Origin of the sequence: Thiocapsa sp. C2-2m, from assembly GCF_041903745.1 — a bacterium.
GTDB classification, from domain to species: Bacteria; Pseudomonadota; Gammaproteobacteria; order Chromatiales; family Chromatiaceae; genus Thiocapsa; species Thiocapsa roseilacustris.
On record NZ_JBBWVD010000001.1, the window covers coordinates 173,015 to 230,685 of the forward strand.

Genomic DNA, 57,671 nt, shown 5'->3' on the forward strand with positions numbered 1-57,671 from the left:
GGGAGATCAGCAGTCAAGATGCTCGGCAACCCGATGAACATCCCCCCCGTCTCGATCGCCGCGGCCAAGGCCGCGCTGGTCGAGCAGTATTCCGATCCGATCCTGCGTCGACGCGCTTCCATGCTCTGGGGCACGCGCGGCGTGGGAAAGTCCTCGATCGTGCGACAGGTGGCCGACCACTTCGGGGTCCCCTTGGTGGATCTGCGACTGACCACGATCGAGCCGGTCGATATCCGCGGCGCCATCTATGCCGACGACACCCTGGCCAAAACGGTCTGGTTCCCGCCCGAGTTCCTGCCCTCGCCCGACCAGCCGGACGGCATCCTCTTTCTCGACGAGCTCACGGCCGCGGATCAGCGACTGCAGATCTCGGCCTACTCGTTGATCCTCGACCGTCGGGTCGGTCACTATCGCCTGCCGGACGGCTGGCAGGTGGTGGCCGCGGGCAACGCCAGCTTCCACGGTGCGGTCTGTCACGACATGGGCACGGCCCTGGCCGATCGCATGTTCCATTTCAACGTCCAGACCGTCATCGACGCCTTTCTGGCGCATGCGATCGCCATGGACTTCGCCCCCGAGGTGATGGCCTACCTCAAGGTCCGCCCGGACAAGCTCGACGACACCCAGTCGCAGCTCGCCAACGACCATCTGATCGGCGCCAGCCCGCGCGGGTGGGAAGACATCTCCAACGTCCTGAAATCAAGGCTCTCCGAGAACGCCAAACGGGTCTTCGTGCAGGGCCGCATCGGGGCCGCCAACGCGGCGGAGTTCTTCGGGGTGCTGCGCGAGATCCAGGCCGGCACCGACGTGGTGCGACTGCTGGCGAGCCGCCCGGGTTCGGAGACCGCCGCCTTGCTGCCCCGAACGCTCGACGGGCTCTACGGCATGATCTACGGCCTGCTCGCCGCCAGCAACGACGCCGACACCCTGGCGCGAGCACTCGAGATCGTCGAGCAGTTTCCGGACATGCGGAGCGACGTTCCTCTGCCCATTCGCGAGTCTCAAACGCTCGCGATGGAGCTTCTGATGCAAAAGGCGTTGGAGGTCGGGTTGGAGGCGACCGTTTTGGACAGTGCGAGCTATCGGCACTATCTGGATGAGCGGCGGAGCGAGGGGTGAGGGATCAGTGGTGAGTTGAATCCTGATGAATGATCTTTATCGGCATCGCGGGACGCGCGCGATTCAGCAGATGGTGGAATTCGCACCCTCCACGGGCGGGCTTGCGCTCTGGGTCAAGCACCGAGATCTGCCGCCCGAGATCGACCCCGGCCCGGTCGCGACCGACGGGGATACCGTCTATTACGGCGCCACCTTCGAGGAGCTCACACTCCACCTGCAGGTCGGTCTCATCGCGCATGAGGTGCTGCATATCGCCTTGCGGCATCCTCAACGCTATCTCGATCTGCAGCAGCTCTTGGGAGATGTGGATCTCGAGCTCTTCAACATCTGTGCGGACGCCATCGTCAACAGCGCCTTGAGTCACCTGAGCTGGCTCGAGCTGCCGGTCTCGTCGGTGTTTCTCGACAAGCTCCTGCTCGCCACGCTCGGCATCGAAGTCGGTGTCGACAAGGCCCTGCTCGAATGGGACGTCGAGCGCCTCTATCGCGCCATCGACGACCGCCGTGCTTCGGACAAGGGCCGAGCCCAGAAGACCCGCAGACGTCGCCGCGGCGGCATCGGCGACAGCCAACCGGGTGCGGAGGGTCGCGCGTCGCGGGAGGAGATCGACGAGTCATCCCAATCCGAGGTCCGCGAGGACGGCCCGATGTCCGCGCGGGTCAGGTCACTTGGCGCCGAGACCCATGCCGACCTCTTCCCCCAACCGGATGCGCAGAAGCAACCCGAATTGGAGGCCGAGCAGGCACGCGAGTGGAGCGAGCGCATCCTGCGTGCGCATGCCGGAGATGGTGCGCACTCCATGCTCCGCGCCCTGATCGCGGATCTTCCGAAGATCCGCACGCCGTGGGAGCAGATTCTGCGGACCCAGCTGGCACGCGGTCTCTCGATTCAGCCCAATCTCTCCTGGTCCAGGCCGGCCCGATCCTATATCGCGAATCAGGGCCGGATAGGCCCGGGGCGACGCCTGCCCTGGGAGCCCGGCATCAGCTCGGCGAAGTCGGTGCCACGCCTGGTGGTGATCGTCGACGTCTCGGGCTCGATCGAGGAGAACCTGATGGAGCGCTTCGCCGGCGAGATCGAGGCGATCACGCGACGCTTGGAGGCCGGCCTCGTGCTGGTAATCGGCGACCGCATCGTACAACGGGTCGCGCACTTCAAGCCGGGGCAATCGGACCTGCGCGAGATCGCATTCAACGGCGGCGGCGGGACGGATTTCACCCCGCTGCTCGAAGAGGCCGATAAGCACGGCCCGGATATCGGCGTCGTCCTGACCGATCTGGACGGTCCCGCGAGGTTCCGCCCGGACTGGCCGGTCATCTGGGCCGTACCCGAATCCTACGCGACGCCTGATCAGCCGTTCGGCCGCAAGCTGCTCTTGAGCTGAGCCGCATCGAGTGCGAGGATCCGAGGTCAAGCCGATAATCTTGGCCCGAAGGAGAGCTTCACGATGGTTGCGAGAAAGATCGAAGGCATCAGCCCGGAAGAGGCAGACGCACTGATCGCCCCGGCCTACGCACGACGCGGCATGCAGGCGGAGGTCCCGAAATACCGCCTTCCAGACCATGAGATGCTCCCGCAGCTCGCCTACGACATCATCCACGACGAGTTGATGCTCGACGGCCACGCACGGCTGAACATGGCAACCTTCGTCACCACCTGGATGGAGCCGCAGGCCGAGCGGTTGATGACGGAGGCCTTCGACAAGAATCTGATCGACAAGGACGAGTACCCGAGAACGGCCGCCATCGAAGAGCGCTGCATCAACATCGTCTCCAATTTGTTCAATGCGCCAGACCAAGGGGTCGGCGCATCGGCGATCGGCTCGAGCGAGGCGGTGATGCTCGCCGGCATGGCCCTGAAATGGCGCTGGCGTGATCGGCGTCGGGCACAGGGCCAGCCGACCGACCGACCCAACCTGGTCCTCGGTGCCAACGTGCAGGTCGTCTGGGAGAAGTTCTGCCGTTACTGGGAGGTCGAGCCGCGCTACATCCCGATGGAAAAGGGTCGCTACGTGATCCGCCCGGACGAGGTGCTCGCGCGCACCGACGAGAACACCATCGGCGTCGTCGCCATCCTCGGGACCACATTCACCGGCGAGTACGAGCCCATCGAGGAGATCCACGCGGCGCTCGCGGCGCAGAACGCGAGCAGCGGCCTGGAGATCCCGATGCATGTCGATGCCGCCAGCGGCGGCTTCGTCGCACCCTTTCTGCAGCCCGATCTGAAGTGGGACTTCCGCCTGCCGATGGTGAAGTCCATCAATGTCTCCGGACACAAGTATGGGTTGGTCTATCCCGGCATCGGCTGGGTCCTGTGGCGCAGCCACGCGGATCTGCCCGATGATCTCGTCTTTCGCGTCAACTATCTCGGCGGCGACATGCCGACCTTCACGCTGAACTTCTCGCGCCCCGGCAATCAGGTCATCGGGCAGTACTACAACTTCCTGCGCCTCGGTCGAGCCGGTTATACCCAGATCATGGAAGCCCTGCGCGAGACGGCCATAACACTCGCCCGGGGTATCGCCGAGATCGGACCCTTCGAGCTCGTAAGTGACGGCAGTGCCATACCCGTCTTCGCCTTCAAGCTCAAAGACGAGATCAACCGATACAACGTCTTCGATGTCTCGCGCAAGCTGCGCGAGTCCGGCTGGCAGGTACCAGCCTACACCATGCCGGAGCACGCCGAGGCGGTTGCGGTCCTGCGCATCGTGATTCGCGAGGGCTTCAGCGCCGATATGGCGGCGATGCTGCTCGAGGATATCCGCAAGGCGGTTGTGTATTTCGACTCCCTGAGCCACCACGAGCCGATGGCGCCGGCCCCTGGCTTCGCCCATTGAGACGCGCCGGCTCCTGCAGCCCCGGTGTTTGCCGCACCCGGGCATCCGCACAGACGGCGCCTCTTCCGCTCGATCGGAGATCCAAATGATCATCAGCGCCTACATCAAGACGACACCCCCGGCGCACGGACAGGGCATCCGCCTGGTCGTGCTCCAAGACAAAGGGCCGGCTGGGACAGATCAGGCCATCGAGCACAACCTCGCCCGGCTCGCGGCGGCCGTCGACATGGCGCTGGACTACGGTGCGCAGCTGATCAGCTTCCCCGAGCTGTATCTCAGCGGCTATGCGGTGCCCCCGGACCGACTCCACGCCTTGGCGATGGAGAACAACGGCGTGATCCTCGAGCGGGTCGCCGCGATTGCGGCGGCCAAGGCGATCGGCATCGTCTGTCCCTACCCCGAGAAGGCCAGTGTGGCGGGCGAGACGCGGTTTTACGATGCGATCGCCCTGTTCGGACCCGACGGCACACTCCTGAAAAACTACCGCAAGACACACCTCTGGGGACCCGACGAAAAGAAGATCTGGCAGCCGGGATACACCCATCCGGAGGAAGGCGAAGCCTTTGGCGTTCACGAGATCAATGGCCTGCCGATCGGGCTGCTGAACTGCTACGAGGCGGAGTTCCCGGAGCTTACGCGGCGGCTCGCCCTTGATGGCGCCAAGCTCGTCGTCATCCCGACCGCCGCGGACAAATCGACCAAACTCTCGGGCGGCAGATGGACATCGCCGGCGTATCCCGACGTCTCCAAGACACTGATACCCGCACATGCGTGGGAGAACACTCTCTTCATCGCCTACTGCAACCGCTGCCTCGAGGAGACCCTGGAGGGCGAGCTTGTGGGGCACTATCTCGGCAACAGTGTGATCATCGATCCCCACGGCGGGGTCATGGTCGCCGCAAGGAACGAAGCGACACTCTTGATCGCGGACTGCGTGCCCGCCGACTACGGGCCGACCCATCCCGAGAACACCGACTATCTCGAGGATCGGCGCCCCGAACTTTATTAAGGACAAGGATCAGATTCAGTGCTCGGCTTATTTCTGACACGTTGCCAAATCGGGATTCGCGCCGTGCAGATCGCACCCGCAAAACAAAAAAGGCCAGGCTGATGCCTGGCCTTTTACGTGCCGATGCGCCCGAGGCGCACCGGCATTCAAGCAGATCTTACTTGACTTGGGGCTGAGCCGGAGCAACCGGCGCCACCGGGGCGACCGGCGCTGCGTAGGGGTAGGCGTAAGGGTAGCCGCCACCGTAGTAAGGCGCACCATAGCCGTAGTAGGGGTTGTTGTAGCCGTAGCCGTTCCCGTAGCCGCGACCCAGACCGCGACCGTAGCCGCGACCGCTGCCGCCGCCGCTCATACCGAAGTTGAAATCACCGTAGCCATCACCGAACATGTCGCTGAAGGCATCGCCGAGACCGGAGCCGTAGCCGGGGCCGTAACCGCCGTAGCCCGGGCCCCACCAAGCGGACGCGGAAGCGGAAGCACCGAGGAGGGCGGCGATGGCAGCAGCAGTAGCAAGCTTGTTCATTCTATTCTCCGAATCGATTATGTTGTTGGCAGCAAGCGTGAAGTCCGTATCGGCCTCCACTGGCGAGCAGTATATTAGAAATTGCTAAATTAGCAAGCGCTAATTTAACTTCGAGCTGCGGTTTGCCATTGCTCAAAGTGATTCCTTCGAGATGCCCCCCTGCCCCAGCTGCCTGAATGCCGCCGGCTCCTGCGCAAGATCGGGCGATGCCGGACCGGCGCGCCACAGACGCCAACGCAGGCCGGGCTGGGTCGCGATCCCGACGACAGCATCGCGGATTCGCCCCGAGGGATCGACCACGAAGGTGGACGGCACCCCGACCACGCCCCACCGGCCCGCGATCTGCCCGGTCGGGTCGGCGATGACCGGGAAGGCGTGACCCGCCTCCGCCATATAGCGGCGCAGCTCGTGCGGACCGCCCGATTGCATCGCGACGGTCACCACCGCGTGGTCCTCGGCGATCGCAGCGACAGCACCGTCCATCAGACCGCAGACCGGGCACCAACTCGCCCAAAAGTGCACCAGCACCGGCCGCCCTGCAAGGCCGGCAAGCTCGAAGACCTGTCCATCCAGGGTAACGCCGACGAGCGGCGGCGCAGCGCCCGTGGCCAAGGGTCGCGCCTTCCACCATTGGACGGCGCCGAAGATCGCCAGGACCAGAACGATGTTGATGACCCAATCGCGCAGACGTTTGGCTCGCCGAGCGGAGACACTCGGGGAGTGATTATCGGACATGCGGCAGACCCTCGAAGAGGCCCTCGAACCGAGACTCCGGGTCGAGTTCCGCGAGCCCGGCGATGCGCAAGAGGTCGGCCGGGCCCTGCGTTTCGCGGCGAATCCCGCAGATCGGCGGTCTGCCAGCCCAGATCTGAACCGAGCACATGGGGCCGGACAAGGGCCGGAAGATCTCGGCACCCATCGGCGGCAATCCCAGCAGACCGAGGGTCGCAGCATCCAAGGCACCGCCGGTCTTGCGCAGACCGTTGCGCCATTGGAAGGCGTCGAGCGCGGCGAGCGTTGCCGGGTCGACCTTTCCCGCGAACGGCATCGTCGTGTAAGACACACGCTTCTTCTTTTTCTTGTCGCGCCAAACGGACTTTCGGGTCGGCTGTTTCAAGAGCTCGCGCTCGGCCAAGGCCGTTTGCAGCTGAACCAAATGCGGTGCGGCCAATCGCTGCAACCCGCTCGGCAGTGTCTTGATTCGACTCAGATCGGGCGAATCGGCCAAGGACACCTGTTGGCCGGCCTGCAGCGCGGCATAGCGCGCGATGCGGCGATCGTAGATCTCGAGCGCGACCCGCTCGGCCGGCATGAGGCGATGTCGATGCTCCGGATCGTCCGGCTCGGCCTTACCGACCGCTTCTCTGAAGTCGCGCAGCGCCTTCTGCACCGCGGGATCGCGCGTGTCGGTCCCCGACGCGGTCGCGGGCAAGAATCCGAGGTGACGCAGGGCCGCGGCTGCACGCGGCGGCAGCGTCTCCATCGGCATGTCCTCGCCTCGCCTCACCAGTGCGGCGAGGAGTGCCTTGTAGTGGCAGGTTTCGTCTCGATCGAGCGGCCCGGTTACCAGCGCCGCAGGAACCGTCACGCGCCGCTCGGGTCCATGGCTGAAGGTCGCCGGCTCGACCGGCTTCGCCGGGTCGAAGGCCCGCTCCGGCAGATCGCCGCCGGCCAAAGCGAAGCCGACACCGTACTTGGCCCGCACCATCGACGGCTGGCTCTCGGCCCGCACGCGCCTGGCCAGATGATCCAGGAACTCGCCCCAGGTATAGGGCTGCGTCTGCCCCCGGCCGTCGCGGTAGAACATCCCAAGGTTGCCCGTGACCGTCGGCGAGTCGGCGGGCAGGCCCCACTGCGACGACACCGCCGGCGGCGCGTCGAAGGCATAAGGGGCGTCGGGCGCGGACGCATAGGCCGCGGCCATGAGCGCAGGCGCCGGCCCGGACGCGGCCCCGGACACGACGACATCGTCCGAAGGCCGGCGCGCGTAGATCATCACATCCGAGGGCTGCAGAGACCCGGATAATCGATCCGCCCGCCGCAAACCGAGCGGCTCGGAGCGCTCGCGGCGCGTGCCGAGGCTCAGATCCGCGGCGACCCGAGGCGCGGAGTGCGGCGCGATTTCCGGCTGCAGGCTTGCGAAGTCGGTGCGCGATGCCGTGTCCCCCGGCGCATCCTGCAGGGGCACCGTCGGCTCTTCGACAGGCTTCACGCAAAGGGTGTCCTGCGCCTCGCCGAGCGCCAGCGCCAGGACCCGTCGCCCCTCCCCGGCACCGAGAAAGTGAAAGAGATAATCCTCCTCGGGCGTCGTCGCCCCCGAATCCAGACTCAGGTAGTGCTTGGCAAAGGCAAGCACCGCGAAGTTGTGACGCAGCAGCTGCAGCTCCTCGTCCTTGGCATCGCGCACGCCCTCGATCGCGTCTCTGATCAGGCGACGGACCTGTGCGTCGGAGAACGGGCCTTCCCCCAGGTCCATGGGCTCGCGATCCGCCCTGGCCTCGGTCGCACTCAACAGCTCGGTGCCGTACTTCTTGATGATGCCGTGGAAGGTTGAGGGCAGGAACTGCCACACACCGGTCGCCGAGCCCAGCCGCCCCTCGGCGATGGTGGGCCGCACATGGTCGTTCCAGGTGTAGGCGCTTTCCATCTCTCCGGTGGCCAGCGCCTGCCCGAGATTGGTCCCGGTCCGCTCGGCGACCTCGAGCAGAACGAGCATCTGTCGCGGGGAGATATCCTGTGTTCGGTCGTAGTCGCGCCACCGGGTCTCCGACCAGGTGCGATAGGCCGCGAGCATCAGCGCATGCGCACTGCCGTCCGTGGTGTAGACGGCATCGGTCACCGAGACCGCGCTCGTCGTATCCTCGCTCGACTCCGCACCGACCGACCAAGCGGATGCCGACATCAAGGTCAGCGCGCAAACCGCGACCCCGACGAGATCGCGCATAAAGCCGAACTGTCTCATCCTCATTTCCGATCGCCTCCTTTAAACCGCGTCCAGAGCGAAATGCGTCATTTTCATGTTGCGTTTGGCTTCGGAGATGTCCTCGATCTCGGTGAGACGCGGTTTAAAATTTAAAATTTTTCAATCATTTAAACTGCGCCGACTACAACGGTCGTCAAGGCTGCCGGAGCCGATCCCATCCAAGAACATCGCATACCCCACCGGACGCGGTTTAGGTTCAAAACAGCGTCCACCAGGCGACGGCAAGGCCGGCCAAACCCGCGCCGAGCAGCGGCAGGGCGACGCGCAGACCCAGCGCCCGGCCACCGACCGAAGCCGCAATGATACCTTTGACTAGGCTGTTGACCGCTGCGGCAATGACGATGCTCGAGACCGCAATGCCGAGGGGCAGCTCGTCCCGGCTTATGCGCGCGATCGTGAGTGTGATGGCATCCACATCTGCGATGCCCGAGGCGGCGGCCAGCATCATGATGCCGCTCGCGCCGACCCAGCTCTCGAGCCCTTTCGCCGACACCATCACGAGCGCGAGCAGAAGTCCGAAGCCGACCGCGGATTTCAGCTCAAGCGGGTTATCGAGAAGCGCGTCCGCATCGCCGTCGCCGCCGCGCGGCTGGGTCAGCCAGAAGACGGCCGCGAATCCGTAAGCGATCAGGGCCATCGTCGCGGCAGGCCAGAGCAACGACGGCAGCAATGGCGGGTGGATCAGGGTCGACACCAGCAGCATTCGGGGGAACATGGTCGCACAGGCCACCAGGATTGCGGTCGCCAGCACGGGGGCCATCTCTGTGCGAGCACGCGCCAAGCGCGAGAAATGTAGGGTCAGTGCGGTCGAAGACGCAAGACCGCCGAAGAGACCGGTGAACAAGATCCCGCGCCGTGTCCCCACGAGCTTCATCGCGTAATAACCGACAAAGGAGATGCTCGCAATCAGCACCACCATCCACCAGATTTCACGCGGGTTGACAGCATTCCAGGGACCGTACCCCTGATCCGGCAATATCGGCAACAAGACCACCGAGATCAGCAGAAGCGTCAGACTGGCCTTGAGATCCTTCTGCTCGATGGCGTGGATCCAGCGGTGGATGAGCGGCTTGTATCCCAGCACCAAGGCAGTGACCACGGCCGCAGCCGCGGCGGCCGCCAGCTCGCCGAGCACCGCAAGCGCCCCGAGCAAGAAGGTCATCAAGCCGGCGACGAGGCTGGTGATGCCGACATCCTCGTCGCGTCTGTAGTCCAGAACATGCGCAACCGTCAGGGCCCCGGCAAGCCCCACGAAGATCAGTCCCAACGTCAATCCGCCCGAAGGTCCTGCGACAAGCCCGGAAATCCCGCCGAGAAATCCGAGCAAGGCATAAGTGCGAACACCCGCAACGCGTCGCCCTTCCTCGGCACTGCGGTCCTTCCAACCGCGCTCCACGCCGATCAGCAGACCGATGGCCAAAGCGACAGCCAGCTCGGCGAAGACGTGGTGACCCTCCAGCATCACGCGAGCGCGTCGGCTTGGCTCGGGCTGCTCGTCAGGGCGTCTCGCGGCCCCGTGCCGCGAGAGGTCCTGCTGATGCACCCGAGAGCGTGCACTAATCGGCGCCGGGGCGCCCGGATCCCAATCATATCGACCCTCCGATCTCGATGAGCTCGCGCAAAACCGTCGTCGCATAGGCGCCGGCAGGCAACGAGAAAGATAGCGTCAATCCGTCGTCGATCCGTTGCGCGCCAAGATCGACTACCGGTAGGCGCAAGGACCGACGCTCCTGCACGAGTCCGAAGGCGGCAAACCCCTCGCACCAGGTCGGAAAGCGCATGCCAACCTCGTCTTCGAGCTGCCGGACCGCTCCGCGCGAAGGCAGCTCGCCCTTGCCCCACAGGGGACCCGTCGGATGCACGTCCATCCCCTCGCAGCGCGCGCGCGTCGGGGCGTCGAGGGTTTCGGCCAGGAAATAGGAGTTGGATCCGGCGAGCTGAAGACAGTCCCCGTCGAGCGACTTGTCCCAATCGCCACTTCGAACCCGTTCGGCCAAGACCTCGTTGAAGATCTGCGAGCGTGCGGCGGAGAGCCATAGGCCGGACTGATGGCGAGGAATCCGACCGGCCGTCCCGGCGAAGAGGGCATGGGCACGCACCAGATTGGAGTGGTCATGCCCGAAGCGTTGCTCGCCGAAGTAGTTCGGGATTCCGACCGCGCGGATCGACGCGAGCCGTTCGTCGAGCCCTGGCACGGTCTCGGGCTCGAGATCGCGCACCAGGATATCGAAACGGTTTCCGGCCAGGGCACCCCGCTTGAGCTTACGTCGATGCGGATGCGCCTCCATGACCTCGATACCCTCCTCGACGAGGATCGACCAATCCGGTACGCCTTTGCGCGGACGCGGGATCGAGAACCACTGGAGGGTCACGGCATGTCGGTCCTTCAGACCGGCATAGCCCACCGTGGAGACCGACACACCCGCGACACGGGCCAGGCGGCGTGCCGCCCATTCGGTGTTGGCGCCGGTCTTTCGGACCCGCAGCAGGAGATGATCGCCCTCGCCGTCCGGGGCGAACCCGAGCTGCTCATCGACCCGGAAATCCTCCGGTCGAGCACGCAAGCGCCCTCGGGCAAGGGGAGCGCCGTGCGCTCGGGGTAGGGAGTCGACCGGTAACCAGCTCGGCAGCAACACCTTAGGCGTCCGCCAACAGCACCACGGCCGCCGCCGCGATACCCTCGCCGCGGCCCGTGAACCCCATCTGCTCGGTCGTGGTCGCCTTCACGTTCACGCGCGCGGGGTCGCAGCCCATGTCGGCGGCGAGACGGGCACACATCTCCGGGATATAGGCCGCCAGCTTGGGGCGCTGGGCGATGATGGTGAGATCGGCGTTGTGCACGCGCAGCCCGCGCTCGGCGAGGCTCTCGATCACGCGCCGCAGCAGGATGCGGCTATCGATGCCGGCGTAGGCGGCGTCCGTATCCGGAAAATGCCGACCGATGTCGCCGAGCCCCGCCGCGCCGAGCAAGGCATCGCAGAGTGCGTGGATGGCCACGTCGCCGTCGGAATGCGCGAGCAATCCTTGGTCGTGCGGGATCTCCAGACCGCCGAGAACCAACGGGCGGCCGGGGCCGAAACGATGGGCGTCGAAGCCCTGACCGATGAGCATGTTCAACAGCCTCCAGCCTCCAGCCTCCTGCCACCTATACGCTCGCTCGACGGTGGCCGGAGGCTGGAGGCTCTTGAGAGTTTGGTCTAGCCCAGCCGCCCCTGCTGCTGCAGGTAGAAGCGGGCGAGCGGGAGATCTTCGGCGCGCGTGATCTTGATGTTGTCGGCATGGCCTTCGATCAGGCGCGGGGCTTGACCGATACGCTCCATGGCCGAGGCGTCGTCGGTCACCAGATGGTTGGCGGCCAGTGCGTCGGTCAGCGCGGAATGCAACCGGCCGAGACGAAACATCTGGGGTGTAAAGGCGTGCCAGAGCGAGGTCCGATCCACCGTAGCACCGATGCGATCGTCCGGCTCGGCCCGTTTCATGGTGTCGCGCACCGGGATGCCGAGCAGACCGCCGACCTCGTCCTCGATGAGGGCCTCGATCAGCCGATCTAGATCGGCCGGACGCAGACAGGGTCGCGCGGCATCATGCACCAACACCCAATCCTCGGCATGGGCGCGGGCACCCAGTGCATCGAGCGCATTCAGGACCGAATGGCAGCGCTCGGCGCCGCCGTGCGCGCGGGTCACCTTGGGATGCTCGGCATAGGCCGTCGCGGCCCAGTAGCGATCGGTCGGGTCCAGTGCAACCACGACGCCCCGGATCCGCACGTCGGCCACGAAGAGATCCAACGCATGATCGATCACCGCACGACCGGCGAGATCCAGGTATTGCTTAGGCGTCGCACTGCCCATGCGGCGCCCCACCCCGGCTGCCGGAAGCACGGCCCACAAGGCGGAAATCGATCTCATCGCTTGGTCTCCGCCGGTGTGCTCTCCGGGCGTTTGCGCTCGATCACCTGAATGAAGATCTCGCCCGGCTTGATCATCCCAAGATCGCGACGCGCGCGCTCCTCCAATGCCTCGACCCCTTCGCGCAGGTCCATCACTTCGGCTTGGAGCTCCTGATTGCGTGCGCGCAGACGCACCAGCTCCTCGTCCTGAGCCGCGATCTCGTTCTTGAGCCCGTGCACCTCGGCCAAGCTCCCCTCGCCGACCCACAGCCGAAACTGCAGGCCGGCCAGCAAGAGGATCAGCACGAGGATCAGGAGTCGCATGGAGGGTGTCTTGAGTGTCCGCAGCAGGGGACGGAGACGCCCGACCTCCGTCCGCCAACCCTCAAAGCCACTTAAAGGCAGAGCGACCCGCATAGGTGGCCTCGTCGCCCAACTGGTCTTCGATCCGCATCAGCTGGTTGTACTTGGCGACCCGGTCGGAGCGCGACAAGGAGCCGGTCTTGATCTGGCCCGTGCCGGTCGCGACGACCAGATCGGCGATCGTGGTGTCCTCGGTCTCGCCCGAGCGGTGTGAGACGACGGCGGTGTAGCCGGCGGCGTGGGCCATGGCGATCGCCTCCAATGTCTCGGTCAGGGTGCCGATCTGATTGACCTTGATCAGGATAGAGTTGGCAATGCCCTTGTCGATACCTTCCTGCAGGATCTTGGTGTTGGTGACGAAGAGGTCGTCGCCGACGATCTGGACCTTGCCCCCGAGACGTTCGGTCTGGCGCTTCCAGCCGTCCCAGTCGCCCTCGGCCAAGCCGTCCTCGATGGTGATGACGGGGTACTGATTGACCCAGCCGAGCAGAAGATCAGTCATTCCGTCGGAGTCGAGCGTGCGGCCTTCGCCCTTGAGATGATATTTGCCGTCGGCGTAAAACTCGGACGCCGCGACGTCCATCCCGAGATAGATGTCCGAGCCGGCCTTGAATCCCGCCTTGTGGATCGCCTCGAGGATCGCCTCGATCGCCGCCTCGTTGGAGGGCAGGTCGGGGGCAAAACCGCCTTCGTCGCCGACACCTGTGGTCAGACCGCGCCCGTGCAGCACGGACTTGAGCGCATGAAAGACCTCGGCACCGTAACGTACCGCCTCGCGGATGCTGGGTGCGCCGACCGGCAGGATCATGAACTCCTGGAAGTCCACGCTGTTGTCCGCGTGCTCGCCGCCGTTGATGATGTTCATCATGGGCACGGGCAGACGATAGGGGCCGGCCGACAGAGACATGAAGAGCGGCAGCGCCTTTTCTTGGGCGGCGGCATGCGCGGCGGCGATCGAGACGCCGAGCAGTGCGTTGGCGCCGAGACGCGCTTTATTGTCGGTCCCGTCGAGCGCGATCATGGCGCGATCGAGGGCGGCTTGGTCGCCGACATCCATACCGACGACCGTGTCGCGCAGCTCGCCTTGGATGTTGGCGACGGCGGTCAGGACGCCCTTGCCATTGAACCGGGAGCGATCGCCGTCGCGCAGCTCGAGGGCCTCGCGCGAGCCCGTCGAGGCACCGGACGGCACGATGAAGCGGCCGATCGCACCGTCGGCCGTGATGACATCGGCCTCGACTGTGGGGTTACCGCGGGAGTCCAGAACCTCGCGGGCGCGAACATCGACGATAGCGGACATGGCATGTCTCTCCAAAAACAAGAACGGAGCGATTCTTCAAGGGAATCGCGTGGGTATATAGACCGAGCGGGGAGTCTCGCGTCGATCGGTCCGCCGCAGGCACGCGTCCGATCGCGTTGTTCGATTCAAACCGGCTCAGGCAGGGCGAGCCCGGACGCGGACACGATCGATCACGCGGGGACACATAGGCTCGCCGGCCATGCCGACTGCGGCCTCAAGCCGATCTCAAAGCGCTTGCTCCGCGAAACCTGCCAATTTCACCAGTCGGTCGATCTGAACTAGGGTTTCGAGTAGGGCGCGCATCTTGTCCAACGGCCAGGCGTTCGGGCCGTCGCTCAGGGCCACATCGGGATTCGGGTGGGTCTCCATGAAGAGACCGGCGATGCCGACGGCCACCGCGGCGCGGGCCAAGACCGGGACGAATTCACGCTGACCGCCGGAACGATCGCCCTGCCCGCCCGGCAGCTGTACCGAATGGGTGGCATCAAAGACGACCGGGCAGCCCGTCTCGCGCATCACCGAGAGCGCGCGCATATCCGAGACCAGGTTGTTGTAGCCGAAGGAGACGCCGCGCTCGCAGACCATGATCTGCTCGTTGCCGGTCGCGCGTGCCTTCTCGACGACATGGCGCATGTCCCAGGGGGCGAGGAACTGACCCTTCTTGATGTTCACGGGCTTGCCCTGGCTGGCGACCGCTTGGATGAAATTGGTCTGGCGACAGAGAAAGGCCGGGGTCTGGAGGACATCCACCACATCCGCGACCTCGCCCAGCGGCGTGTCTTCGTGCACGTCGGTCAGGATCGGAACGCGGATACGCTCGCGCACGCCCTCCAGGATCGCCAGCCCCTGCGCCAGCCCGAGACCGCGGAAGCTGCCCGAGGAGGATCGGTTGGCCTTGTCGAAGGACGACTTGTAGATGAAGGGGATTCCCAGATCGTCGGTCATCTCCTTGAGCGCGCCGGCCGTCTCCTCGGCCAGTCCAGCGCTCTCGATCACGCAGGGACCGGCGATCAGAAAGAGCGGGCGATCCAGCCCGACATCGAAACCGGGGAAGAGGATCATGCGAGGGTATCCTGCACCAAGTGACGCCGCGTGAGCGCGGCGCGAACGAAGCCGCAGAAGAGCGGATGACCGTCGCGCGGGGTCGAGGTGAACTCGGGATGGAACTGGCAGGCGATGAACCAGGGATGGTCCGGGATCTCGATGATCTCCACCAGCCGGTTGTCGAGCGACCAACCGGAGAAACGCATCCCGGCGTCTTTCATGACGTTCAGATAGCAGATGTTGAACTCGTAGCGATGACGATGGCGCTCGCGGACCTGCGGCTTGCCGTAGACATTGCGCGCAAGGCTGCCGGGCTCCAGACGGCAGTTCTGGCCACCCAAGCGCATCGAGCCGCCCAGATCCACGCCCTCGTCACGGGTCTCGATCCGCCCGCGCTCGTCGCGCCACTCGGTGATGAGCGCGATCACGGGATGGGGCGTCCGGCGATCGAACTCGGTGCTGTGCGCGCCATCCAGGCCGGCGACGTGACGCCCGTACTCGATGACGGCGACCTGCATCCCCAGACAAATCCCGAGATAGGGGATGCGGTGCTCGCGTGCGTATCGGGCCGCCTGGATCTTGCCTTCGATCCCGCGCTCGCCGAACCCGCCCGGGACCAGGATGGCGTCGAGCCCATCGAGACTGTCGGTCCCCTCCTGCTCAATCACCTCCGAATCCGTATAGACGATCTCGACCTTGGTCTTGGTGTGCACGCCGGCATGGGCCAACGCCTCGGAGAGCGATTTGTATGCCTCGGTGAGGTGCATGTACTTGCCGACCATGCCGACACGGACGACCTGCTCGGGGTGATCGAAACCTTCCAGGACGCGATCCCATTCGGACAGATCCGCCTCTGGGGCCTCGATCCGGAACTGGCGCACCACCAGCTCGTCGAGCTTCTGGTCGTGCAGCAAGCGCGGGATGCGGTAGATATTGTCCGCATCCACCGCCGAGATGACCGCGTCCTCGGTCACATTGGTGAAGAGCGCGATCTTGCGCCGCTCCTCGTCCGGCAGGTGCTTCTCCGCCCGACACAAAAGGATGTCCGGCTGGATACCGATGGAGCGCAGCTCTTTGACCGAGTGCTGCGTGGGCTTGGTCTTGATCTCGCCGGCGGTGCGGATATAGGGCACCAAGGTTAAATGCATGAAGAGCGCGTTCTCGCGCCCCTCCTCCACCCGCATCTGGCGGATCGCCTCGAGGAAGGGCAAGGATTCGATGTCGCCCACGGTGCCGCCGATCTCGACCATGGCCACGTCGGCGCCCTCGGCGCCCAGACGGATCGCCTGCTTGATCTCGTCGGTGATGTGCGGGATGACCTGGACCGTCCGCCCGAGATAGTCGCCGCGCCGCTCCTTGCGGATGACGCTCTCGTAGATCTGCCCGGTCGTGAAGTTGTTGTTGCGACCCATCGGGGTGCGCAGGAAGCGCTCGTAGTGGCCGAGATCCAGGTCGGTCTCCGCCCCGTCGTCGGTCACATAGACCTCGCCGTGCTGGAACGGACTCATGGTGCCCGGATCCACGTTGATATAGGGATCGAGCTTGATCATGGTCACCCGCAGGCCGCGAGCCTCCAACAGCGCCCCGAGAGACGCCGACGCGATGCCTTTACCGAGCGACGAGACAACACCGCCGGTGATGAAGATGAACTTGGTCATGGGGGTCGAGGAGGCAGTCGAGGGCGATGGCCCGTATCCGCCGACACGCTACCAAAATCCCCGGATCCGCTCAACGGGGATACAGGCGCGCGCTGACCCGAGCACTCGGGACGACCATCGCACGCCCGAACCCTGCCGCCGGCCCCGGGCCGGCCCCGGCAAACTTCACAAAATCCAGAGATCTGGGTATATTTGACGGCGTTTCGCAAGTCACGAAACACACCCTCTCGGCGCTGCCGGCGCTCGTCAGGATCGGGCGGCGTCGCAGCGGCCTTGATCGATGTTGTTGATGATGAATGTCAAATGTCAATAGAGGAGCGTCAACGATGCATCAAACAGCGAAATTGTTGAGTGCCGCCGTAATCGCAGGCGCCGCCGCCTTCGCCGTGAGCCCGGCCCAGGCGTGGTGGGGACCGGGTTGGGGCGGTCCGGGCTACGGCGGCTACGGGCCCGGTTATGGCTCCGGTCTCGGCGACTTGTTCGGCGACATGCTCGGCGACGGCTGGGGCGACTTCAACATGAACATGAGCGGCGGCGGTCGCGGCTACGGACGTGGTCGCGGCTACGGACGCGGCTACGGTTACGGCTATCCAGGCTACGGTTACGGTTACCCCGGCTACGGCTATGGCTATCCGGGTTACGGCACCCCCTACTACGGCGTGCCGTATGCTGCGCCCTACGCCGCGCCCGCTGCCCCCGCGACCGGCGAAGCGAAGTAAGCCGAACGCCGATTCGTCAGGCTCGCGTCAAGGCCGCGCCCGCGAGGGCGCGGCCTTTTCTTGCGGGTTCAGGTCGACCCGATGACAAGAAGATAATCTTCGCTTGATCCAGATCAAACGACGGTTCAAAATCAGGCGATCGAAGATTGTGGGGCGATGCTGTGAGCCATCATAAAGTCATCTCGTTGGAGACCATTCGCATCGCCTGCAGGAACTGCTCCCTGTCGTCGCTCTGTTTGCCGATGGGCCTTGCACCGGACGATGTGGAGCGACTCGACGAGATCGTAAAGCGAACACGACCGCTTCACCGGGGTGACTTTTTGTTTCGCGACGGGGACCGATTTCGTTCGCTCTATGTTGTGAAGACCGGCTCCGTGAAGACCTTTGCCCCCAGCCCCGAGGGCGGCGAGCAGGTGCTGGGTTTTCATCTTCCGGGCGAGGTGATCGGGTTGGATGCGATCGACAAGGACATCCACGCCTGCTCGGCCAAGGTGCTCGAGACATCCGCCATCTGCGAGATCCCTTTCACCCGGCTCGAAGAGCTCACGGCGACCATTCCAAGTCTTCAGCATCAGATGTATCGGCTGCTCAGCAAAGAGATCGGGCACGACACGGACATGCTCTTGCTCCTCGGTAAAAAGAACGCCGAAGAGCGGCTCGCCGCCTTCCTGCTTAGCCTGTCCAAGCGACTGCACAAACGCGGATTGTCCGCGACCGACTTCTATCTGAGCATGTCCCGACACGAGATTGGTAACTACCTGGGTCTCGCCGTCGAGACCGTCAGCCGACTCTTCACGCGTTTCCAGGACGATGGCCTGATGAACGTCGACCGCAAGCACATTCAGTTGCTCGACGTGGACACGCTGGAGTCGCTGGTGGGCGGCGCCGGGCAGAATCGGCGCCAACAGCAGCAGAGCTAAACTGCGCCCGCTGCGGCTTTGGGATGCTCGTCGGACTGGATCTGCCCCGGAGCGATCGACAACCCTCGGAGTCGGCGCAGTTTAGGAAATTGAAACGATAAAATTCCAAACGGCGTCTCCGCCGAGACTGCGGGGTTCCAAAAGACCACACAGGATCTCGATGACGCATCTTGCGCCGGGCGCGGTTTAGACCGCGAGCGGTGTCATCCCTCGGCGCGAAGCCAAAGACAACCTTCGGCACTTGCCGCCTGGATCGCCGCGAGTCGCTCGGCGTGGGCGGCGAGCGCGGCCGGATCGGCCTGAGTCACCCGCAATCGCGGCCGACTCGGATCCAGTCGGCCGCGCTGCCGAGCGTTCGGCCCGGCATGAGACGGCGTCGCGAGATCCTCCCCGAGACTCAAGGCCACCTGCCCACCGGTCATGGCGAGATAGACATCCGCCAGGATCTCGGCATCGAGCAGAGCCCCGTGTAGGTCGCGATGGCGATGATCCACGCCGTAGCGCTTGCACAAGGCATCGAGGCTGTTGCGCTGCCCCGGATGGATGCGCCGAGCCATGAGTAGCGTATCCATCACCTCGCATCGATCCCCGATCCGCGGTACTTCGGCATTCCAGCCGGTAATCTCGCGATCGAGAAACCCGAGATCGAAGGCCGCGTTGTGAATGATCAGCTCGGCCCCTTCCAAATAGTCCAGGAAGCCCTCGGCGATCTCGGCGAAGCGCGGCTTGTCGGCGAGAAAGGCGTTGGTGATCCCGTGCACGTCGGAGGCGCCCGCATCGATCTGGCGATCCGGCTGAAGATAGCGGTGGAAGTTGTTTCCGGTCAGGCGGCGGTCGATCAGCTCGACACAACCGATTTCGATGATGCGATGGCCAGCCTGGGGGTCGAGACCCGTGGTCTCGGTATCGAGCACAATCTGTCTCATTTAAACCGCGTCCTAAGTGAAACCCGCCGCGTTGCAGGAAAGCAAATCCCCGAGGACTCCAAATGGCTCGTACCTGACGCGGTTTAAAGAGAAAAATTCCGATATCTGAATCGCGTCTGCGCCGAAGTCAGCCGAGTCACGCGACGCCGAGTCGACGCGAAGACCGCGCATGTCATGCCGGACGCGATTCAGCCCCCGATCCCGCGATTTGCCAGTCGGTCCGCACGCTCGTTCTCGGCATGACCGGCATGGCCCTTGACCCACTTCCAGCGCACCTGATGGCCGCCGATCGCGGTATCCAGACGCTCCCAAAGGTCGCGATTCTTCACGGGCTTGCGTTCGGCCGTCTGCCAGCCGTTGCGTTTCCAACGCGGCATCCATTCCTCGACCCCGCGTTTGACGTATTGAGAGTCGGTGACGATCTCCAGACAGGTCGGACGCTTCATGGTCTCCAGCGCCATGATGACCGCCATCAGCTCCATGCGGTTGTTGGTGGTCGCGCGCTCGCCGCCGCACAGCTCCTTCTCGACGTCGCCCCATCGCAACAGGACACCCCAGCCCCCGGGCCCCGGATTGCCCTTGCAGGCACCGTCGGTGTAGGCGCGCACGCAATCAGGCATGACCGGCCCTGCGTGTCGTCGGCTCCGCCGCACCGCCGCGCAACAGCGAGCGCCGCCCCCAAGCCGGGCGCAGCGGCGTCAAGGTAGCCACCCGCTTGACGGCCCGAATCAAATAGACACCGCCCAGAATCGGCCAGAGTCGCCGCCCCAAGGTGTCGAATGCCGCACAGCTCGGTCCCAAGGCGCGCCGGAACGGCGGCCGAAACATGATGTGCTCTCGAATCTCGATATCGAAACCCAACACGGACAACCGATCCTCGATCTGATAAGCGGTGCGGAAACGCCCGCACCAAGGCACCTGCGTCGCCGAACCGCGCAGCAGGGACCAAAGACCCCAGGCACTGAGCGCGTTGAAGCCCAGCACGATCACTCGACCCTCCGGGATCAGGACGCGCTCGACCTCGCGCAGCACCGCATCCGGATCGGGCGAAAAATCCAAGGTATGGGGCAGCAGGATGGCGTCGATCGAATCGCTCGCAAGCGGCAACCGGCTCGGCAATCCGACGATCTCGCGTCCACCGTGACCCGAGGGCTGCTCGCAGGGCATGAGGATCCGATGGCGGATTCGACTTGAGGCCATGGCGTCTCGAAAGCTCTCGGTCACGCCGATCTGGACCAGGTAATAGCCGAAGGTGTCGCTCAGCAGCCGCTCCACACACGCACTCTCAAGCGCCGCCACCTCGGCTCCGAGCGGCGACCGGTACCAGTCTTGTAGTTCTGCCAGGGGTGACCCCGGACCATTGCGCACAGTCATGCCGATGCCTCTTCGAGACGCGCATGTTAACCGTGTTTGAGCGCACTGTCGTGCAGGCGTGCAGGCGAATTTTCTGCGGCCCAATCTGGAATTGGATCTGGAATTGAAGGCCGGCTTTGGGTATGATGCTTTTCTAATTCCTAGAAAACTCAAATATACAATCACTTACTAGGGATTGTTAGGGGGGAAAGATGCTTGATGCCGCTCGTTTGGTGCGCTCGCTCGGCGCGCTCGGCGTCCTGACGCTGATCTTGAACGGTTGTGCGACGGAGACCCGACATGTCGAGAACGACCTCGGAGACCCCGGCTACTCAGGCATGGTTTCCGCGCGCGAATACGGTTACGTCCGACCGGCCACGGATGTTGTGGTCATGGAAAGACGCACCGCCGGGCGTGTGGATTCGCGCGGTGACCTCTGGAACCGTGTCCGCACCGGGATGACCCTCGATCTCTACGCAGACGCCCGCATCGACAGCACGGTGGAGCGCTTCCGCCGAGACCCCCAGTATCTCTCCAGGATGTCCCAGCAGGGGATGCCTTATCTGCATATGATCGTGACCGAGATCGAGCGGCGCGGACTGCCGATGGAGCTCGCCTTCCTGCCCCATGTCGAAAGCCGGTTCAATCCGGTTGCGACATCGCCCAAGGCGGCCGCCGGGATTTGGCAGTTCATGCCCTACACCGGGCTTGAGATGGGCTTACGACAAGATGCCTGGTACGACGGCCGACGTGACCCGCTGGCGTCCACCGGCGCGGCACTCGACTATCTCGAGCAGCTCAACCGACGCTTCGACGGCGACTGGACGCTCGCCATGGCTGCGTACAACTGCGGTCCGGGTCGCGTGGCCGCCGCACAGGCCGCCAATCGCCGCAGCGGCAAGCCGACCGACTACTGGTCACTCAACCTTCCGAACGAAACCAAGCACTACGTTCCACAGATCCTCGCCACCGCACGCTTGGTCGCCGCACCGGCCCGCTACGGCCTCAATCTTCCGCCGGTGCCCGATCGTCCCCAGCTCGAGGTGGTCCGCACGCAGCAGCCGGTCGATTTGAACCGGGTTGCCTCGGCGACCGGCGTTCAGCTCTACGAGCTGCAGCGTCTCAACCCCGCACTCAAGCTCGGACGGACGGCCCCCGACAGCCCCGGCCATATCTTGGTGCCGGTCGGGACCGGTCAGCGGATCGGCAAGAAGATGGGCCAGGTCCAGATCATGCCGGCTATGGCCGCCGTGGCCCAATCCCGACCCAGCGCCGCGACCCGCTCGAAGGTCGCACGCGCCGAGCGCCATAAGATCCATGCGGTGAAGGGTGGCGAAACCATCGCCTCGATCGCCCGCGCGAACGGTATCGAGCCGCGCACACTCGCGGAGCTGAACGGCATCTCCGTTCGCGAGCCGCTGCTCCCGGGTCAAACACTCAAGGTCCAGGCCACCGATGACTCCGCCTTGATCACGCACCTAGTCACCAAAGGCGACTCGATCAAGACACTGGCAAAACGTTACGGCGTGAGTGTCAAGGATCTCCAGCGTTGGAATCGGCTCGCCCAGACGCGGCTGAATCCCGGCGACCTGATCCTCATCTATCCGCCCGGGCGGGCTCCAACCTCCTGACAGTAGATCCATTGGGCTGGTACACTTCAACGGGGCGCGCGAGCGCTTCTATAGGCACTTCCGAAGGGACAGCTCGATGATGAATCACAAAAACGTCTTGGGTGAACCGCTCGAGGTCTGCTCGACCGATCCCTTGACCGGCTTCGCGCGCAACGGTAAGTGCGAGACCGGCCCGCGGGACGCGGGATCCCACACGGTGTGCGCCCGCATGACCCGCGAGTTCCTTGAGTTGAGTCTCGCCCGCGGCAACGACCTCGTGACCCCCCAACCCGAATACGGTTTTCCCGGTCTCAAGCCGGGCGACCGCTGGTGCCTCTGTGCTGCGCGGTGGCAAGAGGCCCTCGAAGCCGGCGTAGCCCCGCGCGTCGTACTGAGGGCGACCCACGAGCGCGCGCTTGAGGTCGTCAGTCTCGCCGACATCAAATCGCATGCCTTCGATCTGTCGTGACGCGAAGGGGAAATCTGGCGGAGCAGCAGGTCGCGCCTTGATCATCGCCGCGGTGCTGTCGATGTTCTCGGCGCACTCAGCGGCGATGTCGTATCTTCCCATCGCAGATCCTGGCGCCCCACGTAACCTCGACCACTCCCATCGCGCACCCTCGGGCAAGGCAGACCGGTTGGTCGTCAAGAAGACCGAGCGTCGCCTCTACCTGATGCGCGGCGAGCGGGCCTTGCGGAGCTATGACATCGCGCTCGGGTTTCAACCGATCGGGCACAAGACACGCGAAGGCGACGGCCGTACCCCCGAGGGACGTTACCTGATCGATCGACGGAACGACCGCAGCCGCTTCCATAAGGCGCTGCATATCTCCTATCCTAGCCTGGGCGACCGGTGGCGGGCTGAGCGCCGGGGTGAGCCGCCGGGAGGAATGATCATGATCCACGGCCAACCAAACGGAAAAAACCGCTCGACGTGGATCGAGGATGATTGGACACTGGGGTGCATCGCGGTCTCCAACCATGAGATCGACGAAATTTTGTCACTGACCGTCGACGGGACGCCGATCGAGATCTTGCCATGAACCCAGAGCCATCGAAATCGCGCATCGTGTCGGTCAGCGGACGTGTACTCTCCGGGATCGAGATGCTCGGTCTGGTGGTGATCGCCATCGCGACGGTTATTGCCGGTATCCAGGAGATCATGGAGATGGTCGAGCGCCGCGAGGTGAGTCTTGGCGATCTTCTCTTATTGTTCATCTATCTCGAGGTGCTGACGATGGTCGGCATCTACCTGCAATCCGGCGCCTTGCCGATCCGCATGCCACTCTACATCGCGATGGTTGCCCTCGCCCGCCACCTGATCATCGACATGAAAGAGATGACCGAGGCCGCGATCATCGCCACCTCGATCGCCATCCTGATACTGGCCGTAGCTGTGCTCCTCATTCGTTTCGGGCATGTCCGCTTCCCCTACAGCGCCTTGAGCCGAGACGAGGATGCACCTTGATCGGGACGCAAGTCGGTGCGAGCTCCCCGAGCGCGACCCGAGCTCGGACTCGGAATGAAGCGCACTCCCCCGACACCAAGCAATATCACCGGGGTGATCCTGACCGGCGGCCGCGGCCTTCGCATGGGGGGCATCGACAAAGGGCTGGTGGAGCTCGCCGGCCGCCCGCTGATCGAATGGGTGCTGGACGCACTCGCGCCACAGGTGGGAGCGCTGCTCATCAACGCAAACCGTCACTGCGAGATCTATGCAAGATACGGCATGCCCGTGATCGCCGACTCTGACCCCGGATTCAACGGACCCTTAGCCGGGATGCTGAGCGCCATGCGGGCATCCCGAACCGATTGGATCCTGACAGTGCCGTGCGACGGACCTCTACTGCCGACCGACCTTGCCAGTCGACTCGTCGCGGCATTGATGTCGGGTGACGCCCCTTTAGCAACGGTCACCGAAGGGGGACGCATTCACCCGGTCTACGTCCTCCTGCCGGTCGCGCTCGAACAGTCGCTATCGGCCGATCTTGCAGCGGGCACTCGGAAGGTCCGAGAGTGGTTGGCTCGACATCGGCATGCGCTGGCGGATTTCAGCGATCAGCCGCAGGCTTTCGCCAATATCAATTCGGCCGAGGACGCCGCGCGGCTCGCATCGCAACTGATATAACCGATGCCACAGGGAGACGAGAGCCCGGTCGGTGAAGAGGATAGGGCTCAACGAAACAAGGCGAGTCAAAATGCTCTCAAGGGCCAAGGCCCATTGAGAGCAATGCGACGGGGAGCGGGGGCCGCAGAGTCGATCCTACGAAGAACCCGGCCCCCGTCGGATCGAGCAATCCAGCTCGGCTCCGGGTGGTGTCGCGACCTCAGTCGGGAGTCACGTTCTCCGCTTGGGGGCCCTTGGGTCCTTGGGTCACCTCCATGGTGACCCTTTGCCCCTCGAGCAGCGTTTTGCGCCCGGAGCCATTGATGGCACTGTGATGGACGAAGACGTCCTTGCCGCCTTCGCGCTCAATGAAGCCATATCCCTTCTCGTCATTGAACCACTTGACCGTCCCGGAAACCAATTCACCTGGCATATCAACCTCATCACTTAACGGACCAACCTGAGTTGGCTTAACCTAAACCCAGCCTAACGAGAAGGCTAGTGTGTCCTCCACTCGATCTGGAGTGGAATCTGAATCAAGTCGATCTGACTCAGTCTTTATCATGCATCGGACCCCGGTGACCTGAAGGTGGTCTATGGTTCGCGTGCAGCATGCCTTAAACGGTTTTTGTTGTTGCTCCATACCCCGGCGCGCCGTCAGCACATCCCGAAGCAGCACACACCCCATCACATTCATGATCCGGAATCGGCTTCGCTCCAAGGACGCCGATAAAGCGCTGCAGAGCGAATGCGTTGAACCGGACACGAAAACGTCTAACGGAAGGCTGGTGCTCATCGTAACGGGGTTGCAGAGGAGGCAGGAATAGGATGCGGATGTCGGAATGGGGTCGATCGTCTGAAATCGGGGTTTGATCTCGCGCCTAACCGGCATCAATCGGTACCGAGCTATTCGAAACACCTGATCCGAATTCCATGCGCGAGCCCCTCACTTGCGCCTAGTGTACCGCGAAAATCGGAAAATGCGCGCCCATTCCAGCCATCGGAGCAAAAAAATTTGCGCGAGGAAGGAACCTCTCAACCTGACCACTCGGGATCCTGCCAAGCCGGCCTCGAGCTGGACTCGACCCGCTGAATGCTGGGGTACATGAGGTTCTGGTAAGGCATGCTGACGAAATGCCCCTGAATCGCGTCCACACCTGCAGCGATCAGCATCGGCAGAAGCTCGGCGTTGTCCACCGCCAACGCGATGACCCGCATGCCCTCCTTCTTCGCACACCGCACCAGCGCGTTCACCGCCTCCTGCGCGACACGACCCTCCACCAATCCCTGTGTCAGGATGCGCTCGAGCTTCACATGCGTGATGAGGTCGCGGTGCTCTTCGAGAAAGGCGCAATCCTCGACGCCGGCATCCTCGATCAAAAGACCATGATTCTTCGCTTGGAGCGACCGAGCAAGTCCCTCCAAGGCTGAGCGCGCAGTGTTGAAGGCGGACTTGCGCACCTCGATGACGATCGAGCCACGCGCAAGACGGGCGGCCGAGATAAAGGCCCCGAGCGCCTTCGCCGTCTCCGCGGAGCTTAGGGTTTCGGTCGCGACGTTGATGAAAAGCACCGCGTCCTGCGCTCCGCCCTCCTGCATCTCCTGAAGCGTCGCCAAGGCGCGGCGCAGAATCCACAGGTCGATCTTAGTCATCCATCCGGCAGACTCCAGGACGGGCAAAAATTCACCGGGCATCAGCAGCTTGCCTGTGTCATCCTTGAGACGCACCAAGGTTTCGAACATGCTGCGATGCTCTTCGTGGGTACTCAGGGAGATGATCGGCTGAAACTCGAGCGTGAGACCGCCTGCATTGATGAGCGCTCGGATACGGGCCTGATCGGCAGCCGGGCTCTCACCGAGGGCAGCGCCGTTGGGCTGCTCACCCTCCTTGTCCGGGCGCACGCTACGACTCAAGTCATGGATCGTCGCCAACACGACCGACCGCGGGGCACCCTGATCGAGGAGGCCCGCCGTGCGGCGCAGAGCGCGTAACTCCTTTCGAATGGCGCAGCTCTGCAGCTCGCGCTCGCACACCACCAGAAGGTGCTCGATCTCGTCGCGCACGACCAAGTCTGCAGCGCCGAGACGATGACCCTGCTGAACAGTCAACGGACTCTCAGCCGCCTTCACAAGGACCAAAGAGGCATCTAGCTCGTCCCGAAAGGGCAGGATGGCGGTCTCCACGCCAAGGCCCTCGACGCTCTCGCCGTCGCACAGGATCAGGTCCCACCAGTTCGGGCGCTCCAAGGCGCCGCGCAGGCTTTCGCGCGAGGAGACCTCGGTCAGATCGACCGCGATGCCCTTCCGGTTGAGGAGCGCTGCAATGCGAAGATCCGACGGTTCGGGGTCGATGCAGAGGATTTGCTTCGCTTTGCTCATTGCGATTGAACTCGCCGCGCACGGATCCTAGTGGAGTGACAAAACCATACGGCGCACCGGCCTTCAACACAAGGGGCGGCGCTGCTTGCCGAATGTTCGCATCAGACCCGCAGACAATGGACGAGACGGGTCTCGCTCAGACGCGTCTCCTCCGGATACGACTGCGCACAGGCCGCGACCGCATCCGGGCAACGCGGGTGGAAGTAGCAGCCCGCAGGTGGGTTGCTCGGCGAGGGCATGTCGCCGTCGAGACGAATCACCGCGCGCCGCTTCTCCCGGTCGATCACGGGCACGGCCGAGAGCAGCGCCCGGGTATAGGGATGACGCGGGTCATCCAGGATCTCGTCGACCCGGCCCCGCTCGACCAGGCGCCCGAGATACATGACCGCCACCTCGTGCGCCAGGTAGGCCACCACGGAGATGTCGTGCGTGATGAAGAGATAGGCGAGACCGAGGCGATCCTGAAGATCCTTCAGCAGGTTGAGGATCTGGGCCTGCACCGAGACATCCAGCGCACTGGTCGGCTCGTCGCAGACGATCAGCCTGGGCTCTACGGCAAGCGCGCGGGCGATACAGATGCGCTGACGCTGACCGCCGGAGAACTCGTGCGGGTAGCGCTCGACGGCATCCGCGTCCATGCCGACCAGATCGAGCAGCTCGGCGACGCGCCGCATTCGCCCGGCCCGACTGCGCTCGATCCCGAGCGCCTGGAGGCCCTCGCCGATCAAATCCCCAACCAGCATGCGCGGATTCATCGCTGCGTAGGGATCCTGGAAGATGATCTGGAGATCCTTGCGGAAGGGACGCATCCGGCGATGCCCCAGCCCCACCAGCTCCTCGCCCCGATAGCGGATCGACCCGCCCGTGGGTGTCGTCAGCTGCAGGATGCCCTTGCCGGCGGTGGTCTTACCGCAGCCGGACTCCCCGACCAACGCCAAGGTGCGTCCCGGTGTCAGGTCGAAGGTCAGACCGTCGACCGCGCGCACCTGTCCGACGACACGCCGGAAGACGCCGTCGTGGATCGGAAAGTGGACCTTGAGATCCCGGACCTGCAGCATGGGGGCAACGGCTGCTTCTGGATCCGGCGCGTCTTGTCGCGCGGTCTCGGGGGCTGCGACGGGATCCCGGACCCCGCGCATCAAGCCCTCGGGTTGCGCGCCGCCCTGGTCCCAGAGATGACAGCGCACGCCCTGCCCGGTCTCCAGGTCGCGCCAGACGGGCACTTGGTCGCGGCATCGGGGCATGACCGCATCACAACGCTCGGCGAACCGGCAGCCGACGAACGCCTGGTCCAGATGCGGGACGCGTCCCGGGATCACGGCCAGACGCGCACTGCGTTTGTCCGCACCGGGCAGGCTTTCCATCAAGCGGCGGCTATAGGGATGCGCCGGCGCGGCGAAGAATGCCTCGGTGGTCGCGGTCTCCAGGATCTGGCCCGCGTACATGACGGCCAAGCGGTCCGCCGTCTCGGCGACCACGCCGAGATCGTGGGTGATGAGGAGCACGGCCATGCCGGTCTTCGCCTGCAGATCCTTCAACAGCCGTAGAACCTGGGCCTGGATGGTGACGTCCAGCGCGGTGGTCGGCTCGTCGGCGATCAGCAGCTGCGGGTCGCCGGCCAAGGCCATGGCGATCATGATGCGCTGCTTCATGCCGCCCGAGAGCTGATGCGGGTATTCATCGACCCGTCGGGCCGGATCCGGGATACCGACCGCACGCATCAGCTCCACGACACGCGCCGGTGTCCGATCGTGCGATCCGCCCTCGTGGACCCGGACCGCCTCGGCGATCTGATCGCCGACGCTCATCACGGGATTGAGCGAGGTTTGCGGCTCCTGGAAGATCATCGCCATCCGCCCGCCGCGGACGTGGCGCATCTCGGCCTCGGTCAGGCGCAGCAGGTCGGTTCCGGCCAAGCGCACCGCACCGGCCGCGATACGTCCGGACGGCGGCAGGAGCCGCATCAGCGAGAGCGCCGTCATGGACTTGCCGCATCCGGATTCTCCGAGCAGCACGAAGGTTTCGCCTCCACGGATCGTCAGGTCGATCCCGTCGACGACCCGAACCGGCCGCGCGGCATCCCCGAGCAGCGTCGTCAGCCCCGAGACCTCAAGCAGCACATCGGACGACATCAGACGATCACCCTTTTCTTTTCAAAACAGGCGATTGAACCGCACGGACGCACGGCACGCGCAGGGGGCTCACAGACGCGATCAGCCTGCACCCTTGAGCCTCGGATCGAAGGCATCGCGCACCACATCGGCAAAGAGGTTCGCCGCGAGCACCAAGGTGAACATGAAGACGAATGCGGCGGTGAGTGACCACCAGACGACCGGATCCCGGGCCAGCTCGAGCCGTGCACTGTTGATCATGTTCCCCCAGGAATTCATGGTCGGGTCCACGCCGATGTTGATGTAGGAGAGCACGGCCTCGGCGAGCACCAGCCCGCTGAAGTCCAACACCAAAGTGATCAGCACGATGTGCATGACGTTGGGAAGGATGTGGCGGCCGATCAGGGTGAAGTGACCGACGCCCAGGGCCGTGGACGCCTGGACATAGTCGACCTCACGCAGCTTCAGGGCCTCACCCCGCAGCAGTCGGCAGAGCCCGGTCCAACTGGTCACGCCCAGGATCAGCACCAGGAACAGCAGACGCAGATCGGCGCGCTCGACCAGGCTCGCGAAGTCGTCGGCATGGTTGCTCATGTAGACCTGCAGCAAGAGGATGGCCGCGGCGATCAGGAGCACGCCCGGGATGGAGTTCAGCGTGGTGTAGAGATACTGAATCACGTCGTCGACCCAGCCCCTGAAATAGCCGGCCATGATGCCGAGCAAGACCGCTGCGGGCAGCATCACGAGGGTGGTGAGCGTGCCGATCAGGAGTCCGGTGCGGATGCTCTTGAGCGTCTGATAGAAGACATCCTCGCCGACCTTGTCCGTTCCAAGGATGTGGTACTTGAGCGCCAGCTCGCCCGCAACGGCGCTCAGCACCAGCATGATGCCGAGCATCACGAGGGCGGTCCGCCAGGGGATCGGCGTGCGTCCCGCCAGAACGGCCGCGCGGGCTGCCGCCGGCGTCTCCCCGCGCGAGCGTGCGATCAGCCACAGGATCCCGGTCGCCAGCACAGCCCAGATGACCAAGCCCTGCAGTGCGCCCCACGCGGCGCGCCAGGCGATGTCGAAGCCGCGCTGACGCGCAGGGTCATCCAGATGCGCGCCACCGTGTTCGAGCCGAGGAAAGTCGCGTAACAGGGTCCCGTCCGGCTGCTCGATCGCCTCCTTCACGAAGAGATGGGTAGCGAAGGGCGCCGAATAGGTCTTCTCCTGACGCTCGCGCAACCCGCTCAGCGCCAGGTCGAGCAGACTCAAGACCTCGGGCGAATAGCGGGTCTCGGCGCTGTCGTCGCCTTGCCGGTCGAGCGCAAGCCGAAAATGCACCGTATCGAGCAACCCGACGACGACATAGAAACCCAGCACGACGATCGTCGCCACGCCCACGCGAGAGCGCATCACCCGCCGCCAAGGCGCACGCATGTGCTCATGCCGCGAGGCGTAGAGCACGAAGGCCCCGATCAACGCCAGGAGCAAAAAGACCAGACCATCCGTCCAAAGCACAACCGGCATCACGCTCATGGCTGGCGTCCCGAACTGCTGGACGGATCCGCGAATCGCCAACGCCCTCCAGCCTCCAGCCTCCAGCCACCCGCGGACCTCGATCGGGCAGGAAGCCGGTGGCAGGAGGCCGGAGGCTGGAGGCAGCAGGCGCTCTCGATCAAGGCTGCAATCTAACCCGCGGATCCACAAGTGTGTACGAAATATCGGTCAGGATCAGACCGACGATATAGAGGACGGCCCCGAGGAACACCATCGAGCGCACGATCGCGAAATCCTGGCTGTTGATGGCGTCGATGGTGTAACTGCCGAGCCCCGGGATCCCGAAGAAGGACTCGGTGATGAGACTGCCCATGAACAGCAGCGGCAGCACCACCACGACACCGGTCAGGATGGGGATCAAGGCATTCTGCAAGACGTGGCGGAAGAGGACGCGCCGCTCGCTCAAGCCCTTCGCCCTGGCGGTGCGGACATAGTCTTTCGAGATCTCCTCCAGAAAGAGTGTGCGATACCAGCGGGTGCCGGCCCCGATCCCGCCGATCACGCCGACGATCACCGGCAGGATCAAGAATTTCCAAGCCTCCACGCCCGTGTCGTATCCCGAGATGGGCACCAGGTGGAAGAGCTTTCCGAGCAGAAACTGTCCGCCGATGATGTAGAAGAGGCCCGAGATCGACATCATGGCCACCAGCAGGACGACGCTGCCGATGTCCACATAGGTCGCACGGAAGAAGACGATGAAGAGCGCGTAGGAGATGTTGAAGGCGAGTCCGACCAGCAGCACGGGGATGGCGATGGCCAGACTCGGCCACATCCGCTGTGAGATGTCGTAGCCGATGTCGCGGCCGTTGTCGGAGGAGCCGAAGTCGAAGACGAACAAGCGGATCGATTTCTCGAAAAAGACGGTCTCGGTGAAGCGCGCGAGGCCGGGGGCCTCCGGGTTGTAGAGCAGCGGCCGGTCGTAGCCGTGCTCCTGTTTCCAGGTCTGGATCGCCCCCTCGGTAACCCGTTTCTCGCCGAGATGCATCCGCGCCATGTCGTCGGGCGCGTTGACCACGAAGAAGAGCACGAAGGTGATGAGGTTCACCCCGATCAGGATCGGGATCGCATAGATCAATCGCCGGATGATGTAGGCCGTCACAGCGCGGTGCTCCGCTCGCGCCGCCACACCAGCCAGAGCGCAGGCAGGATGATCACCACGAGGAGCACACCGATCGCCCACAGCGGCCAGAGGATCGGCGGGTTCCACTCATGGCGAAGCCGCTCGCGCAGCTCGGGGTCGACCCGACGATACTTGAGTGTGTTGTTCGCCATCTGGTTCGGACTGGCGTTGTACATCCAGCGATGATGCAGGCTGAATGCCTTGGGGTTGAAGCCCCAGAGCCATGGCGCGTCGGTGCGGGCGATCTCGACCATGCGGTCGATGGCGGCCTGCCGCTCGGGGCCGTCGTCCATGAAGCGCATCGTATTGAAGAGACGATCGAATTCCGGATTGGCATAGTTCGACGCATTCTCGCCTTGATGCTCGACCTTGCCGTTCGGCCCGTAGAGCAGGAAGAGGAAGTTCTCCGGGTCCGGGTAGTCGGCGTTCCAGCCCCACATGAAGACCTGACCGGTCCCGTTGCGGATCTTCTCCTGAAAGCGGTTGTAGTCGGTCGAGCGGATCACGAGCTCGATACCGAGCTTGGCGAACTGCTTGCGGATCCAGTTCAGACGGGCGCGATCGTCGGGGCCGGTCGCGATCGCCTCGTAGTTGATCGTCAGTGCTCGACCGGTTTCCCGGTCGCGACCGTCCGGATACCCCGCCTGTTCCATGAGGACCCGCGCCTCGTCGAGACTCCGCCGTACCGCCCGCCCCCCGCTCCATTCGTAGACGAATGGATTGATCCCCGCCTCGCCCTCGCGGTAGCCGAAGATCCCGGGCGGGATAGGGCCCTGCGCGACCAGACCGCGGCCATTGGTGAAGATGGAGATGAACTCCTCGAAGTCCACCGCGATTGAGATGGCTCGGCGCAGGAGGCGCGCTCGCTCCGAGTCCCCGCCGATCACAGGGTCCAGCATATTGAATCCCATATACATGATGGACGGCTCAACCGACGTCAGCAGGCTGATCCCACGCTCGCGCATCGCATCGGTGAGCACGGGCTCGCCCCCGGCGTCGATCTGAACAGCTTGGTCGAAGGCGTCGGACGAGATCCCGGAGCTGTCGTAGAAGCCCTGCAGGAACTTATTCCAGCGCGGGATGCTTTCCTTCTCGAGGCTATAGACGGCCTCCTCGATGAAGGGCATCGGTCGGCCGGCATCGGCGAGGATCCCGGATGCCGCATCGTCCGGCATGCCCTCGCTCGGATAGGGCTCGCCGCGGAAATTCGGGTTGCGCTCGAGCACCATCCGAAGGTTGGGATTATTTTCACCGAGCATGAAGGGACCGGTCCCAACCGGGTACCAGTCCAGCGTGATGTTGCGCTCGCGCAACCCCGGCTGGGCGTAAAAGACCTCCGCTTCCCAGGGCATGGGGGCGAAGAAGGGCATGGCGAGCCAGTAGGCGAACTGCGGATACTTGCCATTGACGCTGATGCGGTAGCTGTAGGGATCGATACGCTCGACACCGGCAATCTCGGACGCTTTAAGCCTGGCCAAGCGCTGCAACGGATCGGTTTCGGCGGTCTGCGCAAGGCTCTCCGCGTAGTCCTCGAACCCGAGGATATGCTTCTGCATCACGCCCGCAATGGGCGAATGTGCCCAGGGCGCAGCCAGCCGCTTGATCTGGTGGATATAGTCCTCCGAGGTCAGCTCGCGGGTGCCGGTCTGCTCGAAGTCCCCGAGCTGGTTGATTCCACGCAGATCATGGGCGGTCAGCGCGTGATGGCGATAGGCGCCGGTATCGTCCACGGCGAGCGCCGGATGGGGCTGATAGCGAATCCCGGGCTGGATGCGGATCAGATAATCGCTGCGATGGATCGACTCGACGGGAGCATCCTGCGGGAGCGGGTTGCCGTCGATGTCGAAGTACGCGGGCTCGGGCGCCTCGCGCGCCGTGAGCGGCACCAGTCTATAGGGGCGCAGCAGAAAATGGTACTGAAGCGGCGGCTCGTAGATCTGTGCAAGGAAGGCATACTCGTCGGCGCTGTAGGAGCGCGCCGGGTCCAGATGCTTGGGCCGCTCGGCGAAGGAGCTGTAGACCCGATTGCCGGTCGCATCATTCGCCGGGTAGGGGTCGTTCCAAGGCGGCTCGCCGCAACCCGCCAGCAGGATTGCAACCAGGCCAAGCAGAAAACGTCCTCGGATGTCGAACCGCTCGATTGACCGCACGCCAGACCCTTTCACCGATAACCGAGTTTCTGTAATGTTAGCGTGGCAAATGGGGGTAAGGAGAGTAATTGCATCGGCAGCGAGGAAATCCCGCCGAGGCGGGCGTATCGCCAAACGCACCCGGGAGGGTGCCGAGCTCGACCTACGGACGATCGTGCAGACAACTTTCAGGGTAGATTTAGCCGCGCACGGCCTTCCCGCCCCAACCCACCTGCGCGCCACCCGGCGCCGCCCACTGAACGGAAGAGATATCGAGCCATGGGATTTCTAAGCGGAAAGAAGATCCTCGTCACCGGGGTCGCCAGCAACCGATCCATCGCCTGGGGTTGTGCCGAGGCGATGCACCGCGAGGGTGCCGAGATCGCCTTAACTTATCAGAACGACAAGCTCAAGTCCCGCGTCGAAGACATGGCGGCCAAGTGCGGCTCTGATCTGACCTTTCCGCTCGACGTCGGCAGTGACGGCGAGATCGAGGCACTGTTTGACGCGCTCGCCGAGCGCTGGGACGGCTTGGACGCGGTCGTCCATTCGCTGGCCTTCGCCCCGCGCGATCAGCTCGATGGCGACTATGTCGATGCCGTCACGCGCGAAGGCTTCGCGACTGCCCACGACATCAGCTCCTACAGCTTTGCCGCACTAGCCAAAGCAAGTCGCGGGATGATGCAGGGACGCAACGGCGCGCTCGTCACCATGACCTATCTGGGCGCGGTTCGGGCCGTTCCCAACTACAACGTCATGGGTGTGGCGAAGGCAAGTCTCGAGGCGAACATGCGTTATCTCGCGGCATCGCTCGGACCGCACGGAACGCGCGTGAACGCCGTCTCCGCCGGTCCGATCCGCACGCTTGCCGCAGCGGGAATCTCGGATTTTCGCGACATGCTCAAGAAGGTCGAGGAGCGCACGCCGTTGCGGCGCAACGTCAGTATCGAAGAGGTGGGAAATGCCGCCGCCTTCCTCTGCTCGGATCTGGCGAGCGGCATTACGGGAGACGTGCTGTACGTCGACACCGGGTACCACATCCTGGGTTTGTTCTAGGGTCACGACGAGGCGGCCGGGCAAGTCGCTCCGCCGAGCGACCGCCCGCTGTGGACCTGCGGACCCTGGAGCGATGGTCGGGTCAGAAGTCGGATGCCATCTTGATCGGATTGCGCTCCACCTTGGCCCGCAACTGCATGTCCCCGAGCATCCCGTCGTAGAGGTGACGCCCGAGCAGTTGCGCGAGCATCTCGGACTCGGATGTGGGCGAAGGATCCTCCGACAGTTTCGTTTCGCCATCCTTGACCCCGGTCACTTGGATCACCGCCACGTCTCCGTTCTCCAGCACCGTCGTGCCGACGCTTGGCGCGCCGTCGACGGGTGCAGGCAGAGTGAACGCCAACTGCCGAACCGGCGCCGGAACACTCTGAAGATCTCGACCCACGGAACCTGGGGTCTGGACTTCCACCGAGGGCATCGCCTCGGCCCAATTCCCGCCTTGCCGAAGCTGCTCCACAGCGGTGCCGGCCGCCTGCAGAGCCGCATCGCGCGCGCGCTCCGAACGCAGCTCCTCGAGGATCTCGTCCCGCACCTCCTCGAGCGGCCGAACCGCCGCCATACGGTGATCCGCAACACGCAAGACGACGGCGCGAAGGACATCGCGCTCGGGCTCGATGAGATCGCTATTGTTGCGACCCACGAGAACCTCGTCACTAAACGCGGCGCCGGTCACCCGAGGATGACCGAGGACGCCTTCCCCACCCGCGCGGCCGATCCAATCGCTTTGCAGAAGTGTCAGACCAAGCTCGTCGGCCGCAGGCTCCAGGCTATCCGGGGTTTCGTAGGCAACATTGGCGAGCCGCTCGCCGAGATCGTAGAACAGGGATTCGGCACGCTGGCGAGAGACCTCGGCGCGAAGCTCTTCCTTGACCTCGTCGAACGGCTTCACTTCCGGCGGAAAAATCTCGGTGACCTGGATGAGGTGATAGCCGAAGCGCGTGCGAACAGGCAGGCTGAGCTCGCCTTCTGGAAGCGCGAAGGCAACCCTATCGAACACCGGATCCATGATGCCTTGCTCGATGGTTCCGAGCGATCCACCCTCGCTCGCACTTCCGGGATCCTGCGACTCGGAGCGCGCGACCTCGTCGAACGCCTCGCCCGCAAGGATCCGCTCCCGAATGGACTGCACCTGCGCCTCGACGGCCTGCGCCGATGCCTCGTCCGCGTCTTGCGGAACGGTCACGAGAAGATGACGCACGCTGCGCCGCTCGGGCTGACCGAAGCGTTCCTGATCCTGCTCGTAGACCCGCAGAAGCTCGTCGTCGCCGATCTCGGCACCCTTCGCGAGCTCTGCGACATCAAGCACCAGATAATCCAACTTGACCATTTCCAGGCTTTGGAAACGCGCCGCGTTCGCCTCGTAAAAGGCTTGGATCTCGTCCTCGCCGATCGGCGCGTCGCTTTGGAAATCCGCCGCGGGCATGACGGCATACGAGAGCTCTCGGGTCTGACCGGCGAGTCGCCGATAATCGTCGAGCTCCCGGCTCGTGATCAGCTCGCTTCCCACAACGGCGCGCAACAACTGGTTTCCGATCAACTGCTGACGCAGCTGCTCCTCGAACTGCGCGGGAGAAAGGCCCTGGAGACGGAGCAAACGCTCGTACGATTCACGATCGAACCGGCCGTCGCGCTGAAAGGCAGGCTCCGAGAGGATTTGCACGCGTACCTCCTCGTCCGACACCCGCATGCCGATGCGGTTGGACACATCCAGCAGTAGCGTTTGCCGAATCATGTCGTCGAGGACTTCGGCACGCAGACGCCCTTCCTCGAAGAGCGCAGGATCGTAGGCCGCGCCGAGACGCTCGCGCAGCTCGATGCGCGCCTGTTGAGCACGCCGGCTCAAATCGCGGTCGGTGATCTCGGCCCCGTTGACCTTGGCGACGACAGGCTCACCCCCGACACCCAGGTAAGACTGGATACCCCAGAGGGCGAACGGAATACTGATGAGTCCAACGATGACCCAGGCGAGCCAGCCTTGGGCGCGTTCCCGAATGGCTTGAAGCATGAGGCTTTCAACTGCTGGTTGGGGCGATGGAGGATGGATCCGGGATAGAAGTCGGTTTTACCGAAGGAGGTATACCCGACGGGCAGTGATGGCGGAGCGGACGGGGCTCGAACCCGCGACCCCCGGCGTGACAGGCCGGTATTCTAACCAACTGAACTACCGCTCCGAAAAACTTGGCCCGGAAACACGATGGCTCCTAGGCACTTGGTGGGTGCTGCAGGGATCGAACCTGCGACCCTCGCCTTGTAAGGGCGATGCTCTCCCAGCTGAGCTAAGCACCCTTCAGACTAACGATTATTGTACCGCGTCCTTGAGGGCTTTGCCAGCCTTAAATGAAGGTGTCTTCGACGCTTTAATCTCGATCGCCGCACCCGTCTGAGGATTACGACCGGTGCGCGCAGCGCGCTCCTTCACTGCGAAGGTTCCGAAGCCGATCAGGGAGACCGTATCGCCCGCTTTGAGCGCACCGGCGACGCCATCGGTGAAGGCATCCAGGGCCTTCCCCGCCGCAGCCTTCGAGATGTCCGCGGCGTCCGCCATTTTTTCGATGAGTTCCGACTTATTCATTGCTCCCCCTGTTGATTCGTTCACTTTGCGCCAAAGCACGCCCCGACGCCGAGGAAACCGAGACCGGCTTCCGTCCGATGAAGCGCGACCGCGACACCGCCTCAGCGGCCCGACCGACCTGCGCTGCATGCTAAATCGGAGTCCAGACGAGGGCAACCGGCTTTTTGCTGTTATCAATGGTGGAGTCGAGCGGTCTGATCGCGTACAGGCTCGGCAGAAGCCTCTCGCTTGTCCTCGTCGACCGCGATTGGATCGCTTCCGTCGGCCTCGGCAGCGATACGCTCGGGGTGTTTCGTCAGCGCGATGTCGAGAACCTCGTCGATCCAGCGCACCGGATGGATGTGCAGATGCTGTTTGATGTTCTTCGGAATCTCGGTGAGATCCCGCTCGTTCTCGAGCGGAATGATCACCGTCTCGATGCCGCCCCGGTGCGCCGCGAGAAGCTTCTCCTTCAGCCCGCCAATCGGCAGGACCTCCCCGCGCAGGGTGATCTCGCCGGTCATAGCGACACTTGCCTTCACCGGGATCTTCGTCAAGGCGGACACCAGCGCCGTACACATCGCCACGCCGGCACTCGGGCCGTCCTTGGGAGTGGCCCCCTCGGGCACGTGAATGTGCACGTCGAGCGTGTTGTGGAAGTCCGGGGGGACCCCGAGCGCGTCGGCGCGCGAGCGCACGACTGTCATCGCGGCCTGTATGGACTCCTGCATCACGTCGCCAAGCTGCCCCGTGTAGGTGAACTTGCCTTTGCCGGGCACCAAGGCCGACTCGATCCGAAGGAGCTCGCCGCCCACCTCCGTCCAAGCCAGCCCGGTGACCTGGCCGACTTGGTCGTGCTCGTCGGCACGGCCGTACCGAAAACGCTGCACACCCAGGTACTTGTCCAGGTTCTTCGCACTAACCGTCGTGGCCGTATCGCGTTTCTTGAGCAGCACCTCCTTGACGACCTTGCGGCAGATCTTGGAGATCTCGCGCTCGAGACTGCGTACGCCGGCCTCGCGCGTGTAGTGACGGATGATATCGCGCAACGCGCTTTCGCGAATCACGACCTCGCCGTCCTTCAGACCATTGTTCTTCATCTGCTTGGGGAGCAAATAACGTTCGGCAATGGCGACCTTCTCGTCCTCGGTATACCCCGAGAGACGGATCACCTCCATCCGGTCGAGAAGCGCCGGCGGGATGTTCAGTGTGTTTGCGGTGCCAACGAACATCACCTCGGATAGATCGAAATCGACCTCAAGATAGTGGTCGTTGAAGGTGTGGTTTTGCTCCGGATCCAGGACCTCCAGCAGCGCCGAGGCGGGGTCGCCGCGGAAGTCCATCGCCATCTTGTCGATCTCGTCGAGTAAGAAGAAGGCGTTGCGAGAGCCGGCCTTGGAGAGATTCTGGATGATCTTGCCGGGCAACGCACCGATGTAGGTCCGGCGGTGGCCGCGAATCTCTGCCTCGTCGCGCACGCCGCCGAGCGACATGCGCACGAACTGACGGTTGGTCGCCCGCGCAATGGATTGGCCAAGCGAGGTCTTGCCCACACCGGGCGGGCCGACCAAACAAAGGATGGGGCCTTTGAGCTTACGCACCCGCTGCTGGACCGCGAGATATTCGAGGATGCGTTCCTTGACGCGCTCCAGACCGTAGTGGTCCTTGTCCAGAACCGACTCGGCGACCTTGATGTCGTTGCGGATGCGCGTGCGTTTCTTCCAAGGCACCGCGACCAGGGTGTCGATGTAGTTACGCACCACCGTCGCCTCGGCCGACATCGGCGACATCAGCTTGAGCTTGTTGAGCTCGCCCTGCGCCTTGGCCTTGGCCTCGCGCGGCATCCCCGCGGCCTCAATGCGTTTGGCCAGATCCTCGATCTCGTTCGGCGCATCCTCGAGCTCGCCGAGCTCCTTTTGGATCGCCTTCATCTGCTCATTGAGATAATACTCGCGCTGGTTCTTCTCCATCTGACGCTTCACACGCCCGCGGATGCGCTTCTCCATCTGAAGGATATCGTTCTCGGACTCCATCAGACCCATCAGGTGCTCAAGGCGCGCCTGGATGTCGATCATCTCCAGAACGCGCTGCTTTTCATCGAGCTTCAACGACATGTGCGCGGCCATGGTGTCGGCGAGCCGACCCGCTTCGTCGATGCTCGAGAGCGAGGTGAGCACCTCCGGCGGCACCTTCTTGTTCAGCTTTACGTACTGGTCGAACAGCGTGACCGCCGAGCGCATCAGCACTTCCTGCTCGCGCTCGTCGACATCCAAGGTCTCGTCCATCGGCTCGATGTTGGCCGAGAAGGAGCTTTCAGTCGTCAGGAAACGGTCGATCCGCGCCCGCTGATTGCCCTCGACCAAGACCTTCACCGTACCGTCGGGGAGCTTGAGCAACTGCAGGATGTTGGCCAGGGTTCCGATCTCATGAAGATCCTTCACACCCGGATCATCGACATCGGCGCTCTTCTGGGCGATCAGCAGGATCTGCTTGTCGCTCGCCATCGCAGCATCGAGCGCGCGAATCGATTTGTCTCGGCCGACAAACAGTGGAATCACCATATGCGGATAGACGACGACGTCCCGCAATGGGAGGACCGGGACCTCCTGAAAGGTCCCGGATACCGATCTGGATACTGAATCGTGGTGCGCCATGTGGATCCGTTCTCGTGAAGTGGACGACCCGAGCCTGCGATTGTTGTCGCTGCGGCTCGCGAGAGGACATCAGCTCGGGGCGTCGGTGGAGTAGTTTTTCTAAGGATAGGATCAGGGCGCACCGAGCCGACTTCAACAAAAACCCGGTGCGGTCGGTGCCCGCATCGGCTGCGGGGCACGAGGAAGACGAGCGAGGTTCAGTCGGCCGCGACGGCCTGCTTCTCCAGACCTTCGTAGATCAGAAACGGCTTGTTTTCGCCCGCGATCACCGATGCATCGATGACGACCTTGCCGACGTGGTCCATCGATGGGAGATCGTACATGGTATCCAGGAGCACCTGTTCCATGATGGTTCGCAGACCGCGCGCTCCCGTCTTCCGCTCCATAGCCTTGCGCGAGATCCCGTGCAGGGCGTCCTCGCGAAGCTCGAGTCCCACGCCCTCCATCTCGAAGAGTCGTTGATACTGCTTGACCAGGGCGTGCTTGGGCTCGGTTAAGATCCGCATCAGTGCCGGCTCATCGAGCTCCTCCAAGGTCGCCATGACCGGGAGTCGACCGACAAACTCGGGGATCAAACCGTACCTGATGAGATCTTCGGGCTCGACCGCACTCAAGAGCTCGCCGATCTGACGTCGGTCGTCCTGGCTGTGAACCTCGGCGGCGAAGCCGATCCCGGTCTTGCGCGAGCGGTTTTGAATCACCTTGTCCAGACCCGCGAAGGCCCCACCGACGATGAAGAGGATGTTGGAGGTATCGACCTGCAGAAACTCCTGCTGCGGATGCTTGCGCCCGCCCTGCGGGGGAACCGAGGCGACGGTGCCTTCGATCAGCTTGAGCAAGGCTTGCTGGACGCCCTCGCCGGAGACATCACGGGTAATCGAGGGATTGTCCGATTTCCGGGAGATCTTATCGATCTCGTCGATATAGACGATGCCGGTCTGCGCCTTCTCGACATCGTAATCGCACTTCTGAAGCAGCTTCTGGATGATGTTCTCGACGTCCTCGCCGACATAGCCGGCCTCGGTCAAGGTCGTCGCATCGGCGATCGTGAAGGGCACATTCAGCAGTCGGGCGAGGGTCTCCGCCAGCAGCGTCTTGCCCGACCCGGTCGGGCCGATCAAGAGGATGTTGCTCTTGGCGATCTCGATGTCCTCCTTGGCCTCGGCGACCTCAAGACGCTTGTAATGGTTGTAGACCGCCACCGACAAAACCTTCTTGGCCTGTTCTTGACCAATCACGAACTCATCGAGCCGCGCCTTGATCTCGCGCGGCTTGGGAAGGTTGTTGGTCGCCTCGCCGACACCGTCCTGCATCTCTTCGCGAATGATGTCGTTGCAGAGCTCGACGCACTCGTCGCAGATGAAAACGGATGGGCCTGCAATGAGCTTGCGGACCTCGTGTTGACTCTTGCCGCAGAACGAGCAGTAGAGTAGTTTCCCGTCGTCGCTCTTGCCGTGGCTGTTTCCACTCATCGCGGTCGAGTCTCCGTGCGGTCGGTTGATTTCAGGATGATAGCCTCCCTGAGGGCGCAAACTTAATCATAACGGTTTGCTGTTGGATGGCAAGATGGTGACGACTCCCCCCGTCACCACGGGGCCCGGAATCCGATCCGCGGTATCCGGCGCAGAGCGACGATCCGAAGCCGGATATTCGCGACCTGCACAGAAGATCGAAATCATGCCTTCCCCGGCGCCGGACCGCGCTCGTCGATCACCTTATCGATCAAGCCGTATGCCACGGCCTCCTCGCCGCTCATGAAGCGGTCACGCTCGGTATCGTCCGCGATCTTCTCGATCGGCTGATGCGTGTGATGGGCAAGGATTTGGTTGAGTCGATCGCGAATATACAGAATCTCGCGCGCATGGATGTCGATATCCGTCGCCTGGCCCTGGAACCCACCCAAGGGCTGATGGATCATCATGCGCGAATGGGGCAAGCAGACGCGCTTGCCCGCCGCACCGCCCGCCAGCAGCAAGGCGCCCATACTGGCCGCCTGACCGATGCACATGGTGCTGACGTCGGGCCTGACGAACCGCATGGTGTCGTAGATCGCCAAACCCGCCGTGACGGAGCCACCGGGCGAGTTGATGTAGAGATGGATGTCCTTGTCCGGGTTCTCGGACTCGAGGAAAAGGAGCTGAGCCACGACGAGATTCGCCATGTGATCCTCGACCGGACCGACGAGGAAGATGACACGCTCTTTGAGCAGCCGCGAGTAGATATCGAAGGAACGCTCGCCGCGCGCCGTCTGCTCGACGACGATGGGCACCAGCCCCAGGCCGGAGGGCTGCCAATCCGAACGGATCGAGGAATAGCTCATAGGATGTCTCATCGTCTTAAACCGCGTTCAGAGTAAAAACCGACGCCCGATCGCAGAGTATCGCTGCGAGCGGATGTGTGACCTGTGCGACGTACGGATATCGGCCCGTCATCCCGCCGCCGTCAAAAGCCCGGGCGGGAGCCCGCCTCGGACAACAGAGCGAAGGTCAGAACCTCTTCATCGACATCGATCTGCCCCAGCACCCAATCGACGACCTGACCTTCGAGCACAAGTCTCTCGACCGACGCGAGATTCTTGGGGTCGGAGTAAAAATAATCGACAACCGCCTGCGGATGCTCGTACGTCGAGGCGTTCTCCTCGACCGCCGCACGCACCCGTTGCGCGTCGGGGCGAAGCCCCTGCTGCTTCACGATCTCGCCGATGACGAGACCGAGCGCGACACGTCGCTTCGCGGCTTCGTCGAAGATTCCGTCCGGGATCGCCACGTCCTTCGAACCGAGCGACTCGAGCATCTGCCCCTTCATCGTACGAATCTCCTCCTGGACCAAGACGCCGGGCAGCTCGATCTCGTGGGCATCAAGGAGCAGATTCATCACGACATCCTTCCTGCGGGCGTCGAGCCGCTGTTTCATCTCCCGCTGCATGTTTTGAAGCACGTCCTCGCGAAAACGCGCGATATCCCCGTCGGCGACGCCGAATGCCTCGATGAAGGTCGCATCGACCTCGGGCAGAACGGACTCTTCCACCGCATCGACGGTCACCTCGAAATGCACCGGCTTGCCGGCGAGATGCTCGGCCTGGTAGGACTCGGGGAACACCAGATCGAGCGTGCGCTGCTCGCCGGCCAAAGCGCCGATCAAGCCATCTTCAAACCCGGGGATCATTCGGCCCGACCCCAGCTCGAGCTTGACCTCGGAGGCCGAACCGCCCTCGAAGGGTTCGCCATCAAGGGTTCCGATGAAGGAAATAGTTAGAAGATCGCCCGTCGCGGCTGCTCGCTCCGCGGGTTGCCGGGTTGCGTGCTGTCGGCGCAGCCGCTCGACCATCGCATCGATATCCTCGTCGGTAATCTCGGCGACCGGGTACTTCACGGCGCGTCCGGCCAGGGATGCGACCTCGACCTTCGGCAAGACTTCGAAGATCGCCGTGTAACCGAAACGCTGCTCGACCGGGTCGATCGCCGGCTCGATGCGCGGCATCCCCGCGGGGCGCAGCGATTCCTGCATGAGCGCCTCGGAGAAGCTGGACTCGACAAGCTCGCCGAAGACCTCTTGATGCATGGCCTCGCCATAGCGTTGACGCAGCACCTTCATCGGGACCTTGCCCGGCCGGAATCCGGGCAGACGTGCACTGCGACCGAGCTTCTGCAAGCGCTTATCCACCTCGGCAGCGACCTGCTCGAAAGGCAGCTCGATCTTCATCCGTCGCTCCAGTCCCTCGCCCGTCTCCACCGAAACCTGCATCATGTCTCTCCGCTAGGCCCCTCGCCGAGAGGGTCCGTAGGTTGTTGAATCTTGGATCGGGCGCAGACACCCGAACCGTATAAAAGCTTTCCATTATAACGCACGGGCCGGCCGTCGCGAACGCTATCGGATCACCACATCACCACGCTATCGAATCACCCTGAAGCTCGCGCCATATCGCCCCCCGCTCATGCTCACCGGAGCGGCGTAGCTCGCGCTTGAGGATCTTACCCGCCGCGTTCTTGGGCAAGGCATCGCGATAGCCAAGATCGCCGGTGCGAAACCAGTCGTCGAAAAAGCTCTCGCAGGTCGCCTCGGGCTGATTGTGATAACCCTGCATCACGCTCGGGCCGCGGACACAGACCTCGCCGTAGGTGCCCTCCGGCACCTCCCGGCCGTCGGGATCGAGGATTCGGGTCTCGACCGTGGGGATCGGCAACCCGATCGAGCCGGGCTTGCGCACGCCCGCGATCGGATTCACGCAGGTCACGGGGCCGCATTCGGTCGGGCCATCGCCTTCGAGGATCGGGATACCGAAACGCTCCTGAAACGCCGTCATGAGCGCGGCGGGCATGGCCGCGCCTCCGCTGACGCAGACCCGCACGCCGCGCCAGTGCGCGAGCATCTCGGCTTCGAGCCGAAGCAGCACGCCGTAAAGGCTCGGCACGCCGAGGAAAACGCTGGCGCCGTGGCGACCGATCGCCGTGGAGATCGCCCCCGGATCGAACTTGGGGACAGGCACGATGCCGAGGCCGTGCAGCAGCGGCGTCAGCACGCCGACGGTCGCGGCGAAGGCGTGAAACATCGGAAGTACGACCAGGATGCGATCGGCCGGTACGAGCCCAAGCGCCTGTGCGACACCGTCGGCGTTCGCAATCAGATTGGCGTGGGACAGCATCGCGCCGTTGGGACGACCGGTGGTGCCGGAGGTGTAGAGGATCGCGGCGGTCGCGTGCTGCGGATTGCACACCCGGACAGGCGCAGGCTCCACGCTGCGCATCATGGCAGCGAAATCCAGCATCGCCGGATCGCCCGAGGGGGTCGCGCCGATCCGCGCCCGCACGGCCACATCGGTCGGGCCGTCGAGCGCGGCGGCTGCGGCCGCCTCGAACGCCTCGTGATGGATGAGCCCGACCGCCCCGCTGTCGGCGAGGATGTAGGCCATCTCCTTGGGATTCAGCAAAAGGTTGAGCGACACCAGCGTGCCGCCGGCCTTGAGCGCACCGAGATAGGCGATGACGAACTCGGCACCGTTGCCGCAGAGCAGACCCAGCCGATCGCCCTCCCGGATACCGGCCGCGGCCAGCGCACCGGCCACCCCGTCGGAGGCCCGATCGAGCGCGGCGTAATTCCAATTACCCTGATCGGAGCAGACGCCGATCGACTCGCCGAACCTTGCCGCCGTCACCCGAAAGCGCGCGGGGATGTCGGGCGCGACGCGCGTACCCACCATCGAGGAGGCCGTCAGATCACCTTCGAGAAGCCGATCGGCCCGGTCTTGGTGGCCAGATAGGCGTCGAAGGCCATGCAGATGTTACGCACTAAAAGACGCCCGCGCGGCAGGATGCGGATCTTCTGCGCGTCAACCTCCAGCAGCCCGTCTCCGGCCATGTCGCGCAGCTTCATCAGGGCGTCGGCGAAATACTCGTCGAAGCGGATGTCCCAGGCCGCCTCGGCGGACGGGATGTTCAGCTCGAAGTGACAGATCAGACGGGTGATCATGTCGCGACGAATCAGATCGTCGCGGGTCAGCTCGATGCCGCGGAAGACCGGCAAACGCCCGGCGTCGAGATCCGCATAGTACTCTTCCAGCCCTCGCCGATTCTGACCGTAGGTGTTGTCGATCTTGCCGATGGAGGTCACCCCGATCCCGATCAGATCGCAGTCGGCGTGGGTGGAGTAGCCCTGGAAGTTGCGATAGAGGGTCCCGGCCTGCTGGGCGCGGGCCAGCTCGTCGTCCGGGCGGGCGAAATGGTCCATGCCGATATAGACATAGCCGGCCTCCGTGAGGCGCTCGATCGTCGACTGAAGGATGTCGAGCTTCGCCTCCGGTGCCGGCAGATCGGCCTCGTTGATCCGCCGTTGCGGCTTGAAGCGCTCGGGCAGATGCGCGTAGTTGAACACCGACAGGCGTTCCGGATCGACCGCGATGATGCGCTCGAGGGTACGCGCGAAGCTTTCTGGGGTCTGGAACGGCAGGCCGTAGATGAGGTCGATGCTGATCGAGCGGAAACCCTCGGAGCGGGCCGCCTCGAGCACGGTCATGGTCTCGGTCTCGGTCTGGATGCGGTTCACGGCCTGCTGAACGCGCGGGTCGAAGTCCTGCACACCCAGACTCATCCGGTTGAACCCCAGGCGGCGCAGCAGCGCAACACCGGCGGCATCGGCCTCGCGTGGATCGATCTCGATCGAGTACTCGCCGACATCGTCTCCGACCAGGTTGAAGTGCCGGCGCGTCGTGTCCATCAGCTCGGTCATCTGAGCGTGGCTGAGGAAGGTGGGCGTGCCGCCGCCCCAATGTAGCTGCTCCACGACGCGGGACTTGTCGAACAGCTCCGACTGCAGGGCGAGCTCCTTGTAGACGCGCTCGAGATAGGGCGGGGCCAAGGACCGGTCCTTGGTCGCAATCTTGTTGCACGCGCAATAGAAGCAGACGGTGTCGCAGAAGGGGATGTGGAAATAGAGCGAGAGTGGACGACCGCTGTGATTGCTGCGCTCGCAGGCCGCGCGATAGGCCGCGGCGTCGAAGGATTCGTCGAACTCCACCGCGGTCGGATACGAGGTATACCGGGGGCCGCTTTGATCGTAGCGACGGATCAGATCCAGATCGAATGAAATACCTTGCTCCACCGTTCAACCCTCCGGCCGCGGGGTCGGCTGCGACACCCGCTGGGCCATGTTCTTAGCGCCTGTCTCAGGCATCATCCCCGCCGCCATCGAGACCGCGACGGTGCGGCTCGGTGGTCTGTTTGGGCAGGGTATGGAATGGAGTCTCTTCCGCATACTTGCCGGCCGGGTCCTTGAACGGCAGATCCTCCCGCCCAGGGCAAACTCATCGGGCCGTGGCCTCTTCGAGCAGCTCGAGCTGATGGCGATCGAGCTGCTCGCGCGTCAGCAGGAAGACGCCCTCCCCGCCGCGCTCGAACTCGATCCAGGTGAAGGGCACGCTCGGCAGGCGGCGCTCGAGCTCGGGGGCCGCGCTCCCGACTTCGACGATCAAGATTCCCTCGTCGGTCAAATGGCTTGCGGCATCCGCCAAGATCCGCAGGACGAGATCAAGACCATCTTCGCCTCCCAGGAGGCCCAGCTCGGGCTCGTTGCGGTACTCAAGCGGCAGGGAGTCCAGCTCGGAGCGGGAGATGTACGGGGGGTTGGAGACGATGACGTCGTAGCGTTCGCTCGGTAGGGACTCGAACAGATCCGAGGCAAAGACGCGAACCCTGTCCTCGACCCCGTGGCGTGAAACGTTGCGTCTCGCCACATCCAAGGCGCCGGGAGAGATGTCGACCAAGTCGACATCGACGTCCGGCAGATGCACGGCCGAGGCAATGCCAATACAACCACTTCCGCAGCACAAATCCAGTACTCGACCGACGATCTCACCGTCGATCCAGGGCTCGAATCCGGCCTCGACCAGCTCCGAAATCGGCGAGCGCGGCACCAAGACATCCGGGGTCACGATCATCTCCAGACCGGCAAACCAGGTCCGTCCGGTTAGATAGGCGGCCGGTAGACGCTCCACGACCCGGCGTTCCAATATGTTGCACACCGACACCCGCTCGGACGGCGTCAAACGGCAGTCGCGAAAGGCGGCGGGCAATCCGGGATCCAACGTCAGCGCACCAAGGACCAGATGAGCGGCCTCGTCGATCGCATTGTCGGTCCCGTGACCGAAGAAAAGTCCTGCGGCGTTGAAGCGGCTTGCGCCCCACCGCACGAAGTCTTGTATCGTGATCAAACCATCCGGCTGCTCGGCCATACGAAGTATCGAGGAGAACGCGTGAGTGAATCCAGCGCTGCAGGATACCACTACCGCGAGCCACTGTTCAGCCCCGTCACCGCACCGGGTCGAGACGGGGCGCACGCAGGTCGAGCCCCGGGAGGCAGACGCGAGTCGGCTATGCCGCGCGGCGTTTGGCGTCGTCTTCGAGACCCTCGACCCCGATCTTTGGCGCGCCCGGTCGAGCGCGGCCGCGGTCAACCAAGTCCTGCAGCGAGATGTCACTGAGAAACCGGAAGATTTCGTCGCTGAGCTGATCCCATAAATGGTGCGTCAGGCAACGCTGCCCGTCCCGGCAGTTCTCCCGACCGCCGCAGCGGGTGAACTCCACCCACTCGTCGACAGCGCAGATGATGTTCGCGATCGAGATCTCATCGGCCGGCCGACCGAGATAGTAGCCTCCCCCGGGTCCGCGTACGCCTCGTACGAGTTTTTTGCTGCGCAACGCGGCAAACAGTTGCTCGAGATACGACAACGAGATCCCTTGATTCACCGAGACATCCGCCAACGTGACCGGACCATTGCCGGCATGCAGAGCGAGGTCGAGCATTGCGGTTACCGCATATCTACCTTTCGTCGATAGTCTCATCGTAGGATGCCTGGAGTGGTTGAGCCGATGGGCGCGCGAATCATCGCGAGGTCGCCCGGTATCCTCCAGTTAAGTAGTCAACAATTTCGACATTTCAATGCGCAACCGCATGATCGGTGGCCCGAGAGGGGTACAGTGAGAAGGGGCTCGAGGTAACGGATCCGCGTGCAGAGAGACGGCGCTCTACGGGCAGAGCATCACTCGCGCGCCGGACGCGAACGCCGGGGGAGTGACCGGCGCATCTCCGAAGACGCGCCCCTGCCGCAGGCAATAGGTCAGCCATTTGCCGATGAAGAGATTCGCTTGCCATTTCTCGACGAGCGCCGGCGCACGATAATCGGCCCGCAGCGGCAAAGCCGTTTGAAGCAGATCGATCACCTCGACCTGACGGGCATCGTGATACACCCGCAAGCGGGCATCCGGGTCCGGGAGCACAACCCCCTGAACGGGGAAAAGATAGGTCAGACGAAGGATGGTCGTGAAGCGCGCATGCTCTTCGACATCCAGGTAAAGATCGACCCCTTCGGAGCAACCCGAGCCGTAGACGCCCGAGGGGCGTGTGACAAGATCGGGGATCAAACGCGAGAGGCGTGCGAAGTTCTCTTCGCAGAGACTCATGAGTGCACCGACGTTGGGGCGGCCCGACAGGATGCAGGCGGTCGCCCAAGGGTGGCAAGCGCGCTGCATCGAAATCGGAACCAAGCGAGCGGTGCGCGACTGTGGTGCTAAGCGTTGCCGGATTGCCGGGTCTGGGACTGCTCCGTAATCTTGCGTTTGACCTCGATCATGTCGAGCTCCCCGGCCTTGGTCAGGAGATCGCGAAACTGACTCTCCGGAAGGGCACCGGCCTGCGAGAAGATGATGATCTGCTCGCGAAAGATCATGAGGGTCGGAATCGAGCGAATATTGAAGTGACCCGCGATCGCTTGTTGCTCCTCGGTGTTGATCTTGGCAAAGACCACATCGGTCAGATCCTCGGACACCTTCTCGTAGACGGGCGCGAAGGATCGGCAAGGACCGCACCAGGGCGCCCAGAAGTCCACGACGACGAAGGCGTTGTCTTGGATCGTTTGTTCGAAATTGGTCCCGTCGAGCTCGATTACGGCCATAAGAATATCCTGCGATCAATTCGGCGATGAAACACTGCGGGAGATGGTATCAGAATCCCGGCCCTTCGGGAGGTTCACCGATTCGAAACAGGGGGATTATGATATCGGGCGGACGTGGGTTTTTCACCGCATTGCACGCCCCGCGCACGCCGGGCCGGCGTTGCACCTCCTCGCCGGAGTGGCCACTCCGCCTGGTCGGCGTGCCATGTTCCGTATACGCAGGCGCGCGCCCCGGTCGGGCCGGATCGGCCGAACCCGAAACCGGGTGCTGCGCGTCGGCGAGACGCGCTCGGAACGGCGTCAGCTTGCGGAGAGTTTCGCGATGATCTCGTCGCGAATCCCGTCGACCGACCCGATACCCTGGGCCTTGACATAGCGGGGCGCGTCCTCGCCGCCCTGCTCGGCCCATGCGGAGTAGTAGTTGATCAGCGGCTCGGTCTGATCGTGGTACACGCGCAGCCGTTCCTTCACCGTGTCCTCGCGGTCGTCGTCGCGCTGGATCAGCGGCTCACCGGTCTCGTCGTCCTTGTCGGCCTCTTTCGGCGGATTGAAGACAACATGATAGGTTCGACCCGAGCCCGGGTGGACGCGACGACCCGACATGCGGCGGATAATCTCTTCGTCCGGTACGTCGATCTCGACCACGACATCGATCCCGACGCCTGCTTCCTTCAAGGCATCGGCTTGGCCGAGGGTGCGCGGGAAACCGTCGAACAGGTAGCCACTCTGGCAGTCGTCCTCGAGGATTCGAGCCTTCACCATGCCCATGATGATGTCGTCGGAGACCAAACCGCCCTCGTCCATGATCTTCTTGGCCGCTTTACCCAGATCGGTCCCCTGCTTGACATGTGCCCGCAGCATATCGCCGGTGGAGATCTGCGGGATCTTGAAGTGCTCCTTGATGAAGCCGGCCTGCGTGCCTTTTCCCGCGCCCGGGCCGCCCAATAGGATGACGCGCATTTCGCTTTCCCTCAGTGATGTTTTTAACGGTACGCCCGAGTGTGCCACAGTCCGATTCGACAGGCCCACAGAACAAATCCATTGCGGGATCGGCCGGACTTATGACTGAAGGTCACTCCGACGACCGCAGGGCACCGTCGCACGCGCCAGGACCGGCGGTCGCGAACAAAGGATGTCGTGCGGCCGTGGAGCCGACCCTCAACGCCCGGCGATCAGCATGCCAAGCATCAGCTTGTTGAGTCGCCCGACAAAGGCCGCCGGATCATCGAGCTGTCCGCCTTCGGCGAGCTGCGCCTGATCGAGCAGGATGAGTGCAAGATCGGCGAAGCGGTCGTCCTGGGTCTCGGACTCCATGCGCTTGACCAACGGATGGCCGATGTTGACCTCCAGAACCGGCTTGCTCTCGGGCGCGCTCTGACCGACCGCCTTGAGCACGCGCGCCAGGTTGGCGCTCATGTCGTGCTCGCCGACGACCAGACAGGCCGGGGAGTCGACCAGACGGGTGCTCGGCCGGACCGACTCGACACGCTCGCCCAAGGTGGACTTGAGGCGATCGAGCAAACCACCGTGCTCGGCAACGGCCTTTTCCTTTGCCTCTTTCTCTTCGGCGTCGGCCAAGTCACCGAGATCCAGGTCGCCCTTGGCCACTGAGTACAAGGTCTTACCCTTGTACTCGTTGAGATGGCTGACTAGCCACTCGTCGACGCGGTCGGACATCAGCAAGACCTCGATGCCCTTCTTGCGGAAGACCTCCAGATGCGGGCTGTGACGCGCCGCCGCGGCGCTGTCGGCGGTGATGTAATAGATCTTGTCCTGGCCCTCCTTCATCCGCTCCAGGTAGCCGTCGAGCGACTCGCGCTGGGCATCGCTCTCGCTCTGCGTGCTGGCGAAGCGCAGCAGACCGGCGATGCGCTCTCTGTTCGCAAAATCCTCCGCCGGACCTTCCTTCAACACGCGACCGAACTCGTCCCAAAACGCGCCGTACTTCTCGGGCTCGTCCTTCGCCAGGGTGTCCAGAAGCCCGAGGATCCGCTTGGTATTGGCCTGGCGGATGGTGTCGATCTTGCGATTGTGCTGCAGGATCTCGCGGGAGACATTCAATGGCATGTCGTCGGAGTCGACCACCCCTTTGACGAAGCGCAGATAGTGCGGCATCAGCTTGTCGGCCTCGTCCATGATGAAGACGCGACGCACATAGAGCTTCACGCCATGCTTGGCGTCGCGCTCCCACAGATCCCATGGCGCACGCTTGGGCACGAAGAGCAGCGAGGTGTACTCGTTCGTCCCCTCGACCCGATTATGGGCATAGGCGAGCGGGACATCGAAGTCGTGCGAAACATGCTTATAGAAGTCGTGATATTCCTCTTCCGTGATCTCCGACTTGTTGCGCATCCAGAGTGCAGTGCCGCGGTTGACCTGCTCGTACTCGGGCGGTGCATCCTTAGCCTTCTCGGCCTCTTCGCCGTAAAGCTCCTTGCGCATCTCCACCGGCAGGGCGAGATGATCGGAGAACTTGCCGATGATGCTGCGCAGACGCCAGGCATCCAGGAACTCCTTCTCCTCCTCCTTCAGGTGCAGGATGACATCCGTGCCGCGTCCGGGTTTCTCGAGCGTCTCCAAGGTGAAGCTGCCGCGGCCGTCCGACTCCCAACGCACCCCGTGCTCGGCACCCAGACCGGCGCGACGCGAGATCAGGGTGACCTTGTCCGCGACGATGAAGGCGGAGTAGAAACCCACGCCGAACTGGCCGATCAACTTGCTGTCTTTGGCCTGATCGCCCGAGAGTGCCTCGACGAAACGACGCGTGCCGGAGCTGGCGATACTGCCGATGGTGTCGATCACTTCCTGGCGGCTGAGCCCGATCCCGTTGTCCGACACCGTCAGCGTCCCGGCCTCCTTGTCGATCTCGACCCGGATGCGCAGATCGCTCTCGCCTTCGTAGAGCCCGTCGTCGCTGAGCGCCTCGAAACGCAGCTTCTCGGCCGCATCGGAGGCGTTGGAGACCAGCTCGCGCAGAAAGATCTCCTTGTTTGAGTACAGCGACCGGATGACGAGATCCAGCACCTGGCTGACCTCCGCCTTGAACTCCAGTGTTTCTTTGTGCGCTTCAACTGTCATCGTCTCTAGTACCTCGATCGTTCTTCGATCCAACTGAATTTATGGGAGTATCCCGAGGACGCGCCCCGCCGTCCGACACCCGTTGCGGGAGCTCGGCGGCCCGCACCCGAGCCGAACCGGTATTGTCGCATGGGCTTGCGGGGATACAATGCCGCGCGAGTACCCCTTTCGGGACGGGAAGCTGCATCGCCGTCAGAGCCGGACGGCGCCGCCGGCCCGACCCGATTGGAGACACGCCCTCGCGCCCGCAACCGGCCGTTTAATGACCGGGGCCGGCCATGTCAATACACGTCAAGGGGTTGAAGATGCAGCCGCAAGTGATCGCTACAACGCCATTCGAGGGGCAGCGCCCCGGCACATCCGGCCTGCGCAAGAAGGTCGGGGTGTTCCGGCAGCCACACTATTTGGAGAATTTCGTTCAAGCGATCTTCGACACCCAAACCGATGTCGCGGGCGGGACACTGGCTGTCGGCGGTGATGGACGTTATTACAATCGCGAGGCGATCCAAACCATCCTGCGCATGGCAGCCGCGAACGGGGTCAGACGGGCGCTGGTCGGGCGTGGCGGGATCCTCTCGACACCGGCCGCCTCCTGCGTGATCCGCAAGTACCGCACCCGCGGCGGGATCATCCTCTCGGCGAGCCACAACCCGGGCGGCCCGGACGGCGACTTCGGCATCAAGTTCAACATCGCGGCGGGCGGACCCGCGCCGGAGTCGGTGACCGACGCCATCTTCGCGCGGACCCAATCGATCCGCGAATACCGCACCCTCGACTGCGCGGCGACCGATCTCGACGCACTCGGCACGGTGCGTATCGGCGACATGGAGGTCGAGATCATCGACCCGGTGAGCGATTACGCCGAGTTGATGGAGTCGCTCTTCGACTTCAACGCCATCCATCAGCTGTTTAATTCCGGCATCTTCCGCATGCGGTTCGACGCCATGCACGCGGTGACCGGACCCTATGCCAAGGAGATCATCGAGACGCGCTTGGGCGCAGCACCGGGCACCGTCCTGAACGGTGAAGCCTTGGAGGACTTCGGCGGCGGGCATCCGGATCCGAATCTCGCGCATGCCAAGGAGCTGGTGGCCTTGACCGAAGGACCGGATGCGCTGGACTTCGGCGCTGCATCGGACGGCGACGGCGATCGCAACATGATCCTCGGCAAGCACTGTTTCGTCACACCGAGCGACAGCCTCGCGGTGCTCGCGGCGAATGCGCACCTAGTGCCCGGCTATCGCGCCGGTATCCGCGGCGTCGCCCGCTCCATGCCGACCAGCCAGGCCGCGGATCGGGTCGCCGAGCAGCTTGGCGTGGAGTGCTTCGAGACCCCGACGGGCTGGAAATTCTTCGGCAATCTGCTCGACGCCGGTCGCATCACGCTCTGCGGCGAAGAGAGCTTCGGCACCGGATCGGATCATGTCCGCGAGAAGGACGGCCTCTGGGCCGTGCTCTTCTGGCTGAACCTGCTGGCCGTGCGCCAGCAATCCGTCGCCGAGATCCTGGGCGAGCACTGGCGCCGTTTCGGCCGCAACTTCTATACCCGGCACGACTACGAGGCGGTCGACGCAACCGCGGCCGAAGCGCTGATGGACCACCTGCGGATCCTCCTCCCCGGCCTGCCCGGTCGGCGGCTCGGCAACCAGACGGTGAGCTACGCCGATGACTTCGCCTACACCGACCCGATCGACGGCAGCCGCTCGGAGCATCAGGGGATCCGCATCGGCTTCGAGAGCGGCGCGCGCATTGTCTTCCGTCTCTCGGGCACCGGCACCGAGGGGGCAACACTGCGGATTTATCTCGAATTCTTCGAGCCGGATCCCGAGCGTCATCTGCAGGATACCCAAGAGGCGATGCAGCCGCTGATCCTGATTGCGCGCGAGCTCGGGCAGATCGAGGCACGGACCGGGCGCAGCGAGCCGGACGTCGTCACCTAAACCGCGACCGGTGCGGTATGCGTCATGTGCTGAGTGGCTTAGCCGCGCCAGCTCCGACGATTTTCGGAGCTGGCGCGGTTTAAAGTCTTAAAAAAGATAAAATTTTAAACCGCGTCTCACCGAGATCGAGGACATCTCCAAAGCCCAACGCAAAATGAGAATGACGCATTTTGCTCGGGACGCCGTTCGTTAACGGTTCAAAAATAAGTCACACAACTCGACAAGTAAATACCTTTGCCAAGCTCGTCGTTGTCGTTGTCGTTGTCGTTGTCGTTGTCGTAATCGAGAACGACAACGATTCGGTGCTCAACTATCGTCGGCACAACCTACGGGGATGGAATTTTGCGGAAATCGCCAAAGTATTCTACTTTCCCTTTCTTAAATTTCTGAATCCCGTCGTCTACCGGGGTCTTTAGTCGGTATGGCGTCGGTGGCTCATCTTACCTTGCGGATCACTCTCGACGGGATTCAGCTCGGGATCGGCGTCCATAGCGGGCGCACGCCGCGGGTCGCCGTCCTCCTCATCTTCGTCCATCAGGATGCGCCGACCGTCACCGTCCATATCGTCGTATTGACCGGTCCGGGTCGCCCAGAAAAGCACGGCGACCGCAGCGAGTCCGAGGACCAGCATGCCGGGGATCAGGCCGTAGATCACATCCATCGTCGATCGAACCTCCACTTCATGCCATCAATCGCCCGCTCGGGTCAGGGCTCGCGCGGAGCGCCTTCGTCCCGCGGCTTGAAGACCGCACGAATCCGCGCCGAGTTGCCGATGACCGCCAGCGAGCTGAGGGGCATCGAGATGGCTGCGATCAGGGGCGTGACGACCGCGGCCATCGCAAGCGGGACCATGATGAGATTGTAAACCACCGAAATGCCGATGTTCTGGCGGATGGTTCTAAGGGTGCGTCGCGACAATCGGGCGGCCTCCTCGACACGCCCCAGCTCGCTGGACATGAGGACGATGTCCGCGCTCGCAATCGAGACATCGGTCCCACTCCCCATCGCAATGCCGACATCGGCCCGCACCAGGGCAGGTGCATCGTTGACCCCATCGCCCACCATCGCGACCCGACGGCCGTCGCGCTGAAGCTCGTCGATCACGCGATCCTTGTCCTCGGGCATCACCTCGGCGATGACCTCGACCCCGCCGCCGAGCTGGGCCGCGATCGCCTCGGCCGTCTCGCGGCGATCGCCCGTCAGAAGCGTCACCCGGATCCCGCGCTCGCGCATCCGCGCAATCACGCGTGTGGCATCCGGACGCAGCGGATCGGCAACGCCGAGCCGCAGCACCTCTTGACCGGCCCGCGCGCAATGGACAAGACCCGATGTCCCGGCCGACTGCCCCTCCCCGTCGGGCCAAGGCTGCACGCCGTTGCGGATCAACCACTCCCGCGAGCCCGCGAGGATCTCCACGCCCCCGACGTGCCCCTTGATCCCGAGCCCTGGCGCGACCTCGACCGCATCCACCGGCGCGGCGATGCGGCCGATCCCGGCACGCGCGCAGAGGTCGAGGACGGCCGCGGCAATCGGATGCTCGGAGAGCCGTTCGAGCGCTTGGAGCACACCGAGGACATCGCGCTCATTGGGGTTCAGATCCTGCGGTCCGTCGATCGGACGCCAACCACCGGGCGCGCTCGCGAGCCCGGTGACAGTCGGCCGTCCGAGGGTCAGCGTCCCGGTCTTGTCGAAGACGAAATGATCAATCGAGGAGAGACGCTCGAGCACGGCACCATTTTTCACCAAGATGCCGCGCGAGGCAGCAAGTCCTGTGGCCACGGCCACCGCCATGGGCGTGGCCATTCCGAAGGCACAGGGACAGGTGATGATGAGCACGGCCGTCGCCGCCATGACCGCGACCTCGACATCCACCCGCATCCAGATCAGGAAGGTCAGGGTCGCCAGACCGAGCGTTGCCGCAACGAACCAGGGCACGATCCGGTCGGCAAGCCGCTGAATCGGAGCCTTACTGGCTTGGGCGTCCTCGACCAGCCGGATGATGCGACCCAGCGCGGTTTCGCGCAGCAGCGCACCGATGCGCACGGTCAGGACACCGGCACCGTTGATGGTGCCAGCAACGACCTGATCGCCGAGCGTCTTGGCGACCGGTCGCGACTCGCCGGTCAGCATGGATTCATCCACCCGGCTGCCGCCCGAGATCACCTCGCCGTCGACCGGGATCCGCTCGCCGGGCCGCACCAGCACCCGCTCGCCGAGCTTGAGCGCGCGCACCGGGACGACCGACTCGGTCTCGCCGCCCTCCCCGTCCAGCCGGGTCGCGACCTTAGGCTGCAGATCGAGCAGCCGTTGCGTCGATGCCACGGCCTTACGGCGCGAGATCGCCTCGAGATAGCGCCCGACCAGGATGACGAAGAGAAAATTGACGACGGTGTCCCAGTAGACGTCGCCGATGTTCGAGATGCCAAGCGTGACATAGAGCGAGTAGATATAGGTGGTCGTCACGCCGATCGCGATCGGCAGGTCCATGCTCAGATGGCCCGAGCGCAAACCGGACAAGGCACCCCGGAAGAAGGGCGCACCCGAATACAGGAGCGTGGGTGTGGCGATTGCAAAGCCGAGCCATTGAAAAAGACCGCGGAATTCGCCTTGATCGGCGCCGGCATAGAGCGCGATCGAGATCCACATGAGGTTCATCATTGCGAACCCGGCCCAGGCCATGCGGTAGAGCATGGCGCGGTTCTCGCGCCCGATCGCACCCTCGGCGGATTCGGGATCGAAGGGTGCTGCGGCATAGCCGAGATCGGCGAGTCGGCGCAGGATCCGGGAGAGTTTCAGGCGTCCGTTGTCCCAGCGCACGCGCAGCCGCCGACCGGTTAGGTTGACGCGGGCCTCCTCGACCCCCGGCATGGCGCAAAGCCCCTTCTCGATTAGCCAGACACAGGCGGCGCAGTGGATGCCTTCGACCAGGAGATTGATCTCGCGGGACTCGCCGGCCGTGTCGGTAAACTCCTCCTGCACGGCATCGAGGTCGAAGACGGCCAGATCTTTCGGCGGCTCGGGGGGCGGACCGAAGATCTCGCCCTCGGGGGTGCGCTTGTAGAAACCCTCGAGTCCGGCGGCGAAGATCGCCTCGCAGACTGACTTGCAGCCGGTGCAGCAGAAGGACCGCTCGCGCCCGGCAATGTGGGCCGTCTCGCGCGCGGATTCGGCGACCGGAAGACCGCAGTGGAAGCAGCGGCTCGCGGCCGAGGAGGCATCCGAGTGCGCCTCCGATCCCGCTTCGGAGCTCGAAACCGGAGGCGTTCGGACCTTAGGGGCGAGCGACGTTGACACGCTCGCCGACGCTGTA

At 63.8% G+C, this 57,671-nt stretch carries 50 protein-coding genes and 2 tRNA genes (1 of these 52 cut by a window edge); 13 read left to right on the forward strand and 39 right to left on the reverse strand.

Annotated elements, in window-relative coordinates:
* The first annotated feature begins 33 nt into the window (after positions 1 to 33).
* The 4 genes from AADX97_RS00760 (at position 34) to AADX97_RS00775 (ending at position 4,964) form a co-directional block, all read left to right on the forward strand.
* Complete coding sequence (locus tag AADX97_RS00760; protein ID WP_374232808.1) at positions 34 to 1,119, forward strand: AAA family ATPase; 1,086 nt, start codon at positions 34 to 36, stop codon at positions 1,117 to 1,119.
* A gap of 25 nt (positions 1,120 to 1,144) precedes the next feature.
* On the forward strand, positions 1,145 to 2,503 hold the full coding sequence (locus AADX97_RS00765; protein ID WP_374232807.1) for a VWA-like domain-containing protein: 1,359 nt from the start codon (positions 1,145 to 1,147) through the stop codon (positions 2,501 to 2,503).
* Positions 2,504 to 2,566: 63 nt separating this feature from the next.
* Positions 2,567 to 3,955 carry a glutamate decarboxylase gene (locus tag AADX97_RS00770; protein ID WP_374232806.1) on the forward strand — a complete coding sequence of 463 codons (1,389 nt, stop codon included), beginning with the start codon at positions 2,567 to 2,569 and terminating at the stop codon, positions 3,953 to 3,955.
* An 85-nt stretch (positions 3,956 to 4,040) separates the two neighbouring features.
* Complete coding sequence (locus AADX97_RS00775; protein WP_374232805.1) at positions 4,041 to 4,964, forward strand: carbon-nitrogen hydrolase family protein; 924 nt, start codon at positions 4,041 to 4,043, stop codon at positions 4,962 to 4,964.
* A gap of 157 nt (positions 4,965 to 5,121) precedes the next feature.
* Here the strand turns inward: AADX97_RS00775 and AADX97_RS00780 are convergent, their stop codons facing one another.
* The 11 genes from AADX97_RS00780 to AADX97_RS00830 form a co-directional block, all read right to left on the reverse strand.
* Positions 5,122 to 5,487: a sulfur globule family protein gene (locus AADX97_RS00780; RefSeq protein ID WP_374232804.1), complete on the reverse strand. Its 366-nt coding sequence runs from the start codon at positions 5,485 to 5,487 to the stop codon at positions 5,122 to 5,124.
* 132 nt (positions 5,488 to 5,619) lie between these two features.
* Positions 5,620 to 6,222 carry a protein disulfide oxidoreductase gene (locus tag AADX97_RS00785; protein WP_374232803.1) on the reverse strand — a complete coding sequence of 201 codons (603 nt, stop codon included), beginning with the start codon at positions 6,220 to 6,222 and terminating at the stop codon, positions 5,620 to 5,622.
* A complete protein-coding gene (locus AADX97_RS00790) occupies positions 6,212 to 8,455 on the reverse strand; it encodes a peptidoglycan-binding protein (protein WP_374238580.1) in 2,244 nt (747 codons plus the stop codon). The genes AADX97_RS00785 and AADX97_RS00790 overlap by 11 nt, the downstream gene beginning before the upstream one ends.
* Positions 8,456 to 8,666: 211 nt before the next feature.
* Positions 8,667 to 9,932: an MgtC/SapB family protein gene (locus AADX97_RS00795; RefSeq protein ID WP_374232801.1), complete on the reverse strand. Its 1,266-nt coding sequence runs from the start codon at positions 9,930 to 9,932 to the stop codon at positions 8,667 to 8,669.
* Positions 9,933 to 10,056: 124 nt separating this feature from the next.
* Positions 10,057 to 11,106, reverse strand: coding sequence for a tRNA pseudouridine(13) synthase TruD (truD, locus tag AADX97_RS00800; protein ID WP_374232800.1), 1,050 nt, complete (start codon positions 11,104 to 11,106; stop codon positions 10,057 to 10,059).
* 1 nt (position 11,107) lies between these two features.
* Complete coding sequence (ispF, locus tag AADX97_RS00805; protein WP_374232799.1) at positions 11,108 to 11,581, reverse strand: 2-C-methyl-D-erythritol 2,4-cyclodiphosphate synthase; 474 nt, start codon at positions 11,579 to 11,581, stop codon at positions 11,108 to 11,110.
* Between the two features lie 86 nt (positions 11,582 to 11,667).
* Entirely contained in the window at positions 11,668 to 12,378 is a 711-nt protein-coding gene (gene ispD / locus AADX97_RS00810; protein WP_374232798.1) for a 2-C-methyl-D-erythritol 4-phosphate cytidylyltransferase, read from the reverse strand.
* A complete protein-coding gene (ftsB, locus tag AADX97_RS00815; RefSeq protein WP_374232797.1) occupies positions 12,375 to 12,683 on the reverse strand; it encodes a cell division protein FtsB in 309 nt (102 codons plus the stop codon). The genes ispD and ftsB overlap by 4 nt, the downstream gene beginning before the upstream one ends.
* Positions 12,684 to 12,744: 61 nt before the next feature.
* Positions 12,745 to 14,022, reverse strand: a complete 1,278-nt coding sequence (eno, locus tag AADX97_RS00820; RefSeq protein ID WP_374232795.1) for a phosphopyruvate hydratase — start codon at positions 14,020 to 14,022, stop codon at positions 12,745 to 12,747.
* 225 nt (positions 14,023 to 14,247) lie between these two features.
* Positions 14,248 to 15,084 (reverse strand): 3-deoxy-8-phosphooctulonate synthase, encoded by an 837-nt coding sequence (gene kdsA, locus AADX97_RS00825; RefSeq protein ID WP_374232794.1) that lies wholly within the window; start codon positions 15,082 to 15,084, stop codon positions 14,248 to 14,250.
* Positions 15,081 to 16,724, reverse strand: a complete 1,644-nt coding sequence (locus tag AADX97_RS00830; protein ID WP_374232793.1) for a CTP synthase — start codon at positions 16,722 to 16,724, stop codon at positions 15,081 to 15,083. Before AADX97_RS00830 ends, kdsA begins: the two co-directional genes overlap by 4 nt.
* A gap of 326 nt (positions 16,725 to 17,050) precedes the next feature.
* On the opposite strand from AADX97_RS00830, the gene AADX97_RS00835 reads away from it, so the two are divergent.
* Complete coding sequence (locus AADX97_RS00835; RefSeq protein ID WP_374232792.1) at positions 17,051 to 17,443, forward strand: sulfur globule family protein; 393 nt, start codon at positions 17,051 to 17,053, stop codon at positions 17,441 to 17,443.
* 161 nt (positions 17,444 to 17,604) lie between these two features.
* The gene (gene fnr, locus AADX97_RS00840; RefSeq protein ID WP_374232791.1) at positions 17,605 to 18,363 is read left to right on the forward strand and encodes a fumarate/nitrate reduction transcriptional regulator Fnr; all 759 of its coding nucleotides are present in this window, start codon (positions 17,605 to 17,607) and stop codon (positions 18,361 to 18,363) included.
* Between the two features lie 203 nt (positions 18,364 to 18,566).
* Here fnr and dnaQ read toward each other — a convergent pair whose 3' ends face one another.
* The 3 genes from dnaQ to AADX97_RS00855 form a co-directional block, all read right to left on the reverse strand.
* Positions 18,567 to 19,289: a DNA polymerase III subunit epsilon gene (gene dnaQ / locus AADX97_RS00845; protein ID WP_374232790.1), complete on the reverse strand. Its 723-nt coding sequence runs from the start codon at positions 19,287 to 19,289 to the stop codon at positions 18,567 to 18,569.
* 188 nt (positions 19,290 to 19,477) lie between these two features.
* On the reverse strand, positions 19,478 to 19,909 hold the full coding sequence (rnhA, locus tag AADX97_RS00850; RefSeq protein ID WP_374232789.1) for a ribonuclease HI: 432 nt from the start codon (positions 19,907 to 19,909) through the stop codon (positions 19,478 to 19,480).
* Entirely contained in the window at positions 19,902 to 20,663 is a 762-nt protein-coding gene (locus AADX97_RS00855; protein WP_374232788.1) for a class I SAM-dependent methyltransferase, read from the reverse strand. Before AADX97_RS00855 ends, rnhA begins: the two co-directional genes overlap by 8 nt.
* 191 nt (positions 20,664 to 20,854) lie before the next feature.
* On the opposite strand from AADX97_RS00855, the gene AADX97_RS00860 reads away from it, so the two are divergent.
* The 5 genes from AADX97_RS00860 to mobA all read left to right on the forward strand — a co-directional run bounded on the left by AADX97_RS00860 (position 20,855) and on the right by mobA (position 24,380).
* Positions 20,855 to 22,273, forward strand: coding sequence for a transglycosylase SLT domain-containing protein (locus AADX97_RS00860; protein WP_374232787.1), 1,419 nt, complete (start codon positions 20,855 to 20,857; stop codon positions 22,271 to 22,273).
* Positions 22,274 to 22,349: 76 nt separating this feature from the next.
* Positions 22,350 to 22,721, forward strand: coding sequence for a DUF2237 family protein (locus tag AADX97_RS00865; RefSeq protein ID WP_374232786.1), 372 nt, complete (start codon positions 22,350 to 22,352; stop codon positions 22,719 to 22,721).
* A gap of 37 nt (positions 22,722 to 22,758) precedes the next feature.
* Positions 22,759 to 23,295, forward strand: coding sequence for a murein L,D-transpeptidase family protein (locus AADX97_RS00870; RefSeq protein ID WP_374232785.1), 537 nt, complete (start codon positions 22,759 to 22,761; stop codon positions 23,293 to 23,295).
* Positions 23,292 to 23,720 (forward strand): phosphate-starvation-inducible protein PsiE, encoded by a 429-nt coding sequence (locus tag AADX97_RS00875; protein ID WP_374232784.1) that lies wholly within the window; start codon positions 23,292 to 23,294, stop codon positions 23,718 to 23,720. The genes AADX97_RS00870 and AADX97_RS00875 overlap by 4 nt, the downstream gene beginning before the upstream one ends.
* A gap of 93 nt (positions 23,721 to 23,813) precedes the next feature.
* A complete protein-coding gene (mobA, locus tag AADX97_RS00880) occupies positions 23,814 to 24,380 on the forward strand; it encodes a molybdenum cofactor guanylyltransferase MobA (protein ID WP_374232783.1) in 567 nt (188 codons plus the stop codon).
* Between the two features lie 199 nt (positions 24,381 to 24,579).
* Here mobA and AADX97_RS00885 read toward each other — a convergent pair whose 3' ends face one another.
* From AADX97_RS00885 to AADX97_RS00910, 6 genes are all read right to left on the reverse strand, one after another.
* Positions 24,580 to 24,780, reverse strand: a complete 201-nt coding sequence (locus tag AADX97_RS00885) for a cold-shock protein (RefSeq protein WP_175534457.1) — start codon at positions 24,778 to 24,780, stop codon at positions 24,580 to 24,582.
* 614 nt (positions 24,781 to 25,394) lie between these two features.
* Positions 25,395 to 26,738, reverse strand: coding sequence for an EAL domain-containing protein (locus tag AADX97_RS00890; RefSeq protein ID WP_374232782.1), 1,344 nt, complete (start codon positions 26,736 to 26,738; stop codon positions 25,395 to 25,397).
* 101 nt (positions 26,739 to 26,839) lie between these two features.
* Positions 26,840 to 28,870, reverse strand: a complete 2,031-nt coding sequence (locus AADX97_RS00895; protein WP_374232781.1) for a dipeptide ABC transporter ATP-binding protein — start codon at positions 28,868 to 28,870, stop codon at positions 26,840 to 26,842.
* Between the two features lie 81 nt (positions 28,871 to 28,951).
* A complete protein-coding gene (locus AADX97_RS00900; RefSeq protein WP_374232780.1) occupies positions 28,952 to 30,370 on the reverse strand; it encodes an ABC transporter permease in 1,419 nt (472 codons plus the stop codon).
* 139 nt (positions 30,371 to 30,509) lie between these two features.
* Entirely contained in the window at positions 30,510 to 31,490 is a 981-nt protein-coding gene (locus AADX97_RS00905) for an ABC transporter permease (protein ID WP_374232779.1), read from the reverse strand.
* Positions 31,487 to 33,661, reverse strand: coding sequence for an ABC transporter substrate-binding protein (locus AADX97_RS00910; RefSeq protein ID WP_374232778.1), 2,175 nt, complete (start codon positions 33,659 to 33,661; stop codon positions 31,487 to 31,489). The genes AADX97_RS00905 and AADX97_RS00910 overlap by 4 nt, the downstream gene beginning before the upstream one ends.
* 258 nt (positions 33,662 to 33,919) lie before the next feature.
* Here AADX97_RS00910 and AADX97_RS00915 point away from each other — a divergent pair, with 258 nt between their 5' ends.
* The gene (locus tag AADX97_RS00915) at positions 33,920 to 34,696 is read left to right on the forward strand and encodes an enoyl-ACP reductase (protein ID WP_374232777.1); all 777 of its coding nucleotides are present in this window, start codon (positions 33,920 to 33,922) and stop codon (positions 34,694 to 34,696) included.
* A gap of 82 nt (positions 34,697 to 34,778) precedes the next feature.
* Here the strand turns inward: AADX97_RS00915 and AADX97_RS00920 are convergent, their stop codons facing one another.
* The 16 genes from AADX97_RS00920 to htpG all read right to left on the reverse strand — a co-directional run bounded on the left by AADX97_RS00920 (position 34,779) and on the right by htpG (position 52,421).
* Complete coding sequence (locus AADX97_RS00920) at positions 34,779 to 36,701, reverse strand: SurA N-terminal domain-containing protein (RefSeq protein ID WP_374232776.1); 1,923 nt, start codon at positions 36,699 to 36,701, stop codon at positions 34,779 to 34,781.
* An 89-nt stretch (positions 36,702 to 36,790) separates the two neighbouring features.
* A tRNA-Asp gene (locus AADX97_RS00925) sits at positions 36,791 to 36,867 on the reverse strand.
* 39 nt (positions 36,868 to 36,906) lie between these two features.
* A tRNA-Val gene (locus AADX97_RS00930) sits at positions 36,907 to 36,982 on the reverse strand.
* A 13-nt stretch (positions 36,983 to 36,995) separates the two neighbouring features.
* Complete coding sequence (locus AADX97_RS00935; protein WP_093027006.1) at positions 36,996 to 37,268, reverse strand: HU family DNA-binding protein; 273 nt, start codon at positions 37,266 to 37,268, stop codon at positions 36,996 to 36,998.
* 173 nt (positions 37,269 to 37,441) lie between these two features.
* Positions 37,442 to 39,901 (reverse strand): endopeptidase La, encoded by a 2,460-nt coding sequence (lon, locus tag AADX97_RS00940; protein WP_374232775.1) that lies wholly within the window; start codon positions 39,899 to 39,901, stop codon positions 37,442 to 37,444.
* Between the two features lie 197 nt (positions 39,902 to 40,098).
* Positions 40,099 to 41,373 (reverse strand): ATP-dependent Clp protease ATP-binding subunit ClpX, encoded by a 1,275-nt coding sequence (clpX, locus tag AADX97_RS00945; protein ID WP_093027001.1) that lies wholly within the window; start codon positions 41,371 to 41,373, stop codon positions 40,099 to 40,101.
* 203 nt (positions 41,374 to 41,576) lie between these two features.
* Positions 41,577 to 42,221 (reverse strand): ATP-dependent Clp endopeptidase proteolytic subunit ClpP, encoded by a 645-nt coding sequence (gene clpP / locus AADX97_RS00950; RefSeq protein WP_374232774.1) that lies wholly within the window; start codon positions 42,219 to 42,221, stop codon positions 41,577 to 41,579.
* A 122-nt stretch (positions 42,222 to 42,343) separates the two neighbouring features.
* Complete coding sequence (tig, locus tag AADX97_RS00955; protein WP_374232773.1) at positions 42,344 to 43,648, reverse strand: trigger factor; 1,305 nt, start codon at positions 43,646 to 43,648, stop codon at positions 42,344 to 42,346.
* A gap of 136 nt (positions 43,649 to 43,784) precedes the next feature.
* The gene (locus AADX97_RS00960; RefSeq protein WP_374232772.1) at positions 43,785 to 45,098 is read right to left on the reverse strand and encodes an AMP-binding protein; all 1,314 of its coding nucleotides are present in this window, start codon (positions 45,096 to 45,098) and stop codon (positions 43,785 to 43,787) included.
* Between the two features lie 11 nt (positions 45,099 to 45,109).
* Positions 45,110 to 46,495: an oxygen-independent coproporphyrinogen III oxidase gene (gene hemN / locus AADX97_RS00965; protein ID WP_374232771.1), complete on the reverse strand. Its 1,386-nt coding sequence runs from the start codon at positions 46,493 to 46,495 to the stop codon at positions 45,110 to 45,112.
* Positions 46,496 to 46,697: 202 nt separating this feature from the next.
* Positions 46,698 to 47,624, reverse strand: coding sequence for a 50S ribosomal protein L3 N(5)-glutamine methyltransferase (gene prmB, locus AADX97_RS00970; RefSeq protein WP_374232770.1), 927 nt, complete (start codon positions 47,622 to 47,624; stop codon positions 46,698 to 46,700).
* Between the two features lie 139 nt (positions 47,625 to 47,763).
* Positions 47,764 to 48,234: an Rrf2 family transcriptional regulator gene (locus AADX97_RS00975; protein ID WP_374232769.1), complete on the reverse strand. Its 471-nt coding sequence runs from the start codon at positions 48,232 to 48,234 to the stop codon at positions 47,764 to 47,766.
* A 183-nt stretch (positions 48,235 to 48,417) separates the two neighbouring features.
* Positions 48,418 to 48,921, reverse strand: coding sequence for a DUF1249 domain-containing protein (locus AADX97_RS00980; RefSeq protein WP_374232768.1), 504 nt, complete (start codon positions 48,919 to 48,921; stop codon positions 48,418 to 48,420).
* Between the two features lie 38 nt (positions 48,922 to 48,959).
* Positions 48,960 to 49,343, reverse strand: coding sequence for a thioredoxin (gene trxA, locus AADX97_RS00985; RefSeq protein WP_374232767.1), 384 nt, complete (start codon positions 49,341 to 49,343; stop codon positions 48,960 to 48,962).
* 300 nt (positions 49,344 to 49,643) lie between these two features.
* Entirely contained in the window at positions 49,644 to 50,303 is a 660-nt protein-coding gene (adk, locus tag AADX97_RS00990; protein WP_374232766.1) for an adenylate kinase, read from the reverse strand.
* Between the two features lie 198 nt (positions 50,304 to 50,501).
* On the reverse strand, positions 50,502 to 52,421 hold the full coding sequence (htpG, locus tag AADX97_RS00995; protein ID WP_374232765.1) for a molecular chaperone HtpG: 1,920 nt from the start codon (positions 52,419 to 52,421) through the stop codon (positions 50,502 to 50,504).
* A 305-nt stretch (positions 52,422 to 52,726) separates the two neighbouring features.
* Here htpG and AADX97_RS01000 point away from each other — a divergent pair, with 305 nt between their 5' ends.
* Positions 52,727 to 54,361, forward strand: a complete 1,635-nt coding sequence (locus AADX97_RS01000; protein ID WP_374232861.1) for an alpha-D-glucose phosphate-specific phosphoglucomutase — start codon at positions 52,727 to 52,729, stop codon at positions 54,359 to 54,361.
* A 412-nt stretch (positions 54,362 to 54,773) separates the two neighbouring features.
* On the opposite strand, the gene ccoS is transcribed toward AADX97_RS01000, so the two are convergent.
* The 3 genes from ccoS to AADX97_RS01015 all read right to left on the reverse strand — a co-directional run.
* The gene (gene ccoS / locus AADX97_RS01005; RefSeq protein WP_374232764.1) at positions 54,774 to 55,022 is read right to left on the reverse strand and encodes a cbb3-type cytochrome oxidase assembly protein CcoS; all 249 of its coding nucleotides are present in this window, start codon (positions 55,020 to 55,022) and stop codon (positions 54,774 to 54,776) included.
* Between the two features lie 44 nt (positions 55,023 to 55,066).
* Positions 55,067 to 57,505, reverse strand: a complete 2,439-nt coding sequence (locus AADX97_RS01010) for a heavy metal translocating P-type ATPase (RefSeq protein WP_374232859.1) — start codon at positions 57,503 to 57,505, stop codon at positions 55,067 to 55,069.
* A 127-nt stretch (positions 57,506 to 57,632) separates the two neighbouring features.
* A protein-coding gene (locus AADX97_RS01015; protein WP_374232763.1) for a FixH family protein crosses the window boundary here: on the reverse strand, positions 57,633 to 57,671 show its final stretch. It continues 486 nt past the right edge of the window; 39 of the gene's 525 nt are visible here — the last part of the coding sequence; its start codon lies beyond the right edge, outside the window; it ends in the stop codon at positions 57,633 to 57,635.

What these genes read in the sequence shown, in the direction of transcription:
- rnhA (WP_374232789.1), bottom strand. Translation starts at nt 19,909, where the DNA reads ATGCCTGATTGCGTGCGCGCCTACACCGACGGTGCCTGCAAGGGCAAT.
- AADX97_RS00795 (WP_374232801.1), bottom strand. Translation starts at nt 9,932, where the DNA reads ATGCTGGAGGGTCACCACGTCTTCGCCGAGCTGGCTGTCGCTTTGGCC.
- htpG (WP_374232765.1), bottom strand. Translation starts at nt 52,421, where the DNA reads ATGACAGTTGAAGCGCACAAAGAAACACTGGAGTTCAAGGCGGAGGTC.
- AADX97_RS00790 (WP_374238580.1), bottom strand. Translation starts at nt 8,455, where the DNA reads ATGAGGATGAGACAGTTCGGCTTTATGCGCGATCTCGTCGGGGTCGCG.
- AADX97_RS00915 (WP_374232777.1), top strand. Translation starts at nt 33,920, where the DNA reads ATGGGATTTCTAAGCGGAAAGAAGATCCTCGTCACCGGGGTCGCCAGC.
- AADX97_RS00865 (WP_374232786.1), top strand. Translation starts at nt 22,350, where the DNA reads ATGATGAATCACAAAAACGTCTTGGGTGAACCGCTCGAGGTCTGCTCG.
- AADX97_RS00780 (WP_374232804.1), bottom strand. Translation starts at nt 5,487, where the DNA reads ATGAACAAGCTTGCTACTGCTGCTGCCATCGCCGCCCTCCTCGGTGCT.
- lon (WP_374232775.1), bottom strand. Translation starts at nt 39,901, where the DNA reads ATGGCGCACCACGATTCAGTATCCAGATCGGTATCCGGGACCTTTCAG.
- dnaQ (WP_374232790.1), bottom strand. Translation starts at nt 19,289, where the DNA reads ATGAGACAGATTGTGCTCGATACCGAGACCACGGGTCTCGACCCCCAG.
- AADX97_RS00980 (WP_374232768.1), bottom strand. Translation starts at nt 48,921, where the DNA reads ATGCAGCGCGCTTGCCACCCTTGGGCGACCGCCTGCATCCTGTCGGGC.
- AADX97_RS00775 (WP_374232805.1), top strand. Translation starts at nt 4,041, where the DNA reads ATGATCATCAGCGCCTACATCAAGACGACACCCCCGGCGCACGGACAG.
- AADX97_RS00765 (WP_374232807.1), top strand. Translation starts at nt 1,145, where the DNA reads ATGAATGATCTTTATCGGCATCGCGGGACGCGCGCGATTCAGCAGATG.
- trxA (WP_374232767.1), bottom strand. Translation starts at nt 49,343, where the DNA reads ATGGCCGTAATCGAGCTCGACGGGACCAATTTCGAACAAACGATCCAA.
- ispD (WP_374232798.1), bottom strand. Translation starts at nt 12,378, where the DNA reads ATGAGATCGATTTCCGCCTTGTGGGCCGTGCTTCCGGCAGCCGGGGTG.
- AADX97_RS00935 (WP_093027006.1), bottom strand. Translation starts at nt 37,268, where the DNA reads ATGAATAAGTCGGAACTCATCGAAAAAATGGCGGACGCCGCGGACATC.
- tig (WP_374232773.1), bottom strand. Translation starts at nt 43,648, where the DNA reads ATGATGCAGGTTTCGGTGGAGACGGGCGAGGGACTGGAGCGACGGATG.
- AADX97_RS00890 (WP_374232782.1), bottom strand. Translation starts at nt 26,738, where the DNA reads ATGAGCAAAGCGAAGCAAATCCTCTGCATCGACCCCGAACCGTCGGAT.
- kdsA (WP_374232794.1), bottom strand. Translation starts at nt 15,084, where the DNA reads ATGATCCTCTTCCCCGGTTTCGATGTCGGGCTGGATCGCCCGCTCTTT.
- prmB (WP_374232770.1), bottom strand. Translation starts at nt 47,624, where the DNA reads ATGGCCGAGCAGCCGGATGGTTTGATCACGATACAAGACTTCGTGCGG.
- AADX97_RS00855 (WP_374232788.1), bottom strand. Translation starts at nt 20,663, where the DNA reads ATGACTGTGCGCAATGGTCCGGGGTCACCCCTGGCAGAACTACAAGAC.
- AADX97_RS00835 (WP_374232792.1), top strand. Translation starts at nt 17,051, where the DNA reads ATGCATCAAACAGCGAAATTGTTGAGTGCCGCCGTAATCGCAGGCGCC.
- AADX97_RS01000 (WP_374232861.1), top strand. Translation starts at nt 52,727, where the DNA reads ATGCAGCCGCAAGTGATCGCTACAACGCCATTCGAGGGGCAGCGCCCC.
- AADX97_RS00920 (WP_374232776.1), bottom strand. Translation starts at nt 36,701, where the DNA reads ATGCTTCAAGCCATTCGGGAACGCGCCCAAGGCTGGCTCGCCTGGGTC.
- AADX97_RS00860 (WP_374232787.1), top strand. Translation starts at nt 20,855, where the DNA reads ATGCTTGATGCCGCTCGTTTGGTGCGCTCGCTCGGCGCGCTCGGCGTC.
- AADX97_RS00895 (WP_374232781.1), bottom strand. Translation starts at nt 28,870, where the DNA reads ATGTCGTCCGATGTGCTGCTTGAGGTCTCGGGGCTGACGACGCTGCTC.
- adk (WP_374232766.1), bottom strand. Translation starts at nt 50,303, where the DNA reads ATGCGCGTCATCCTATTGGGCGGCCCGGGCGCGGGAAAAGGCACGCAG.
- AADX97_RS00760 (WP_374232808.1), top strand. Translation starts at nt 34, where the DNA reads ATGAACATCCCCCCCGTCTCGATCGCCGCGGCCAAGGCCGCGCTGGTC.
- AADX97_RS00960 (WP_374232772.1), bottom strand. Translation starts at nt 45,098, where the DNA reads ATGGTGGGTACGCGCGTCGCGCCCGACATCCCCGCGCGCTTTCGGGTG.
- AADX97_RS00830 (WP_374232793.1), bottom strand. Translation starts at nt 16,724, where the DNA reads ATGACCAAGTTCATCTTCATCACCGGCGGTGTTGTCTCGTCGCTCGGT.
- AADX97_RS00875 (WP_374232784.1), top strand. Translation starts at nt 23,292, where the DNA reads ATGAACCCAGAGCCATCGAAATCGCGCATCGTGTCGGTCAGCGGACGT.
- ftsB (WP_374232797.1), bottom strand. Translation starts at nt 12,683, where the DNA reads ATGCGACTCCTGATCCTCGTGCTGATCCTCTTGCTGGCCGGCCTGCAG.
- clpP (WP_374232774.1), bottom strand. Translation starts at nt 42,221, where the DNA reads ATGAGCTATTCCTCGATCCGTTCGGATTGGCAGCCCTCCGGCCTGGGG.
- eno (WP_374232795.1), bottom strand. Translation starts at nt 14,022, where the DNA reads ATGTCCGCTATCGTCGATGTTCGCGCCCGCGAGGTTCTGGACTCCCGC.
- clpX (WP_093027001.1), bottom strand. Translation starts at nt 41,373, where the DNA reads ATGAGTGGAAACAGCCACGGCAAGAGCGACGACGGGAAACTACTCTAC.
- AADX97_RS00975 (WP_374232769.1), bottom strand. Translation starts at nt 48,234, where the DNA reads ATGAGACTATCGACGAAAGGTAGATATGCGGTAACCGCAATGCTCGAC.
- ccoS (WP_374232764.1), bottom strand. Translation starts at nt 55,022, where the DNA reads ATGGATGTGATCTACGGCCTGATCCCCGGCATGCTGGTCCTCGGACTC.
- AADX97_RS00785 (WP_374232803.1), bottom strand. Translation starts at nt 6,222, where the DNA reads ATGTCCGATAATCACTCCCCGAGTGTCTCCGCTCGGCGAGCCAAACGT.
- ispF (WP_374232799.1), bottom strand. Translation starts at nt 11,581, where the DNA reads ATGCTCATCGGTCAGGGCTTCGACGCCCATCGTTTCGGCCCCGGCCGC.
- AADX97_RS00900 (WP_374232780.1), bottom strand. Translation starts at nt 30,370, where the DNA reads ATGAGCGTGATGCCGGTTGTGCTTTGGACGGATGGTCTGGTCTTTTTG.
- AADX97_RS00770 (WP_374232806.1), top strand. Translation starts at nt 2,567, where the DNA reads ATGGTTGCGAGAAAGATCGAAGGCATCAGCCCGGAAGAGGCAGACGCA.